We start from the raw sequence: 55727 nt of genomic DNA, 5'->3' as shown, positions 1-55727 counted from the left end.
GGAGCCGAAGACATACACGGCCCGCAGCCCATATTGCGCGGCGATGGGCGCAATGATCCGCCGCAAGTCGTCCATTGTGTAGACCATGCACATCCCTCCCGAAAGTTTTCTTACTTTTATTATACCCGTTTCGGTGCAAAATGCAAGGGCTGTGTTCCCACTGCAAAAAAGCCAAGCCCGGGGGCTTGGCTTTTTTCGCGAATTTTCTTAGTCCGGCCACCGCAAATGCTCCTGCGACGGAACAAACCAAAACTGGGTCATTTCCCTTGCAAAGGGGTCCATATAGTTGGAGGCGCGAGCGTTCATCTGCGCCTTTAGGGCTGTGGTGGCGGGATACTGGAACCAGGTGTGCTGGTGGGTGTAGTTAAAGTAGCTGATGATAGCATAAACACCCTTCGTATTGAACGCGGTGTAGGCCAGATACCCCCGCCGGTTTTCCCCCTCCCGGGGTAGGGAGAACCCGGCGTAAATGTCAGTTTTCGTTGTGCCCAGAGACATGAATCCTGTGTCCGTGCCAATGGCCTCGCCCAAGAAGTAGTAAGGGGCGGTGTAGGTCTGGCCGTCCCGGTCATAGAGCAGCCGCCCGGTGACATCGCCGCCCTTGACCCAGCCTTCGGGCCCGAGTTGATACAAGGGCCAGACTTGCAGACAGTCCGTGCCGAAGAATTCGGGGCCTGTCTCCCAGAGGAAATGGTGGAGGATGACCCAAGTCTCGTTCTCGCCGGGCACCTGCACGGCAATGCCGGTGATACGCAGACGCTTGTTGGAGGTTTTCTCGTGTCTCAGGGTCGGGCTGTAAACCTTGCTCTCCACATCCACCCGCAGGGCTCCGGCGCAGGCGGCCAGATCCTCCTCGGCCAGGTCGCTGAGAATGCTCTCCGGGAAGCCCAGGTCTAAAAGATCGGCCTTGATTTCCGCCGTTTTCGCCGTCTCAGCCTCCTCCAGTGGATGCCAGTCCATGGGGTGCTGGGCGCCGAAGAGGTACCCGGCGGCGCAGCCCAGCACCAGCGCTGCCGCCAGCAGGATCGCAAGCCATAGGTCCGGCACCCTCACCGGCGCCGGGTGCATAGTATACCCTGCCTCGCCCAGGGCTTTGGCGGTTTTGCGGATGCGACACAGGATGACAATGAAAATGACCATCAAAAGCAGCGGCAAGTAGAGCCCGGGGTACTCGATCAGCGCCAGTACATACATGACCGCATACCACACCAGCAGCGCCAGGACCCCGCCTGCCTTGGGCGGCAGGTTCGCCTTCCGCTGCACCGCCCGCAGCCCCAGCCACAGGCAGAATAGGCCCAGCAGCTGCGCCGCAAAGAAGACCTGAGCCAGAGTGGTGGTGACGCGCTCGGGAATGAAATCATCCCGGCAGGGGAAGGCGTTCAGAACGATGGTGGGGAAGAACTGGACGCAGCGCAGGAGCGTCAGCACGAAGCAGGCGGTGAAACAGCCGTTTTCCCGCCGCAGGGCCCGGAAGCCCAGCAGGCTCAGCACCATGCCCACGGTGGGCAGAATGTAGTTCAGCCCCCAAAAGTTCAGCGTCAGGGTACACAGGGCCATGCCGATGAGTACCCGGTTCACGGCCCGGCGGAAGGGATTCACTTTTTCCACCACCTCGTCCGGCGGCAGGGCGGAGAAGCTCTCGGCAAACAGCGTCTCCAGGTCGATCTCTTTGGGGGAATTTCCTCTCGGGTCAACCATGGTTCTCACCTCCCAGCATCTTGCGCAGCTGCTTTTTCAGCCGGTACAGCCGGCCCTCCACAGCCCGCTCTGTCATGCCCAGCTCGGCGGCGATTTGCGCCGTGGGCTGCAGGTAGTAGTATTTCCGGTAAAACAGCACCCGATCCCGAGCGTGCAGACGCTCTAAAGCGGCTTGCACGGCCTCCTGCCGTTCTTTTTGCAGCAGCGCCTCTTCCGGGGTGAGGGACGAGGCCGGGGTGTCTTGGGAAAGAACCTCTGCACCGCAGTGGCTTGGGCGGCCCGGCGGTGGTTGAGAGCCGTGTTGCGGGTGATGGCCGTCAGCCAGGCGTTCCAGCTGCCGCGCCGAGGGTCGAATTGGTCGATTTTCTCCCAGATGCGCAGCGTCACCTCGGACAGGCAGTCCTCCCGATCCTGGGGATTGGGTAAAATGGGCGCAATGATGTACCGCATCAGCGGCCCAAAGTGCAGCAGCAGGTCGGCCATGCCCGCTTCATCCCGATCTCGCAGCCGCCGAATCATATCCTGCTCCAAGCCCTCGCCTCCTCTCGGTGTTGGTTTCTACTCCATTATACACGATGAGACGGAAAAACCCACGGAAAATTTTGCCGAATATATTTTAAGGCCGCCCGGTGGGGCGGCCTAGGGAGAATTTTCTTTTTACCAGGGGATGCGGCCCTCCGGGAGCTGAGGGGGGAGCTTTCCCTGCTTTTGCAGGGCGGGAAGAATGGCCTGGAAAAGAAAGCCCAGAAGGAGAATCTGCAGGGGCAGGTACAGGGCGTTTTTCACGGCGCTGGTGGTCATATAGTACAGGTAGCCCTTGCTGTAAAGGATGGCGCTCCAGAGAGAGCCCAGAAGGACATTCTGAACATTGGTGATGAGCTTGGCCAGGATGATGCGCCGCCAGGTGATGCGGGTGCGATAGAAAAACAGGGCGTAGATCAGGCAGCCGGAGATGGTGGTGAGCATATAGCCGGGGAAGTAGGGGTAGCCGCCGGAGGAGAGGAAGAAGCTGAGGGTGTCCTCTGCTGCGCCGAAGAGAATCACCATCACCGGGCCGCAGACCAGGGAGCAAAGGGCTCGGGCCAGGAAGGTGACGCTGACGGAGAGGCCCTCCCCTACCCGGATGGTGCAGTGGCTGAGGACGATACAGGCGGCGATCATCAGGGCGGAAAAAACCAGGGAGCGGTAGTTTTTCATCTCCTGGGCGGCGGTGCGCCAGTAGGCGGGGGAAAATGGGGACTGAAAAATGGGCATAAAAATACCTCCTCTGTATTCATCGGCAGTCCGGAGTTTTGCCGGAACAGCCGCACAGAGGAGCAAGACGGCACGGAGCCGCCGGGCAGGGCACTATGCGGCAGCGGGATGCGGAAAATGCACTGCAGACGGTGGGCCGTCATTTCGTCCGCCGGACAACTCCCCGTCCCGGCGGCACTGGACACACATTTTCCTACTCTGCCTGATGTTGATGGGGACAGTATACACCCTTTGCCGGGGATTTGCAATGGGGTGCGGCGGGAAAATTGCGGCGGGGTAGAACCCCGCCCCTACGGACAGCGTTGCAAGGGGGGTAGGGGAGAGCGGAATCCCCCAGGCACGGCTTCGCCGTGCCAGCCCCCTTTAGGCAAGGGGGCCGAGGGGACGGGGTACGGATTGCCACAGCCAGTTTGCGAACTGGCCTCGCAATGACAGGTTACAAGGAGTGCAGTGGGGCGGGCCGATGTGGGCATCGGCCCCTACGGAAGTGTATCTTGCGGTGCGCAGGGGAGCCTTTTTTGTATAGAAAAAACGACCGTCCGGGTGGGACGGTCGTTTTTTATTGAGGATTTTACTCAGCCTTGGGAGCCTCGGGCGCGGCAGCCTGAGCGGCCTCAGCGGCAGCCTTGGCAGCAGCGGCCTTCTTCTCGGCGGCAGCCTTCTGCGCAGCCTTGAACTTCTCCTTCTCCTCGGGAGTGGGGATGGGCTCAATGGCGTTGCGGGGGCAGGCCTTGGCGCACATGGTGCAGTTCTTGCACTTGGAGTAGTCGATGACGGCCACATTGTTCACAACATGGATGGCATCGAACTTACAGGTGCGCTCGCACATGCCGCAGGCGATGCAGGAATTGGCGCAGACCTTGGTGACGGCGGGGCCCTTGTCCTTATTGGAGCAGTTGACAAACACCTTCTGCTTATAGGGGACCTCCACGATCAGGTGGTGGGGGCAAGCCTCACGGCAAGCGCCGCAGTTGGTGCACTTTTCCTTGTCCACCACGGCCACGCCGTTTTCCACATGGATGGCGTCGAACTTGCAGGCGGCTACGCAGGAGCCGAAGCCGAAGCAGCCGTAGCGGCAGGCCTTGGAGTTGCCGCCGCAGACCTTGGTGGCAGCCAGGCAGTCGGTAACGCCGCGATACTCAAAGTTATCCTTGGCATTGCAGCCGCCATTGCAGAGCACATGGGCGACCATCTTGTCGCCGGAGGGAGCCGCCATGCCCATGATGGCAGCAATCTTAGCAGCGCCCTCGGGACCGGCAGGAGCGCAGGCGGTAACGGGAGCCTTGCCGGCCAGAATGGCCTCGGCGCAGCCGCCGCAGCCGGGATAGCCGCAGCCGCCGCAGTTGGCGCCGGCCAGGGCTGCCTGAATCTCGGGCAGGCGGGGGTCTACTTCCACTTCAAAGACCTTAGCGGCCACGGCCAGGATCAGACCGAACACGATTGCAAGTACACCTAAAACGATGACTGCATACAAAATATTCATATTCTCTTTTCCTCCTTACCAGACCTTCAGGCCGCTGAAGCCCATGAACGCCAGGGCGATCAGGCCGGCAGTGACCAGAGCAATGGGGAAACCATCGAAGGCCTTGGGGTTCTCGCTGGAGACCTCCAGCTGCTCACGCACGGCGGCAAACAGGAAGATGGCCAGCAGGAAGCCCAGACCGCCGGTGATACCGTAGATCACGGACTCGATGAAGTTATAGTCGTTCTGCACATTCAGCAGAGCCACACCCAAAACGGCGCAGTTGGTGGTGATCAGGGGCAGGTAGACGCCCAGGGCGGTGTACAGGGTGGGGATGTTCTTCTTCAGGAACATTTCCACGAACTGCACCAGGCCCGCGATGACCAGGATGAAGGCCACGGTCTGCATATAGCCCAGGTCCAGCTTGTTGAGCAGGGAGTTCACCGGGTAGCACAGAGCGGAGGCCAGGCCCATAACGAAGGTCACGGCGGCGCCCATGCCCACGGCGGTGTCGATCTTCTTGGACACGCCCAAGAAGGGGCAGATACCCAGGAACTGGGCAAAGATAAAGTTATTGGTGAGAATAGCGCCAAGGGAGATGGCCAGCAAAGTTGTAAAACTCATAACTTACTTACCCTCCTTTTTCTTAGCACTCTTAGCCAGGGCCCACTGCATGAGAGCAATGAGGCAACCCAGGGTCAGGAAGCCGCCCACAGGCAGCGTGAGGACCTTGATGCCGAACTCCTCGGGGATAATGGTGATGCCGGGGGCCTTGCCCAGGGCGCCGCCGCCCAGAAGGCCGCCGCCGAACTTGCCGCTGCCCAGGAACTCACGGATAACGCACATGACGATCAGCACCAGCGTGTAGCCGATGCCCTGGCAGACGCCGTCCACAGCGGAGGCGCCGATGCCGTTCTTAGAGGCAAAGCCCTCTGCACGGCCCAGGATGATGCAGTTCACCACGATCAGGGGGATGAACACGCCCAGGGAGCTGGACAGCGCGGGAACGAAGGCCTTCAGCAGCAGGTCAACGCAGGTAACGAAGCCGGCGATGACCACGATGTAGCAGGCGATACGCACTTCGTTGGGAATGATCTTACGAAGCAGGGAAATGAAAATATTGGACAGGGTCAGGATGATCAGCACGCTGACGCCCATGCCCAGACCGTTGAAAAACGAGGTGGTGATGGCCATGGTGGAGCACATACCAAGCACCTGGACCAGAACGGGGTTCTGTGTAATGAGACCCTCTTTGAGTTGCTTACTGAAATTCATAAATCAGCTCCTCCTTTCTTAGCCCAAGAGGTCGGCAACAGCCAGGGCTGCGTTGGCGCCCATGGTGATGCCCTTGGTGGAGACGGTGGCACCGGAAATGGCGGTGATAGTGCTGCCCACATTCAGGGTGCCGGCACCGCTGAGACCCACGAACTGATCCAGAACGGGCACACCGGCGCTGTTGGGCTCATTGTCCACGACCTTGGTACCGATGCCGGAGGTCTCGGCATGGCTGACCACGGAGATACCCGTGATGGCCTTATTGGCATCCACGCCCACCATCATGACGATGGTGCCCTGGGAGCCGGAGGCGGAGACCTTCATCACATAGCCGGACTCGGCGCCGCCGTTGGTAACGGGATACAGCTCCGTCAGCTTGCCGCCATGCTGGGAGGCAGCGGCGACCATTTCATCGGTCACTTCCATTTTATCGCCGAACTCGCTGCCCTCGGGGGCCACGGCGCTCATGGCGATGCGGGTATTTTCGGCGTCGATCTCGGCGATCTTGTCCTTGGTGATGCTGTTAACAAAGCCCAGGAGGGCGGCAACCACCAAGGAGATGACCGTAAGAGTACCGGCGACCTTGAGGATAAACTTACCGGAAATCTTCATTACTTCGCCGCCTCCTTCTTTTCTTTCTTCAGCGCACCGTAGATGGTGGGACGGACATACTTATCCAGCAGCCAGGTGGTGCAGTTCATGATCATGATGGAGTAGCAAACGCCCTCGGGATAGGAGCCGAAGCGGCGGATGAACACGGTGATCAGGCCGCAGCCGATACCGAAGATGGCCTGACCCAGCTTGGTGACGGGGGAGGTGGCATAGTCGGTAGCCATGAAGATGGCACCCAGCATCAGGCCGCCGCCGAACACATTGTAAGCCATGTATTCCACGCCGCTGACACCGGTGGGAGCGGAGATGAGGGTGATGACGGCCACGGTGGCGATGAAGGCCACGGGGGTCTGCCAGGAGATGACCTTGCGCAGCAGCAGATAGATGCCGCCCAGCAGGAGCATCAGAGAGGAAACCTCACCCAGAGAGCCGCCGATGCGGCCGATGAACATATCGCCCAGGGTGTATGTACTGGTGAGGGTCTCCCAACCGGCGGCGTCCACACCCTTCATGAGCATCATGGGGGTGGCGGCGGTGACGATGTCGGCATTGCTGCCAACCACCAGAGCCTTCTCACCCACCTTGACCCAGTTGCCTGCCATGACGGAGGCATAGCTGGCCAGGAGGATCGCACGGCCCGCCAGAGCGGGGTTGAGGAAGTTGCAGCCGATACCGCCGTAGAGCTGCTTAACCAGCACGATGGAGAAGAACGCGCCGATAATAATCATCCAGTAGGGGATCTGCACGGGGCAGACAAAGGCCAGCAGGATACCGGTGACCACAGCGGACAGGTCGCCGATGGAGTTGGTCTTTTTCATGACCTTGCGGTACAGCCACTCCCAAACCACGCAGGCCGCCACGGACACCAGGGTGACCGTCAGCGCGCGCCAGCCGAACACATAGATGCCCATGATGAGAGCGGGCATGAGAGCGATGATCACATCCAGCATGATGGAGCGGGTGTCCTCATTGGAGCGGATATGAGGAGAGGAGGATGCGATGAGCTTCAAGCTTTTATAATCCGTCATTGCTTACGCCTCCTTCTTCTCTTCGGCTGCCTTTTTCTCGGCCTCGGCCTTTGCCTTGGCAGCCATTCTTGCGTTATTGACCTTCTGCTTGCCCATGCGGAACATATGGGTCAGGGGCAGACGGGCGGGGCAGGTGTAGGCGCAGGCACCGCACTCGATGCAGTCCATGCCGTGGTAGAAGTTCTGCCAGGTGTCCACATCGCCCTTTTCCAGATACTTATACATGAAGACGGGCTCCAGGCGCATGGGGCACACGCCCACGCACTTGCCGCAGCGGATGCACTGGGGCTCGGCCACATACTTCTCCTCGTCGCCGGCAAAGGCCAGCATGGCGCCGGTGCCCTTACCCACGGTGACATCCACATCGTACTGGGCAAGACCCATCATGGGGCCGCCCATAATCAGCTTGTAGGTGTCCTCCCGCAGGCCGCCGCAGGCGTCGAACAGGTCGGTAATGGGGGTGCCAATGGGGCACTCAATGTTCTTGGGCTCGATGACGCCGGAGCCGGAGACGGTGACGATCTTGCTCACCACGGGCATACCGGTGTAAACGGCCTTGTAAATAGAACAGGTGGTGTTCAGGTTAAAAATGCAGCAGCCGGCGTCAGCGGGGAGCTTGCCGGAGGGAACCTGCCGGCCGGAGATGGCCTGGCAGAGCTGCTTTTCAGCGCCCTGGGGGTAGCGGGTGTGCAGCACCTCCACCACCACGGGAGCCTTCAGCTCGGCGATGGTCTGGTTGAGCACATCGGCTGCGTTCTGCTTGTTGGCCTCCACGCCGATGTAGACCTTATCCACACCGAAGCACTTGGCCAAAAGGGTAGCGCCCTTGATGACCTGCTCGGGCCGCTCCAGCATGGTGCGGTGGTCGCCGGTGATGTAGGGCTCGCACTCGGCAGCGTTAATGAGGACATAGTCCACCTTGCCCAGGCCGGAGCTGATCTTCACATGAGTGGGGAAGGTCGCGCCGCCCTGGCCGACGATGCCGGCGTTCTTGACGATCTCTACCAGCTGCTCGGGAGTCAGGCTGTCGGGATCGGCTACGGGATGAATGTCGGGACACACGGTGTTCTGCTTATCGTTTTCAATGACCACGCTCATCATGGTGCCGCCCATAGAGAAGGGGCGGGGCTCCACGGCCTTTACAGTGCCGGAAACGCTGGCATGAATGGGTGCGGATACGAAACCGCCGGGCTCGCCGATCAGCTGGCCCACAGTCACCTTGTCGCCCACGGAAACCACGGGCTTACAAGGCGCACCGATGTGCATAGACATGGGGATGACCACCTCAGCCGGCGCTGCCAGCTGCTCGATGGCCTTTTCATTGGTTGCGGCCTTCATATCATTGGGATGAACGCCGCCAAAGAAAGCTTGTGCCATTGTCTTTCACCTCATCTTACTTCAGGGTGGCCCGATGCCACCCCATACTGAAAATAATATTACAACAAAATCGGCCCTTTGTCCACCCCTATCCTGTGGGATTTGGGGTAAATTTTGGAAAAGAATGTATAAAAATGACCCAATGACGCCGCCAAAGTCCCGAAAAAAGCCGGCGGAGGGGCATTCCGGCCTTGTGTTTTTCCGGGCTGCATGATAAAATAAAAATGTTAAAAACCCGGAGATTTTCCGGCAGGGAGGCTGCCGCTGGCGGGCGGCAAGCTCTGGGAGGCTTTTTGACACGCTATACCATATTATATTATATTGCAAAATTATACTGTGAAGGGTGTATTATTTATGTTAAACCGTATTGAACTGAAGCGGGGCGCAAAGGCCCTGACAAAATCCGCCCGGGTGTCGGCGTACAGGATCACGCTGATTTTTCTGCTGATCCAGGCGGCCCTGGCCCTGGCCGAGGACTATGTGGGCGCCAACGAGGGCGTATGGGTGCAGGTGGGAGACATGGAGATCCTGGTCAGATCCTCCTATCTTTTCTGCCACCCCGCTTTCCCTACGCCGGTGGTGCTGTTTGTGAGCGTTTTTGTGTGGCTGCTGGGCTGTGTGCTGGGCGCCGGATGGGTCCTCTACCACCTGGGGGTGCGCCGGGGCAAGGTAATGCCCTACGACACGCTGTTTGAGGGGTTCGGCTTTGCGGGGAAGATCATTTTACTGAATGTGCTGATAGGGGTGTTTGTGTTCCTGTGGGCCTGCCTGTTCATCGTGCCGGGCATCATCGCCGCCTACCGCTACCGCTTTGCCCTGTATAACCTCTGCGAAAACCCGGAGCTGGGGGTCATGGAGGCCCTGGCCATGAGCAAGGCCCAGACCAAGGGCTACAAGCTGGATCTGTTTGTGCTGGATGTGACCTTTTTGGGCTGGAGTCTCCTGTGCGCGCTGACGGCGGGCATCCTCACCATCTGGGTCGCCCCCTATGTGCAGCAGACGAACCTGGCCTACTTTGACGCTATCAAGGCCGAAAAGGGCATCGGAAGTCTGCCGGGGGAGGAGCCCGCGGAGGATGACACCTTCTATCCCGACGATAGATTTTGAGTGACTGAAAATTTTAGATTTTTCCGATAAATCCCACGGAGGTGTGACTATGGAGCGCATCAGCAAAGAGAACTATTATCTGGACATTGCCCAGACCGTTTTGGAGCGGGCCACCTGCCTGCGGCGCATTTACGGCGCCATCATTGTAAAGAATGATGAGATCATCTCCACCGGCTACAACGGCGCGCCCCGGGGGCGGCGCAACTGTGTGGACATGGGCTACTGCTCCCGAGAGGCCCTGCGGGTGCCCCGGGGCGAGCGGTATGAGCTGTGCCGCAGCGTCCACGCCGAGGCCAACGCCATTATCTCCGCCTCCCGGCGGGACATGGTGGGCGGCACCCTGTACCTGGTGGGCAAAAACGCGCAGACCGGCGAAATTTTGGGCGACGCTACCAGCTGCGCCATGTGTCGGCGTCTGGTCATCAACGCCGGTATTGCCCGGGTGGTGATCCGCAAGACGCCCACAGAGTTCGAGGTGGTGAATGTGGCGGACTGGGTGGCCGGCGACGACCTGCCGTTTGCGGAGAATATCGGGGGCTGACATGCCTGGCAAAAATTCCTGCGGAATTTTCTGCCAAAAGTTTTACAGTCTGCTGCGGGCGGCAAGCTCTGCGAGGCTTTTGTCCTTTTCCCCAGAGGCTCGGGGTTCTATACAAATGAATATTGAGGAGTGCGGTAAGAATGTTGAACGAAAGGAAAAGGGAAGCCTACTGCGCCATTTTGGCGGAGGAGCTTCGCCTGGCCACCGGGTGTACAGAGCCCATCGCCGTCGCGTATTGTGCTGCAAAGCTGCGCGAGGTGCTGGGCGGTAAACCGGAAAAAGTGCTGGCCGAGATCAGCGGAAACATCCTGAAAAATGTGAAATCCGTGGTGGTGCCCAACACGGGCGGACGGCGGGGCATTGAGGCCGCCATCGCCGTGGGCATCGTGGCCGGAGACGCCGACGCAGAGCTGCAGGTGCTGGCCAAGGCCACCGAGGAGGACGCGAAGCATATCCAGGAATATTTGGACACCACAGACATCACCGTTACCTGTCCGGAGACCCCCTGCCTGCTGGACATCCGGCTCGCGGGCTGGCTGGGTGGGCACAAGGCCGTGACTCGGGTGGCCAACAACCACACCAACCTGGTGTACATTGAAAAAGATGGCCGGGTGCTGCTGGAAAAGCCCGAGAGCGCCTCTGCCGAGGACAACCTCCAGGACAAGAGCGTCCTGAATGTGAAAGACATTCTTACCTTTATAGAAACCGTGGACATAGAACGGATACGGCCCTGCATCAGCCGGCAGCTGGCGTGCAACGGCGCCATTGCCGCCGAGGGGCTCCGGGATGATTGGGGCGCCAACATCGGCTCCACCTTGCTCTCCACAGGCAGCGGCATCGAGACTGAGGCCCGGGCCTGGGCTGCGGCGGGGTCCGATGCACGGATGAACGGGTGCGAGATGCCGGTGGTCATCTGTTCCGGCAGCGGCAACCAGGGCATCACTGCTTCGGTGCCTGTGTGGCGGTATGGCCTGTTTTTGGGCGCAGATGAAGAGAATATCCTCAGAGCCGTAGCCCTGTCCGACCTTATTACCATTCACCAAAAAACCGGTATCGGACGGCTCAGCGCCTACTGCGGCGCGGTGTCCGCCGGGGTGGGAGCAGGCTGTGGCATCGCCTGGCTCCGGGGCGCGGATTACGACGGCATCAGCCGCACCATCTGCAACGCCGTGGCCATGATCTCCGGGTGCATCTGTGACGGGGCCAAGGCCAGCTGTGCCAGCAAAATCGCCATGGCCGTGGATACGGGCATCCTGGGATACAACATGTACCTGGGCGGCAACAACTTCCGGTCCGGCGATGGCATAGAGGGCGCGGATGTGGAGGAAACTATCCGCAATGTAGGGGTTTTAGCCTCCAAGGGCATGCACGAGACGGACCGGGTGATTCTCAACATTATGACCGGGCGGTAAAAATACAGAAAAATCAGAGGCAGGCACGGCTATGCCATGTCTGCCTCTGATTTTTTGACGGCATTAGGGACGGGGACGGATTGCCACGGGTGCTGTGCCCCCTCGCAATGACATTGCGTTTTACGGAGGTGCAGTGTGCGGCGGCACACATGGGTGCCGCCCTACAGGGCATTTTTGTAGGGCAGGGCCCGCGTGCCCTGCCGGGGAGTGCAGGAAAACTTGATTCGGGCCGATGTAGGGAGCGAACTGAGCGCTGCCGGTGGCAGAGGAAGCGAAGTGAGCGAGTGGCCGCGGTCAAAATTTTAAGCGTCCGCCGTAAGGCAGCGCAAAAATTTTGGGCACCGCAACAGGGTCATCGGCCCCTACGGAAGCGTATCTCGGGGTGCGTAGGGGAGGGGCTCTCTTGCCCACCGCCGTGCCAGCCGACTGACGGGCACTGTCGTGCCCGCCAATCGGGGCACTTCCTCGAAACCGGCTCGCTTCATCCGCCACTGGCGGCGCTTCGCCGATTTCCCCTCCCGCGGGCGACCGCAAGGGTCGCCCCTACGGAGGGGCTACCGATAGGATTTCGTAGGGGGCGATGCCCACATCGCCCCACGTCCGTTACAAGGGGCGCGGAAGAGCGGGCGGGGTAGAACCCCGCCCCTACGGAGGGTTACAAGAGGTGCGGTGCGGTGAGGAATCCCCCAGTCACGACTTCGCCGTGCCAGCCCCCTTTAGGCAAGGGGGCCGAGGGGACGGGGACGGATTGCCACAGCCAGTGTGCGCACTGGCTTCGCAATGACAGTTTTTTGCAAGAAATGCGGTGGTTCGGGCCGATGTAGGCATCGGCCCCTACGGAGCGTAACAAGAGGTGCGGCGCAGAGAAGAATCCCCCAGTCACGGCTTCGCCGTGCCAGCCCCCTTTAGGCAAAGGGGCCGAAGGGACGGGGACGGATTGCCACAGCCAGTGTGCGCACTGGCTTCGCAATGACATTGCACAAGGATCACGGCGCTTGGCGGCGAAAAATCGCACAGGCGGGGCAAAGCCCCGCCTGTGCGCATAATTTGATGCGGTTTATATGGGCGGATCAGTCCAGACGCACGGCCGTACCGCTGGCGGTGACCATCAGCATGCCGTTATCGGCGCCCAGGACCTCATAGTCAATGTCCACACCCACCACGGCATCGGCGCCCAGCTGGGCCGCCCGCTGCTCCATTTCGTCCAGGGCCTGCTGGCGGGCGTTGATGAGCTCCTCCTCGTAGGTGCCGGAGCGGCCGCCGAAGAAGTTGCTGAGCCCGGCCACAAAGTCCTTGACGAAGTTCACACCGGCAATGACCTCACCGAAAACAACGCCCTTATATTCCGTGATACGGCGGCCCTCCACAGAGGGGGTAGTGGTTACGATCATGTGTTTTCCTCCCTATTATTTATACTCCGGGGCATCCGGGGTGCGGCGGTGCAGCAGGGGCTTGCCCTCGGCGTCCACCAGGACTGTCAGCCCACCGGAGCTGCCGCAGGCGTGATAGAGGTACTGCACGCCCGTCTGGGTGTCCACCCAAACCTCCGAGCTGGTGATGATCCCGCTTTCCTCCAGCACCTTTATGAAGCGGTCATTTTCCTTCTTGGCCATATGCTTTATGCCTCCGGCTTATCGTCCAGGATGGCCTTGGCACTGGCGGCGAGACCCGCCAGACCCTGAATTTCGCTGGGGATAATGAGCTTGGTGGCCTTGCCGTCGGCTACCTTTTCCAGGGCCTCCAGGGCCTTGAGCTTGATGACCTGGTCGTTGGGGGCGGCCTCGTTCAGCAGCTTCAGAGAATCCGCCATGGCCTGCTTCACCTTCAAAATGGCGGTGGCCTCGCCCTCGGCCTGCATGATACGGGCCTGCTTCTGGGCGTCGGCCTTCAGAATGGCGGACTGCTTCTCGCCCTCGGCCACCAGGATCTTGCTGGCCTTCTCACCCTCGGCCTGGAGAATGGATTCCCGGCGCTCACGCTCGGCCTTCATCTGCTTTTCCATGGCGTTCTGAATTTCCCGGGGCGGGAGGATGTTCTTCAGCTCCACCCGGTTGACCTTGATGCCCCAGGGGTCCGTGGCCTCGTCCAGAATGGAGCGCATTTTGGCGTTGATGGTGTCGCGGCTGGTGAGGCTCTGGTCCAGCTCCAGCTCACCGATGATATTACGCAGGGTGGTGGCGGTGAGATTCTCAATGGCGCTCATGGGATACTCCACGCCATAGGTGTAGAGCTTGGGGTCGGTGATCTGGAAATAGATGACGGTGTCGATCTGCATGGTGACATTGTCCTTGGTGATCACGGGCTGGGGATCGAAATCCGCCACCTGCTCCTTCAGGCTCACCTTTTTCACCACGCGCTCAATGAAGGGCACCTTCAGGTGCAGGCCCACGCCCCACACGGCGTGGAATGCGCCCAGGCGCTCCACCACATAGGCCTTGGACTGCTGGACGATCTGAATATTGCTGACGATAAGGATCAGAATCAGCACCACCAGGATCGCCAAAGCAACGGTTCCGATATTGATGTCTCCGAACATGTTTTTTCCTCCCTGTTCAATAATATAAAATGTTGTTTATTATAGCCGCTCCACGAACAGCTTTACGCCCTCCATACGAACGGTGCGCACCAGGGTACCCTCCGGCAGCGTTTCACCGGATTCGCTGCGGGCGGACCAGGTTTTGCCGTCTACATACACCGCCCCGGAGGGAACGGTGTTATCGATGGCTTCCGTGACCCGGGCCTCCTTGCCCAGCACCGCATCGGCATTGGTGGGGACGATGTTCTTGTCCATCATTTTGCGCACCAGGGGACGGGTGGCTATGAGCGCTGCAATGGACACGATGAAAAACAGCAGCACCTGCAGCCATATGGGTGCCTCGCAGATGGCGGCGATGAGCCCCGCTGCACTGCCCAGCACGAACCAGATAGACACCAGCCCCACCGTAACGGCCTCCACCACGCCAAAGACCACCATGGCGGCGATCCAAACGATCATTTCCATTTCCGCTTTTCCTCCTTTCAGACACAGGCCCATAAAGCCGGCCAGCAGCGCCACGCCCAGCAGGATGCCGGCGCTTAGCCACTTGTTCCGGGGGGACAGATTGCTCACAAAGGCGGCCACCGACGCCTTCAGCGGGACGGCGGGAGAAATTTCCCGGGAAATGGGCTCGTTATCCCCCTGCTCAAACAGGTCGTTCAGGGTTACATCGTAGCGCTGACAGATGTAGAGCAGCTTCTCCACCTCGGGATAGCCCTTGCCGCTTTCCCACTTGCTCACCGCCTGGCGCGAGACCCGAAGCTCCTCGGCAAACTGCTCCTGGGTCAGGCCGGACCGGCGGCGCAAGAGCTGCAGTTGTTCTCCAAAAGCCATATCTTTCCTCCCTCTGTGTGGTTCTATGGTAGCAAAAAAGCGGGGGCTTGTCTATCAACCTGGGGTTTCTTACAAGATTTTTTTGCGCAACTTGAATTTGCACACCTCGCTGTCGAAAATTCCTTCGGAATTTTCCGACAAAAGGCTTGCAGTCTGCTGCGCGCATAATTTTGAGCCCTTGGCTCAAAATTCCACACTGGCAGCCTGAGAAGTATTTTTCCCCACGCGCATGTCGCGGTGAAAAATGATCCCAATTTTTTGCGCCTGCGGGCGCAAACTCTGCGAGGCATTTGGGCCGCAGGGTTTACTTGCCTCTATTATACAGGATAACAGAGAGGAAAACCACTGTTTTTCTTGCACTTTTAGGATTTCTATTCTATACTGAGGAGAGAATGAAACCGATCTCGAGGAGAGCTTGTATGGCAACTTATATGATCCCCTGCCTGCTGGGGCTGGAAAAATTGGTGGGTGACGAGGTAAAACGGCTGGGCCTTAAAAATGTCCGGGTGGAGAACGGGCGTATTTTCTGCGACGGGACACCGGACGACTGCGCAAGGCTCAACATAAACCTCCGCTGCGGCGCGAGAGTGCTGCTGGTGCTGGGGGAATTCCCGGCTCGGAGCTTTGAGGAGCTTTTTCAGGGGGTGAAGGCCATTGCCTGGGAGGACTATATCCCCCGGGACGGGGCCTTCCCGGTGAAGGGCTACTCCATCACCAGTCAGCTCCATTCCGCTCCGGCCTGCCAGTCCATCGTGAAAAAGGCCATGGTGGAGCGGCTGAAGAGCCGGTACGGCCTGGAGCAGTTCCCGGAGACGGGAGTAAAGTACCAGGTGCGGTTCTCCATTTTCAAGGATCAGGTGGTCATCGGGCTGGACGGCTCCGGCGAAGGGCTTTACAAGCGGGGCTACCGGGCCGTGGGAGTGGAGGCACCCCTGCGGGAGACCCTGGCGGCGGCCATGGTGCTGCTGTCCCGTTATCGGGGGCGGGACCCCTTCTGCGACCCCTTCTGTGGCAGCGGGACCATTCCCATTGAGGCGGCCCTCATCGCCAAGAACCGGGCCCCGGGCCTGGACCGCAGCTTTGACGCCCAAAGGTGGGGCTTCCTGCCCCAAAGGGCCTGGCTCGATGCGGCGGAGGAGGCCATGGATAAGGAATTCAGCGGCGTATACGACATTTGGGGCGGGGACATCGACCCCCGGGCCATCGAAATTGCCCGGAGCAATGCCGTGAAGGCCGGGGTGGAGGACTGCGTCCGCTTCGAGGTGGCGGATATGAAGGACTTCCGCCGGGACAGCCAATACGGTCAGCTGGTGACCAATCCTCCCTACGGAGAGCGGCTCATGGACCGGGCGGAGGCGGAGGAGCTGTACCGGGAGCTGGGCCGGGTTTGGAGGCGTCTGCCCCAGGGCTGGCGGACCCTGGTGCTCAGCAGCCACACGGAGTTCGAGCGCACCTTTGGCCGCCCGGCGGACAAGAAGCGCAAGCTCTATAACGGGATGCTCAAATGCGATCTGTTTATGTACGGGAATGTGTGACTTTTGAGGGGCGCGGAGCGCCCTCGCAATAACACTGCTTTTGCAAGGGGCGCGGTACGGCGGGCCGATGTGGGCATCGGCCCCTACGGAAGCGTATCTTGCGGTGCGTAGGGGAGGGGCTTTCTTGCCCACCGTCGTGCCAACCGACTGACGGGCACTGTTGTGCCCGCCAATCGGGGCACTTCCTCGAAACCGGCTCGCTTCATCCGCCACTGGCGGCGCTTCGCCGATTTCCCCTCCCGCGGGCGACCGCGAGGGTCGCCCCTACGGAACGGCTTGTAGGGGCGGACGACCCTGTCCGCCCGATGTGGGTGTGCAATATTTTTGTAGGGCAGGGCCCGTGTGCCCTGCCGTGGGTACGGGGAAAGAATCCCCCAGTCACGGCTTCGCCGTGTCAGCCCCCTTTAGGCAAGGGGGCCTATAAGGACGGGAGTTACGGATTGCCACAGCCAGTGTGCGCACTGGTCTCGCAATGACACCTTTTACAAGAGGTGCGGTACAGCATCGGCGGGCGGACAGAGGCGTCCGCCCCTACGAATGACAAGGAAATTTGTGCAAGCCCGGGAGCGGGCCGATGTAGGCATCGGCCCCTACGGAGGAGCCGGAAGTTTTGCGAACAGCGTGCGGGGCATTTGTTTTCAGTTTGTACACAAATTCTGCTTTGTGCCTGCTATAATGAACGCATGTGTTTTTATTCTTTTCCATAGCGGAGGGTCTTATGAAACATATTTTTATTATCAATCCTACGGCGGGGAAGTCCGACAGCCGCCAGCGCATTTATGACATGGCGGATTCCCTGCGCACCCGGCACGACCTGGATGTGCAGTGCATTCTCACCAAGCGTCAGGGCCACGCAACGGAGCTGGCCAAAAAGCTCTGCCAGACCGGCGAGGAGCTGCGCTTTTACGCCTGCGGCGGCGACGGCACCGTAAACGAGGTGGCCAACGGCATCATCGGCTACGATAACGCCGCTATGAGCGTCATCCCCATTGGCACCGGCAACGACTTCCTCAAGAACTTCGGCAGCGATATGGAGAAATTCCGGGACGCGGAAAATCTGTGGGACGGGCCGCAGTTTCCCATAGATGCCATCCAGGCCAATGACCGGATCGCCCTGACCATTGCCTGCTCCGGCATTGACGCAAGGGTGGCCAAGGATGTCCACAAGTTCAGCGAAAGCCCCATTCTGGACGGCAAGAGCAGCTACATCGTGTCTCTGGCGGTGAACTTCCTCTTTAAGGGTATCGGCACCCACTGGACCGTGACACTGGACGGTGTTTCCGTGGAGAAGGACTACGCCGTGGTGGCCGTGTGCAACGGACGCTATTACGGCGGCGGCTTCATGCCCGTGGCGGAGGCCCGGATGGACGACGGCGTACTGAACACCCTGGTGGTGGACAAGGTGAGCCGCAGCACTTTCCTGAAATTTGTGGGCCCCTACTCCAAGGGCGAGTACCACCGCTTCCCTCATCTGGCGCACTGCTCCACCGCCAAGGACATCGTCATCGACTCGGAGAAAAAGGACATTGTCACCTGCCTGGACGGCGAGTGCATCACCACCGATCATGTCCACATCCGCCTGGCAGATCAGAAGCTGAACTTCTTCGGCCCCGACGGCTGCTCCTGCAACGCCACTGCCCGGGAGACCGCGCCCACTGGGGAGTAAATGTGAATTTTTTGTAATTTTCCAAAATACCCCTTGAAAATCGATAGAGATGTGGTATTATAATCAGCGTTAGCACTCCTGCGTTTTGAGTGCTAACGCTGAATTTGTTTAATAAAAAGGATATAAGGAGGAAAACAACCATGAAACTGACACCGCTTTCTGACCGCGTGGTTTTGAAAATGACCGAGGCGGAGGAGACCACCAAGGGCGGCATCATCCTCACCGGCTCTGCCAAGGAGAAGCCCTCTGTGGCGGAGGTTATCGCCGTGGGCCCCGGCGGTATGGTGGACGGCAACCCCGTGACCATGACCGTGAAGCCCGGTGACAAGGTCATTACCGATAAATATGCCGGCACCAAGATCACCCTGGAGGATGTGGAGTACATCATTGTGAAGCAGGGCGACATTCTGGCGATTGTTGAATAAAAAACTTCTGCGCTGTCATTGCGAGACCAGTCCGCAGACTGGTCGTGGCAATCCGTTCTCCCCGGCCTTATGCAAAGGGTGTTACGGATTCCCACGGTCGCTTCGCTCCCTCGCAGTGACATTCTTTTGTAAAATCATTATCTGCAATATAGGAGGCAATCAATATGTCTAAGATTATTAAGCGCGGCGACGAGGCCCGGAAGGCTCTGGAGTCCGGCGTCAATCAGCTGGCCGATACCGTAAAGGTCACCCTGGGCCCCAAGGGCCGCAATGTGGTGCTGGATAAGAAGTTCGGCTCTCCCCTGATCACCAACGACGGCGTGTCCATCGCCAAGGAGATCGAGCTGGACGATCCCTTTGAGAACATGGGCGCACAGCTGGTGCGGGAGGTTTCCACCAAGACCAACGATGTGGCCGGCGACGGCACCACCACCGCCACCCTGCTGGCCCAGGCCATGGTCCGGGAGGGCCTGAAGAACCTGGCCGCCGGTGCCAATCCCATCGTTATGAAGAAGGGCATGGCCAAGGCTGTGGAGGCCGCGGTAAGCTCCATCCACGCCCAGAGCCAGAAGGTCAATGGCTCCGATGACATTGCCCGTGTGGGTACCGTGTCCTCCGGCGACGCCTTTATCGGCAAGCTCATTGCCGAGGCTATGGAGAAGGTCAGCGCCGATGGCGTTATTACCATCGAGGAGTCCAAGACCGCCGAGACCTACAGCGAGGTGGTGGAGGGCATGATGTTTGACCGTGGCTACATCACCCCCTACATGGTCACCGACACCGAGAAGATGGAGGCTGTTATCGACGACGCTTACATCCTCATTACCGATAAGAAGATCTCCGTTATCTCCGAGATCCTGCCCCTGCTGGAGCAGCTGGTCCAGGCGGGCAAGAAGCTGTTCATCATCGCCGAGGATGTGGAGGGCGAGGCCCTGAGCACCCTGATCGTGAACCGTCTGCGCGGCACCCTGAATGTGGTGTGCGTGAAGGCCCCCGGCTTCGGCGACCGCCGCAAGGAAATGCTGCAGGATATTGCCATCCTCACCGGCGGCCAGGTTATCAGCGAGGAGCTGGGCCTGACCCTGAAGGATGCCACCGTTGACATGCTGGGCCGTGCCCGGCAGGTGAAGGTGACCAAGGAGAACACCATCATCGTGGACGGCGCCGGCGACAAGCAGGCCATTGCCGACCGCGTGGCGCAGATCCGCAGCCAGATCGGCATGACCACCAGCGAGTATGACAAGGAGAAGCTGCAGGAGCGCCTGGCCAAGATGGCCGGCGGCGTGGCCGTTATCAAGGTGGGCGCTGCTACCGAGACGGAGATGAAGGAGAAGAAGCTCCGCATCGAGGACGCGCTGAACGCCACCAAGGCCGCCGTGGAAGAGGGTATCGTGGCCGGCGGCGGCACCATCTATGTGAACACCATCCCCGCTGTCACCGCTCTGCTGGATAAGGTGGAGGGCGACGAAAAGACCGGCGTGCAGATCGTGGCCAAGGCTCTGGAGGAGCCCATCCGCCAGATCGCAGCCAACGCGGGTCTGGACGGCTCTGTGATCCTGGAGAAGGTCCGCTCCTCCGGCAAGAACGGCTACGGCTTCGACGCCTACAAGGAGGAGTACTGCGACATGATCGCCAGCGGCATCGTGGATCCCGCCAAGGTGACCCGCTCCGCTCTGGAGAATGCCGCCAGCGTCTCCGGCATGGTGCTGACCACCGAGTCCCTGGTGGCCGATAAGCCCCAGCCTGCCGCACCCGCAGCTCCCGCACCTGACATGGGCGGCATGGGCGGTATGTATTGATCCCCCGAAAAGTCAATTACCAAAGTATAAAGCAAGGCGGCGCACGCAGGTGTGCCGCCTTGCTTCGGTCTGTCGGGAAAATTTTCTTACTCCTTGGCCAGGGCCTTTTCCAGCCAGTTTTTCCCGTCTGCGAAACGGGAAACGATGAACGAGATCACATAGTCCCCGGAGGCGTTTATCATGGTGGCCGGTGGGTCAACCAGGTTGCCGATGGCCACCAGGATGGGGAAGGCCAGCTCCATCTGCGTGGGGAAAAACAGGGAGCATATAATGTACTCGCCTATGTAGCCGCCGCCGGGTACGCCGCTCATGCCCACCGACGACAGCACCGCTACCGTTACCACAGCCGGCAGACTGCTCCAGCGCAGCTCCTGACCGAACACCCCCCATACGAAGGCCACCTTCAGCACGCAGCTAAAGCAGGAGCCGTCCATGTGCATGGTGGCGCCCAGGGGGATGACCATTTCCGCCACATCCCGGCTGATGCCGCTGCGCTCCGCCGCCTCCAGGTTGGAGGGGATGGTGGCCACCGAGGAGCAGGTGCCCAGGGACACCAGGGCGGGCCGGCCGATGTTGCGCAGCATCACCCCCGGCCCCCGGCGTCCGCCGCCGAACCGGGAAAACAGCGGGAACGCCGTGAACACATACACCAGGCACAGGGGATAATACACCGCCAGCGCCCGGCCATAGGCCCCGGCGATCTGAGGGCCGTAGGTGGCTACAAGGTTTGCGAAGATGGCGAAAAAGGCCACCGGCGCATAGTAGGTGATGATTTTTACGAATTTCAGCATGACCTCCGTCATGCCGCTTAGCCACTTGGCCACCGCTGTCTCCGCCCCGCCTGCCATGTTGGCGGCAAAGCCGAAAAGCACCGAGAACACGATCAGCGGCAGCATGGCCTTGCGGCTCAGCAGGCCCGCGAAATCCTCCACGGTGAAGAAATTCACCAGCATCTCCGAGGTGGAGGCGTGGGCCCCTATTTCTCCCGCCGGGATCTCCTGCCAGGGCGTCAGCACCGGCGGCACCAGCTTCATCAGCACGAACATAAGCACCGCCGCGATGGTCCCCGTGACCACGAACACCGCCACCGTGACGCCCATGATCTTCCCCGCCCGGCGCAGGCTCCCCATGTTGGCCACGGCTCCGGCGATGGACACGAACACCAGCGGCACCACCACGCAGAACATCATGTTGATGAACACCGTCCCCAGGGGCTTCACGGCTTCAGCCGCCTTGGGCAGCAGCTGGCCGAACAGGCAGCCGGTGAGCATGGCCAGCAGCATCACGGCCAAAAATCCATAGTTTTTCAGCACAGTTTTCTTTTCCATAGGCCCTCTCCTTTCCGCTCTCCACTCTATGCGGCATCGGCGGGGCCGGTGTATGTCCCGGGTTAAAAAATGCACGGGTTTTTGAAAAAAAGAATTGACATTCCGGGACGGGTATGGTATCATAACTCTTGCCTGTCAGGGGTGGATACATGGCGGCGTAGCTCAGTTGGCTAGAGCATGCGGTTCATACCCGCAGTGTCACCGGTTCAAATCCAGTCGCCGCTACCATTTTCCCCTGAGATGCAGAGCATCTCAGGGGACCCCCTTTCAAAAAAACGGCCCGTTGGTCAAGTGGTTAAGACACGGCCCTTTCACGGCTGTAACATGGGTTCGAGTCCCGTACGGGTCACCACAAGGCAATCCGTAACGGGTTGCCGAATAAGGAGGCTTAGCTCAGCTGGTTAGAGCGCCTGCTTCACACGCAGGAGGTCACTGGTTCGAGTCCAGCAGTCTCCACCAAAAATGAAAAATCCGAACTTCTTCCCCAGGAGGAGCGAGTTCGGATTTTTCATTTTTATCAAAAATAATTCCTGCTGCTATTTATGCCCGGAGGATGGAAGAATCCTCCGGGCGTATTTTTTTACATGGGATTGCGGCCATTTCTTCCGCTGCCGTGGTTGTGCCGAATCATCGGGAGGAGGAGCCGGAGGGCATCGAGAGCCCCAAGCTGCAGGCTTAGAAATATTTCACCTGCCCCGCCAGCAGCAGGCCCGGCAGCAGCCACAAGAGCTGGAACAGCACCAGCCGCAGAGGGGTCAGGGATGCATAGCCGCCGATACCCGTGAGGTAGTAGCACAGCAGCAGGCCCGCCACCGCCGCCAGGCACACCAGAGCCCCGGTCCGGCGCACCGCCAGCAGCAGTTTTCGGCAGCCCAGCACGGTTTCTGCATAGGGCATGAGCCCGTCCCGGTAAATAAGCGCGTGGGCCGGGGCCACCGCCCGGGTCTTTTCCAGCAGGGTGAGCCGGGTCTGCACATCCGGATAAATGGGCTTTGCATCCACCTTGAAGCTTCGGCGCAGGAAATCCGGGGTGAGGTTGCACCCCCGCACCGCCAGCACCGGGATCACCCGGTTGCGCCGCAGCGCCCGGAGCGCCCAGTCCACATTGCGAGAGGGCTGATAGCGCAGGGCAAAAATGGCTGTGAGCTGGCCGTCCACCGCCAAAAACAGCCCCGAGGGGACCTTCAGATCCTTGGGCAGGCGTACCTTTTGCTTGCGCATGAAATAGGCGCTGCCCAGAAGCACCGTCTCCCCGTGGATGGAGCCGCCGGCACCGCCCTCCTCATACCAGCGGAAATCGTCCAGCTTTTCTGCGTGTCCACCGTTATCCGAGAGCATCTGCTCCAAAAGCGGCAGGGCCTGGCTGTCCGCCGCCCGGGCTACGGCCACCGCATAGGACAGCACCCGGCCCAGCTCCTCCCCGTAAATCTTCAGCCCGTGGAGAGACAGGGTGCCGGAGGGGAACAGGTCCTCATCGGTAATGATAATGCGGCGAAAGCCGCTGACATTCTTTGCCCCGCAATACCCCGCCACGGCGCAGCCGCTGTGGCTGAGACGCCGGGCCAGCAGCCGCGTGGGCAGCGCTCCCGCCACAGGGAGAGACAGGGGCATGGCCGCCGTCAGCAGGGCCGTGAGCACCCAGAAGGGCTGCCCGGGCTTTACATCCGACAGGCATACCACCCCGGCCAAAACGCAGGCCGTGGCCAGCAGCAGAGGCAGAAGCAGGTTTTGCCCTTTTTCTATGGGATCCGGGGTCATGGTGTGGGTGTAAAAGCCGTCTATCCGTCCGCTTTGCTTCACGGCGCCTGCCTCGGTTTTTGAAACACCCCAGGGCGGGGTGCCTCCGAGATTGGCCAGGTGAAAGCTCTCCCGGCGGCCTTCACACCGCAGGAAAGCGCCCCACTGGCAGCAGAAGATCACCAGCGCCGCCGCCCCGGCCAGGGGCAGATGCTCGCCCCCTCTGACCAGGCACCATACGCAGTCGGCGATGCAGGATAGGAAAAGCACCAGCGCGCCGGCGGCGCAGCTGAAGCGGCGCTCCCGGAAAAGCGCGGCCATTTCCCGCCACAGGGGCAGGGCAAAGGCTGCCTCCAGCAGCAGCAGGCCGCCCACCGTACCGAAGCGGAGGGCGGGGGTATCCGTCCAAAAGGCGGGCAGGGTCACAAGGGCCTCCGCCGCCGTGATGCCCACCAGCAAAGCCGCGGGCAGCAGGCAGCGCAATGCTGCCCCCCGGTGGCGGCGGCACAGGCGCTTTTGCTCGAACTCCGCCTCATCCATGTCCGGCTCCGGAGGGAGGGCCTCCTCATCCTCCTTCGGGATGGGACGGGATTTAGCCGCCATCAGCTTCCGGAAAAAGGACCTGCAGGCCGCCAGGCGTGCCCGGCGCAGGGCAGCTCTTTTGGCCTTGCGGGCCGCTGCCTCCTCCTGGGCCATCTCCATCTGCCGCTGGGCGGACTCCTCCTCCATGACGGCGGATACGGTGCGGTCCATCACATCCTCCAGGGACACTAGCCGCTCCTTCGGCTCCTCCGGGTCGGAGGCGGCTTCGGCAGTCTCGTCCCCGGCGGGGGCGGGTTCCTCCGCCGTTTCCGGCTCCGGGGCAAGCTCCGCAGGCGGGGGCGCCGGGGCAGGCTCCGACTCCTCCGCCACAGGGGGGGACGCTTCCGGCTCCGGGCTCTCCGGCCGGCTCGGCGCCTTGGGCTTGGTGGCGCCTGTGCCGAACTCCGCCAAAATGTCCTCCAGGTCATAGTCCTGAGACAGGGGAATGTCTTTCAGCAGCTCTCCGGTGTCGGACAGGACCCGATTCAGTTCTTCCTCGGTGTATTTGCTCATTTGTCCTCGCTTACATCCGGCGGCGCACCGCCTCATATAACAAAATTGCTGCGGCAGCGGAGGCGTTGAGAGAGGAAATATGCCCCTTCATGGGAATGCTCACCAGAAAGTCGCATTTCTCTCGGACCAGACGGCCCATGCCGCTGCCCTCGGAGCCGATGACAATGGCCGCCGGGCCCTTGAGATCGGCATCGTAGAGGGAGGTCGTCCCCTCGGCGGCGGTGCCGTAGACCCACACGCCCTTCTTTTTCAGCTCCTCCAATGTAGCCGGGAGGTTAGAAACCCTTGCCACGGGTATATAGCTCACTGCGCCTGCGGAGGTTTTGCCCACAATGGCCGTGAGACCGGCGGAGCGGCGCATGGGAATGATGACCCCGTGGGCCCCGGCACACTCGGCGGTGCGGAGGATGGCCCCCAGATTGTGGGGGTCGGAGATCTCGTCGCAGACCACCAGCAGCGGCGCCTCACCCTTTTCAGCGGCGGCGTCCAGCAGGGACTGCACGGACACATATTCCCGCATGGCCGCCAGGGCTATGACTCCCTGATGGGCGTGGGTGCGGCTCATGCCGTCCAGCTTGCGCCGGTCGGCCTCCACCACCACGATGCCCTTTTCCCGGGCCCGGGAGGCGATGTGGCCCAGGGTCTTGTCCGTCTCCCCCTTGGCCAGGTAAATTTTGTCGATGGTCTCCCCGGAGCGCAGGGCCTCGATGACGGCGTTGCGGCCCTCGATGATGCCGTCCGCCTCCGCCTGGGGCAGGGACCTCTGTTTGTCGTTGTCTCTCATAGATGATCCTCGCTATATAAGAATAAGAAATGAAAAGCCTCGCAGAGTTCGCGTCCGCAGACGCGAAAAATTAAAATCATTTTTCACCGCGACATGTGCGTGGGGGAAAATACCTCTCAGGCTGCCAGTGTGGAATTTTTGCGCCCGGCGCAAAAATTATGCGCGCAGCAGACTGCAATCCTTTTGTCGGAAAAATCCAAAGGATTTTTCGACAGTTTTTAGTATAGCACACGCGGGGCATAATAGAAAGGTCAATTCATAGAAATTTTACACGGCGGGGGTTTTCCGCCCTTGTTTGCTTGTGCTTTGTATGATATACTTCCATTGATCGCAATGTCTTTCTAAGCGGAAGGAGGCCGACTATGGACTCAAAAAACAACAAGAACAACAAAAACAGCAAAAATAACCGAAACCTTCGGGGTGTGCTGGTGCTGCTGGCCTGGGCCGTAGTGCTGACCATCGGTTTTAACTATTTTGCCGCCTATACCGGCAACGCGGCCAACAAGGCCACCAGCTTCGAGGTGGATTTCAGCGCCCTGACCGATCTGGTCCGAGAGGACAAAATCGCCCGGGTGGAGTTTAAAAACGGACAGATCCTCGCCACCCCCATCGATGGCTATGTCTATACCGATGAGAGCGGCAAGGAGCCCAAAACCTACACAAACTCCGAGAAAACCAAGGTCACTCTTTACACCACGCAAATCAACAGCAACAATTTCTACGACCTGCTGGATGAGCATCATGTGGCCTACACCGCTCCGGTGGTGGAGCAGATGAGCCCCATTTTGCAGTTTATGATCTCCTATATCCTGCCCACGATTTTGATGCTGGGGGCATTTTTGCTGGTGATGCGCCTGCTGAGCAAGAGCAGCGGCGGTATCGGCGGCATCGGCAGCGTGGGTAAGTCCAACGCCAAGGTGTATATGGAGAAATCCACCGGCATCACCTTTAAGGATGTAGCCGGGCAGGACGAGGCCAAGGAATCCCTGGAGGAGATCATCGACTTCCTCCACAATCCCGGCAAGTACACCGCCATCGGCGCCAAGCTCCCCAAGGGCGCGCTGCTGGTGGGCTCCCCCGGTACGGGTAAAACCCTGCTGGCCAAGGCTGTGGCAGGGGAGGCCAATGTGCCGTTTTTCTCCATCTCCGGCTCCGACTTTGTGGAGATGTTCGTGGGCGTGGGCGCCAGCCGCGTGCGTGACCTCTTCAAGGAGGCGGCCAAGGTGGCCCCCTGCATCATCTTCATCGACGAGATCGACACCATCGGCAAGTCCCGTGATGCCAGCCGCTTCGGCGGCAACGATGAGCGGGAGCAGACCCTGAACCAGCTGCTGGCGGAGCTGGACGGCTTTGACCCCAGCAAGGGCGTTATCGTCCTGGGCGCCACCAACCGCCCGGAGGTGCTGGACAAGGCTCTGCTGCGTCCCGGCCGCTTCGACCGGCGCATCACCGTGGACCGGCCCAACCTGGCGGGCCGCCTGGCTACCCTGCAGGTCCACACCCGCAACATCCATCTGGCCGAGGATGTGAATCTGGAAAAGATTGCCCAGGCCACCGCCGGCTGCGTGGGCGCAGACCTGGCAAACCTGGTGAACGAGGCCGCCCTCCGGGCGGTGCGCAAGGGCCGCAAGGCCGTGAATCAGAACGACCTGCTGGTGGCCTTCGAGGTGGTCATTGCCGGCTCGGAGAAGAAGGGCACCGTCATCACCGACCAGGAAAAGCGCATCATCGCCTATCACGAGGTGGGCCACGCCCTGGTGGCCGCCAAGCAGAAAAATGCCCAGCCCGTGAGCAAAATCACCATCGTCCCCCATACCCAGGGGGCTCTGGGCTACACCCTGCACCTGCCGGAGGAGGAGAAGTTCCTCATGTCCAAGGAGGACATTCTGACGGAAATCCGCACGCTGCTGGCAGGCCGCTCCAGTGAGGAGATCGTCTGCAACACCATGACCTCCGGCGCAGCCAACGACATTGAGCGGGCCACGGAGCTGGCGAGAAACCTGGTGGCCCGGTTCGGTATGTGCGACGAGTTTGACATGATGGCCCTGGGGTCTGTGCAGAGCCAGTACCTGGACGGCAGCTACTCCATGACCTGCGCCCAGGAGACCTACGCGGCGGCGGACCGGGAGACCATCAAGATCATTCGCCAGTGCCACCGGGAGGCCAAGGAAATTTTGCAGAACAACCGGGAGCTGCTGGACAAGATCGCCGCTTACCTGCTGCAAAAGGAGACCATTACCGGCCAGGAGATGATGGCCATTATCGAGGGCCGGGACCCGGAGACCGTGGACAACTACGGCGCCACCCGGGAGGATGCGCCCAAGGCCTTCCGCCCCTCCACCCCCAACAGCATCGAGGCTCCGGCCAAGCACATAAATATTGTGTCTGAGCCCATCCCCATGCCGGATTTTGACGCGCCCCGGGAGGAAAGTCCTGCCGAGGGGGAGGATAAGCCTGCCGAGGGGGAGGATAAGCCTGCCGAGGGGGAGGATAAGCCTGCCGAGGGGGAGGATAAGCCTGCCGAGGGGGAGGATAAGCCCTCTGCGGATGCGGATAAGCCCGACCAGACCCAGGGGTAACCCCCCTGCGCCGGGCTGAAACAGTGCAGATTGCCAAGAGAATAAAGCATCCCCGGCCTGCAGGGTGCTGACCTGCGGGCCGGGGCATTTTATGGGCGGAAATTATGGGCGAAAAGCCTTCCTTTCAGCACTTTTTCGTTGTTAGCTTATCTGTCCTTGACGGCAGGCATACCGTCTCCTGCCATCTCCCCCTCGGGGGGTGTGGATACTGGGCCCCCTTCCGCTGCGGACACGCTGTGGGCGGCACCTTGGGCTTCCAGGACGGGGAGCCAGCGCTTGCCGGCCATCCGTATCAGATAGAGAATACCCCGGACGCACAGCTCCAGGCACATAGCCGCCCATACGCCGGGCAGCCCCCAGCGGGGCGCAGCCAGCCACGCCAGGGGTATGCGGATGCCCCACATAGTTCCCAAATTGAAAAGCGTGGGTATCAGCGTGCTGCCGGCGCCCTGAAATACGCCGCCGGCCACGATGGATGCGCCGAACAGAGGCTCGGCAAAGGCCTCGATGCGCAGAACACGGGTGCCCAGGGCGATGATGTCCGGGTTCGGTGTCAATATTGCCATCATCTGCGGAGCTAAGAGATACAGTAGCCCGCTGGTGATGACCATGATGACTACACCCAGCAGCACCGTGACCCAGCCCAGCCGGCGGGCCATCTGCCGCCGCCCTGCGCCCACGCACTGCCCCACCAGCATAGCCGCGGCCCCCTGAATTCCGAAGGCGGGCATATAGCACAGACTCTCCGCCGTGACCGCAAAGGAGTTGGCGGCGATGGCCACCATGCCCAGGGGCGCCACGATAGCGGTACACACGATCTGCGCTGTGGTCAGTATGACCTTCTCCGAGGCCACAGGCGCGGCAATGCAGAGCATGGTGCATAGCTGTGTCCGATTAAAACGCAGAGGCTCGCCTTTTTGCAAACGGAGCACCGGATTGCGGCGCAGAACAAAATGCAGCAGATACAGAGCGATCACCAGCTCAGCAAGGCCTGTACCCAGCGCGGCGCCTGCCGTGCCCAGCCCGGCGCCGGGGAGGGCCAGGGAGCCGAGCCGGATGGTACCGGTAGGGAAAATAAACAGGGTGTTGAACACGACATCCAGCACGCACATGACCACCATGCAGATACCGGGCGTGCGCATATTGCCTGTGGCCTGCAGCTGGCCGGCCGCCACATTATTGAGCTGGAGGGCGGGCAGAAACAGGCTATACACCAGGAAGTAGGCGGAGGCATCCTGCCAAATGTCCCGGTCTGCCCGAAGTATTCCGGGCAGCGGCCCGGACAGTGCCGCCGCCAGCATTGCCATGACCACGCTGAACCCCAGGCACAGCACCAGCGCCTGCTTGAGGATATTGCGGGCCTCGGCCAAGCGGCCGCCGCCTACCCGCTGGGCCGTCAGCACATTGAAGCCCATAGCCGCCGCATAAGACAGCTCTCCGAAGAGCCAGGTGGTGGAGGCCACCAGCCCCACCGCCGCCGCCTGGGCCGCACCCAGACGGCCCACCATAGCTGCATCGATATACTGCATGATGATGGTGGCGAGCTTTGCCATAATGGCCGGCCAACTGAGCTGCAGCGTCAGGGACAGCTGCTGACGGGTAGTCAGCGGCGCGCCGGCGCGCAGCTGAGCCAGGGGATCCGTTTTCAAGGTCGCACCTCCAGAAGTGTGTTACCTTGATTCTATCATAGAAAAACACTTCTATCAACTCCGTCCGGAGGCTTTTTCAAAGGTATAGGCAGCGGGGTGAAAAGAATTTTTTCGGCACGCTGCCTATGTTTAACAAAATCTATACAGCCAAAATAGAAAAACCGTGCTATACTACTGTACGCGAAATTGGGAGTAAGGTCCATTTTAGGAGGTGAGCTGTGTGACAGAGACAGGTTTCCGGCGGAAACGCCGCTTAACATCCTTTCAGATCATGATTTTAGGCTTTGCGGGGGTTATCCTGCTGGGCGCCCTGGTGCTGATGCTGCCGCTCTCGGCGGCTAAGCGGGCTTGGACGCCGTTTTCCCAGGCGCTTTTTACCTCCACCTCCGCCGTCTGCGTGACGGGACTGGTGGTGCAGGACACCGGCACCTACTGGTCCTCGTTCGGCCAGGGGGTTATTCTGCTACTGATCCAGGTGGGCGGACTGGGCGTCATTACGGCGGCTGTAACATTTCTGATGCTCTCGGGGAAAAATATCTCGCTGCAGGAGCGCAGCGCCATGCAGGATGCCATCTCTGCTCCGGCGGTGGGCGGCATCGTGCGCCTGACGAGATTTATTCTCAGGGGGACATTCCTGGTAGAGCTGGTGGGCGCCCTGGCGCTGCTGCCGGCCTTTTGCCGGGACTACGGCCTGCGGGGGGTATGGATGGCGGTCTTTCACTCTATTTCCGCCTTCTGCAACGCGGGATTCGATATTCTCGGCCGTGCCGGGACGCTGTACCCCTCCCTGACGGCGTATGCCGCCGATCCACTGGTGAATATCGTCATTATGCTGCTGATCGTCGTGGGCGGCATCGGCTTTCTGACATGGGATGATGTTTGCACCCACGGCCTGCACCTGCGGCGCTACCGTATGCAGAGCAAGGTCATTTTGAGCGTATCGGCAGTTTTGATTGTGCTTCCGGCGCTGCTGTTTTTCCTGACGGACTTTTCGAACCTTCCCACAGGGCAGCGCATTTTGGCGTCGCTCTTTCAGGCGGTCACGCCCCGAACGGCCGGCTACAATACAGTGGATCTGACGGAAATGAGCAATATCTCCCGGGCGGTTACGATCCTGCTGATGCTCACCGGCGGCGCCCCCGGCTCCACCGCAGGCGGTATGAAGGTGACAACGCTGGCTGTGCTGGCCGCCAACGCGGTGGCCGCCTTTTTCAGGCGGGAGGACCCGCAGCTTTTTAGGCGCCGGCTGGAGCCCTCCGCTGTGCGGAACGCTGCCGCCATTCTGCTGCTGTATTTGGCGCTGACCGTTGCCGGCGCGGCGATCATCGGCGCTGTGGAGGGGCTGCCGCTGGGGGCCTGCCTCTATGAAACGGCCTCCGCTGCGGGAACGGTGGGCCTGACACTGGGCCTGACACCACAGTTGGGTACGCTGTCCCAGGGAATACTCATTCTGCTGATGTTCTTCGGGCGTGTAGGGGGACTGACCCTGATCTACGCCGCATTTTCCGGGCATGATCTCACTTATGCCCGGTATCCCCAGGAAAAAATCACCGTAGGCTGAAAGGAGTACACGATGAAAAGCGTATTATTGATTGGACTTGGCCGCTTCGGGCGGCATTTGGCTATGGAGCTGAGCAGGCTGGGACACCAGGTAATGGCGGTGGACAGGGACGAGGAGCGGGTCAACGAGTGTATGCCCTTTGTCACCAACGCGCAGATCGGCGACAGCACCCGGGTGGATTTTCTGCGCTCGCTGGGTGTTGGCAACTATGATGTTTGCTATGTTACCATCAGCGGGAGCTTTCAGAACTCTCTGGAAACAACATCGCTGCTCAAGGAGCTGGGCGCAAAATATGTGGTGTCCCGGGCCGAGCGGGATGTGCAGGCGAAATTCCTGCTGCGTAACGGCGCGGACGCAGTGGCCTACCCGGAAAAGCAGCTGGCAAAATGGGCGGCCATTCGCTATACCGCCAACCACATCTTCGACTACATAGAGCTGGATGAAAACCACGCCATCATCGAGGTCGCCGTGCCGGAAAGCTGGCAGGGCCACAGCATTGGCCAGCTGGATATCCGCAGGAAATACGGCGTCAATATCCTCGGCGTGAAGCGAAACGGTAAAACCGAGGTAAATGTCTCGCCGGAAACCGTGCTGGACGGGAGCGTGACCTTGCTGGTGCTGGGAGAAAACCAGCGGCTGAAAAAACACTTCCGTCTGTAAGCGCCCTACGGACGGTAAAGAAATTCTGCGATAGCGGCAGGAACGGATGTACCCGCCCTTCGGTGCCATGCGCCGAAGGGCGGGCTTATTCTGCCCTTGATCCGGAGGCTGCGGCCTTCCCGGCCCGCTGCGCCGACCCCGCGGCAAAAACGCTCCGTGTTCACAATAGTTTAACATTGACACCTCTTGACATCTGCGGAAACAGGTGGTAAACTGCGTTTAGCACTCGGGAGAATAGAGTGCTAAAAACGGAGAAAGCTATGGAAATGACAGATCGAAAAAAGCAAATACTGAAGATCGTCACCGAGGGCTACATCCAGTCTGCCGAGCCTATCGGCTCCAAGACCGTTGTGGAGCGGATGCCCGGCAAGATCAGCTCCGCCACCGTGCGCAACGAGCTGGCGGACCTGGAGGAAATGGGCTATTTGGAGCAGCCCCACACCTCCGCCGGGCGTATCCCGTCGGCCAAGGGCTACCGGCTGTATGTCAACGAGCTCATGGAGCACAAGACCGTCACAAGCGAGGAGGCCGAGAAGATCACCTCCGCTCTGGGCGGCCGGATGCAGCAGATCGATCAGGTGGTGGCTCGGGCGGGGCAGATGGCTTCCACCCTGGTGGGCTACCCGGCCTATGCCGTGGCCGATCATAAGCAGGCCGTTACGGTCCGGCGCTTCGAACTTATTGCCGTCAGCAGCGATAGCTTTATTGCCGTGGTGATGCTGTCCGACAGCCGGGTCAAAAGCCAGCTCATGCACCTGCAATTATTGGTGGAGGAGGAGCATCTGCGCCAAATCAGCCACCTGCTCAACACCCACTTTATCGGCATCTCCGCCCCGGAGATGAACGGACACCTGATGAATCTCAGCGACCAGGTGGAGGGCCAGTGGTTTCTGCTGCTCAACCAAGTGGTGGACTACGCCGGAGAGCTGCTCACCCAGGCCCAGACCCAGCAGGTGTTTACCGGCGGCGCCAGCCAGATTTTGAAGTTCCCGGAGTATCGGGACGCCGACAAGGCCCACGAGCTTATGAGTTTTATTTCCGACAGCAAGGAGGACCTGCCTGTTCCCGTGGGCGGGGCTCCTATGCAGATTCTCATCGGCCCGGAGAATGTAAACGACGCCCTGAAGGACAGCAGTGTGGTCATTGCCAGCTATGATATAGGCGAGAATATGCGGGGCCTTGTGGGGGTGGTAGGCCCCACCCGCATGGACTATGCCACTGTGGCGGCCCGGCTCAGCTACTTTGCCGAGAGCCTCAGCCGTATGTTTGAAAAGCCCCGGGAGCTACCCCCGGGAGAGGAGAATAAAAAATGAGTGAAAAAAAGAAAAAGGATATGGAGCAGCCGGAGCAGACCGCCCCGGAGACCGCGCAGGAGACCCCGACAGAGGAAACGCCGGAGGTGCCGGAGGTGGAGGAGACCTTCACCGTCAGCCGGGAGCAGATGGAGCAGTTCGAGAGCCTGGCAAAGCTCCTCAGCGACGGCAACGATAAATATCTTCGCCTGGCCGCCGAGTACGACAACTACCGTAAGCGCACCGCCAAGGAGAAGGAGAGCATCTATTCCGATGCCAAGCTGGACACCGTGAAGCCCTTCCTGGATGTGGCGGATAACCTGGACCGGGCCGTAAGCCAGTTCGAGGAGGGCGATCCTCATCGCCAGGGCGTGGAGATGATCTGCAAGCAGTTCGCCGCCGTACTGGAGAAGCTGGGCGTTACCGAGATCGAGGCCCTGGGCCAGCCCTTTGACCCGGAAAAGCACAACGCCGTCATGCACATCGACGATGAAAACCTCGCCGAGAACACGGTGGCGGAGGTATTCCGCAAGGGCTATCAGATGGGTGACAGAGTGGTCCGCTTCGCCATGGTAAAGGTGGCCAATTAAAATAGGTATGTTCCGGGCGCAGTCCCGTTATAAAAGTAATCAAAAATCGTTTATAGATTTAGGAGGCAATTATTATGTCTAAAGTTATCGGTATTGATTTGGGTACAACCAATTCCTGCGTAGCCGTTATGGAAGGCGGCGAAGCAGTTGTCATCGCCAACGCCGAGGGCAACCGCACCACCCCCTCTGTGGTGGCATTTTCCAAGACCGGCGAGCGTATGGTGGGTCAGGTGGCAAAGCGCCAGGCCATCACCAACCCCGACCGCACCATCTCCTCCATCAAGCGTGAGATGGGCTCCGACCACAAGGTAAACATCGACGGCAAGGCCTACACCCCCCAGGAGATCAGCGCCATGATCCTGCAGAAGCTGAAGGGTGACGCCGAGGCCTATCTGGGCCAGCCCGTCACCGAGGCGGTTATCACCGTCCCCGCCTACTTCACCGATGCCCAGCGTCAGGCCACCAAGGATGCCGGCAAGATCGCTGGCCTGGAGGTCAAGCGTATCATCAACGAGCCCACCGCCGCGGCCCTGGCCTACGGTGTGGATAAGGAGCAGGCCCAGAAGATCATGGTCTACGACCTGGGCGGCGGCACCTTCGATGTGTCCATTCTGGAAATTGACGACGGCGTTATCGAGGTCCTGGCCACCGCCGGTAATAACCGCTTGGGCGGCGATGACTTCGACCAGTGCATCATGAAGTACCTGGTGAGTGAATTCAAGCGCACCGACGGCATCGACCTTTCCGGCGATAAGGTGGCTATGCAGCGTCTGAAGGAGGCCGCCGAGAAGGCCAAGATCGAGCTGTCCGGCGTCACCAGCAGCAATATTAACCTGCCCTATATCACCGCCGACGCCACCGGCCCCAAGCACCTGGATGTCACCCTGACCCGGGCTAAGTTCAATGAGCTTACCGGCCATCTGGTGGACGCCACCATGGGCCCTGTGCGTCAGGCTATGAGCGATGCGGGCCTGAAGCCCTCTGATCTGGCTAAGGTCCTGATGGTGGGCGGCTCCAGCCGTATCCCCGCCGTGGTGGAGGCCGTGAAGAACTTCACCGGTAGCGAGCCCTTCAAGGGCATCAACCCCGACGAGTGCGTGGCCATGGGCGCCGCTCTCCAGGCCGGCGTTCTCACCGGCGATGTCAAGGGTCTGCTGCTGCTGGATGTCACCCCCCTGTCCCTGGGTATTGAGACCATGGGCGGCGTTTGCACCCGTCTGATCGAGCGCAACACCACCATCCCCGTGAAGAAGAGCCAGATCTTCTCCACTGCTGCCGATAACCAGACCTCCGTGGAGGTCAATGTTCTCCAGGGTGAGCGTGAGATGGCCGCCGCCAACAAGAGCCTGGGCCGCTTCCACCTGGACGGCATCGCCCCGGCCCGCCGCGGCGTGCCGCAGATCGAGGTCACCTTCGATATCGATGCCAACGGCATCGTCAATGTCTCCGCCAAGGACCTGGGCACCGGCAAGGAGCAGCACATCACCATCACCTCTTCCTCCAACATGAGCAAGGAGGATATTGAGAAGGCCGTCAAGGAGGCTGAGCAGTATGCCGCCGAGGATGCCAAGATCAAGGAGAAGGTGGAGATCCGCAACCAGGCCGATCAGATGGTCTACCAGGCCGAAAAGACCCTGAGTGAGGTGGGCGACAAGGTGCCCGAGAGCGAGAAGGCCCCCATCCAGGCCGGCATCGACAAGCTGAAGGAGAAGCTCAAGGGTGAGGATAGCGACGCCATCAAGGCCGCTACCGAGGAGCTGACCCAGCAGTTCTATAAGATGAGCGAGAAGCTGTATCAGCAGCAGGCACCTCAGGGTGACGGCGCTGCCCAGCAGCCCGGCGCCGATGCCGGTGCCCAGGGCGGCCAGTACTACGACGCCGACTACAAGGTGGTTGACGAGGACGATCAGAACAAGTAACCAAAAAACCGCAAATTAGGGGCAGGATCACCTGTCCCTGTTTGTGGCGTTAGGAGCAATATTGTATGGCTGAAAAAAGAGATTATTACGAGGTGCTGGGCATCCAAAAAGGCGCTTCGGAAGACGAAATTAAAAAAGCATATAAGAAGCTGGCCCGGAAGTACCACCCGGACATGAACCCCGGCGATAAGGAGGCCGAGGAGAAGTTCAAGGAGGTCAATGAGGCCAACGAGGTCCTGTCCGACCCGGAGAAAAAGGCCCGCTACGATCAGTTCGGCTTTGCCGGGGTAGACCCCAACTACGGCGCGGGAGCCGGGGGCGGTGCCTATGGCGGCGGCTTTGACTTCGGCGACCTGGGCGATATATTCGGCAGCTTTTTCGGCGGCGGCTTCGGCGGCCAGCGCCGCAACCCCAATGCCCCCCAGCGGGGTGAGAGCATCCGGGCCAGTGTCTCCATCAGCTTCACGGAGGCGGCCTTCGGCTGCGAAAAGTCCGTCACCATCGAGCGCAGCGAGCAGTGCCCCACCTGTAAGGGCAGCGGCTGCGCCCCGGGCACTACGCCGGAGATTTGCCCCGACTGCCACGGCTCCGGCACCGTTCAGACCCGCCGCCAGACCCCTATGGGCGTGTTCGCCTCCAACGGTCCCTGCCGCAAGTGCGGCGGCACAGGCCGTCTCATTCACCAGCCCTGTTCCGACTGCCGCGGCAGCGGCGCCGTGCGTAAGCGCAGGACCATCAAGGTCAATATCCCCGCCGGCATCGACCACGGCCAGACCATTTCTCTGCGGGGGCAGGGGGGCGCCGGTAAAAATGGCGGTCCCGCAGGCGACCTGCTCATCACCGTTATGGTCCAGCCCCACGAGATTTTCCGCCGTGACGGCGTGGATGTGTTCTGCGAGGCCCCCATCACCTTCACCCAGGCGGTGCTGGGCGCAGAGCTGGAGATCCCCACCATCGACGGCAAGGTGAAGTATTCCATCCCCGAGGGCACCCAGACCGGCACCGTGTTCCGTCTCAAGGGTAAGGGTGTTCCCGTGCTCAATGGCCGTGGCCGGGGTGACCAGTATGTTACCGTGGTCATTGAGACGCCCCGCAGCCTGAATAAGGAGCAGAAGGAAGCCCTGCGCAGGTTCAGCGAGACCCTGGGTGAAAACAATTACGAAAAGCGCAAGAGCTTTTTCAAGAAGAAGTGAGGCCTCTATGTACGCAGCGGATTACCATGTACACAGCACCTGCTCTCCCGACGGCAAGATGACCATGTCCCAGGCGGCGGAGGCCGCCCTCCGGGCCGGACTGGATGAAATTTGCATCACCGACCATGTGGACACCATCTATTGGGGGTCTAATGAGCCCCGGGACAGCTTTGACTGGGACGCTTCCATGACCCAATATTTGGAAGCGGTGGATAAATTTGGCGATAAACTGTCCATTAAGCTGGGCGCGGAGCTGGGGGAGGCCAATCTGGCCTTCGACAGAGCGAAAATTTTGCTGAATTCTGCAAAAAAGCTGGACTTTTCCATCGGTTCGGTGCATACTTGTAGTGAAAAGTTCCATTGTTTGGACCTTTACTTCCTGGAGGCGGGAAAGAGTCCCGACTATTATGCCGCCGTCATCGAGGATTACTTAGACAGCGTTCTGGCCATTGCCAGGTGGGGCCGCTTCAGCGTCCTGGGTCACCTGACCCTGCCGCTGCGGTATCTCAAGGAGCATCTGAACATGGACCTGACCTTCGACCCCTGGCGCGACCGGGTACAGGAGATTTTCTCCACCGTCATTCCCAAGGGTGTGGGCATCGAGTGTAATACCAACCGCGGAAACCGGCCCCTGCCGGACGCAGACCTGCTGCGTCTGTACCGGGAGATGGGGGGCGAAATTATCACCCTGGGCTCCGACGCCCACGAGACCAAGGATGTGGGCTGCGTCATAAGGGAGCGCCAGCAGCTCCTCCGGGACTGCGGATTCCGGTATTTCACCACCTTTACCGGCGGAAAGCCCGAATTCAAAAAACTATAAGAACACAGGAGACATCACCATGAAAATTGCCATCGGCTGCGACCACGGCGGCTATCTGCTCAAGCAGGACATCCTCATTTGGCTGGAGGAGCACGACATCGACTTTGAGGATGTGGGCTGCTATAATACCGACAGCGTAGACTATCCCATTTACGGTGAAAAGGTGGCCCGTCTGGTCTCTTCCGGCGAATGCGACAAGGGCATCGTCATCTGCACCACCGGCATCGGCATTTCCATCGCCGCCAATAAGGTGAAAGGTATTCGCTGCGCCCTCTGCTCCGACAGCCTCAGCGCCGAGATGACCCGCCGCCATAACGATGCCAATATCATCGCCATGGGTGCGGGTATCGTGGGCCCCAACCTGGCCCGGCGTATGGTGGAGGTCTTCCTGAATACCGAGTTTGAGGGAGGCCGCCACGCCCGGCGCGTGGCCCTGCTGGACAGCATCCAGCCCTGATAACGCAAAAAGGAGGTGCCTCATGGCCACCAAGGGATATAATAGCTATCACGGACGGACTCCGCTTTGGAAAAAAATACTCATCCCCATTTTGGTGCTTCTGCTGCTGGCAGGCGGCGCCTTCCTGTACTGCCAGAATCACCTTGTCTACGATGAAAATGGCAAGGTCCACCTGGATCTTCCCTTTTTGAATAAGAAGGACGATCAAACCAAGACCCCCGACGACAGCCCCAACCCCGACGATGTAGACTTCACCCGGGATGAGCCCCAGGGCCCCACCATTGAGGTCATTCATGCCACCGCTCAGCCGGATAGCGCCCTGGAGCAGGATGTCACCGCCCTCATAAGCGGCAGCGATAAGACTGTCGTCCTCACCTTAAAGCTCCCGGACGGCACCTTTACCTATCAGCCCTCCTTCCAGGCATCGGGCACCGTGGGCTCCGCCGTCAGCACGGAGAATTTGAAGAAGCTCACCGCCTCGGATAAGCATGTGGTGGCCCGCATCAGCGCCTTCGGCGACACCGGTTACGCCCAGAACCATGTGGATGAGGCGGGTCTGCTGCGCACCTGGGACGAGTGGCTCTGGTACGACTACAGCAGCCAGTGCTGGCTGGACCCCACCAAGGCCCCAGCCCAGGCTTATCTCAAGCAGGTCTGCAAGGACCTGGCGGATCTGGGTGTGGATGAGATCGTTTTGGATAATTTCGGCTGGCCCGCCGTGGGCAATATGGACGCCATGCTGGTGCCGGACGGCACGGATAAGCCGGCGGTGCTCACCAGTCTCATCGCCGCCCTCCGGGAAACCCTTCCCAAGACCACGGCCCTGTCCGTGTCTATCGAGAAAAACGCCCCGGAAAACAGCGGCCTGACCCCGGCGGTCCTGGCTCTCTTTGACCGCATCTATGCGGACTCCGAGACCGTGGACCTGGCCGCCCTGACCGCCACCCTCCCCGCCGATTTCAATGCCGAGACCCGGCTGGTCCAGCTGACCCAAACGCCTCCCGTCACCGGCAGCTATATCCTCATAACGGACTGAAAAAGCAAAAAATATAATGTGTAAAAGGAGCGGTATTCTAAAAGAATGCCGCTCCTTTTTATATCCCCCACACTCCCAATAAAACTTCCGTAGGGGCCGATGCCTACATCGGCCCGCCGTACCAGCCACCGAGCTGTCCGTAGGGGCGGGGTTCTCTTGCCCACCGTCGTGCCAACCGATTCCCGGCCACTGTTGTGGCCGCCAATCGGGGCACTTCCTCGAAACCGCCTCGCTTCTTCTGCCACCGGCAGCGCTTCGGCGATTTCCCCGCCCGCCGGGAGGGGCAGAGCCCCTCCCCTACGCACCGCCAAGGAAGCACGACCCTGTCCGCCCAATGTACCGCACTCCCTGCAACCTCCCATTGCACCCCGCCCCAAAATATGATAAAATAAATTCCATACATCAATACTCGGGGGAGGGACCGCCGCCCATGCGTAACCGCATCTACATCGAGATCACCAACCGCTGCAACCTCTCCTGTGATTTCTGCCACGGCACCCGTCGCCCTCCGCGCACCATGACCCCGGCGGAGTTTGAGACCCTGGCCCTAAAGCTCCGGGGCGAAACCGACTATCTCTATCTCCATGTTTTGGGCGAGCCGCTGCTGCATCCGCAGCTGCCGGAGCTGCTTGCCATCGCTCATCGCCTGGGCTTTCGCACCTGCCTGGTCACCAACGGCACCCTGCTGCCCCGGCAAAAGGATGCCCTTCTCTCTGCCCCGGGTCTTCACAAGCTCAGCGTCTCCCTCCACAGCTTCGAGGGCAGCGCACAAAGCGGCGATATGACCGCTTACCTCCGCGGTGTGTGGGACGCTGTCCTGCCCCTATCTCAAAAGGGTACCCTCTGCGCCCTGCGCCTGTGGAACGAAGGCGCCGCCCAGCGCTGCAACGCCGAGATCCTGCGCTTTCTATCCGGGCAAATCGGCCAAAATGCGGAAGCCCTGCCCCAAGACGCCCGTGGAAACCGCACCCTGTCCCCAAATCTTTTCCTGGAGCGGGCGGAGCGCTTTGCCTGGCCGGACCTGAGCGCCCCGGAGACCGGGGCCAACTTCTGCCACGGCCTCACGCGGCAGCTTGCGGTGCTGTGCGACGGCACCGTCACCCCCTGCTGCCTGGATAGCGAGGGCACCATCGCCCTGGGAAATCTCTTCACCCAAGCCCTGCCGGAGATCCTCCGAAGCTCTCGAGCCGCCGCCATGGCCGCAGGCTTTGCCGCTCGCCGGCCCTCCGAGGATCTGTGCCGCCGCTGCGGCTATGCCCGCCGTTTTCTGAAATAAGCTATGGAACAAAATATTGAAAAATTGCAAGCCATCGTCAGCCCCCTTCTGACCTGGTACGACGAAAACCGACGCGTCCTTCCCTGGCGGGAGGAGGTGTCTGCCTACCGCACCTGGGTGTCGGAGATCATGCTCCAGCAGACCCGGGTGGCCGCCGTGCTGCCCTACTTTCAGCGCTTCATGGCCCGCTACCCCACGGTGCAGGATTTGGCCCGGGGCGATGAGGAGGAGCTGCTGAAGCTCTGGGAGGGCCTGGGCTATTACAGCCGCGCCCGCAATCTGCAAAAGGCCGCACGGATAGTGGCAGAGGACTACGCCGGTGCATTTCCGGCAGACTATAAAGAGCTCATCGCCCTCCCGGGCATCGGGGACTATACCGCCGGAGCCATTCTCTCCATCGCCTTCGGACTCCCCGTTCCGGCGGTGGACGGCAATGTTCTGCGCATTGCCAGCCGCATAACCGGCTGGGACCGGGATGTGCAGTCCACCAAAAAAGAGATCACCCGCTGGATGACCGAGGTGGTTCCTTCGGATCGCCCCGGCGCCTTCAATCAGGCCCTTATGGACCTGGGCTCAGCCCTGTGCCTGCCTGCCGCCCCCCGCTGCCCCGACTGTCCTCTCCGGGGCCTCTGTACCGCCGAAAGGGAGGGAAGTCAGGCCCGTATCCCGGTCCGCGCCCCTAAAAAGGACAAGCGTCCGGAGGAAAAAACCGTGTTTCTTCTGCGCCGCCCGGACGGCGCCGTGGCCCTGGGGCAGCGCCCTAAGACCGGCCTCCTGGCGGGGCTTTGGGAGTACCCCAATGTTCCGGGCCTGCTCACGGAAGCCCAGGCTGCCCGGCAGCTGGCCGCCTGGGGGCTTACGCCCCTGCATTGGGAGGAGTCCTGGCAGGCCGTCCACATATTCACCCATGTCCGCTGGCAGATGCAGGGCTATGCCGTCCTGGTTTCCGGCGAGGGGGACCTGTCGTGGTATTCGGAGGAGCAGCGCCGACAAAAGGCCATCCCCTCCGCCTTTGAAAAAGCCAATCGCATCCTGCAAAAATGGGAAGGAGAATAAAGTAAATGGCACAGCTTTACTTCAAATTCGGAGCCATGGGCTCCAGCAAATCCGCCAACGCCCTCATGGCCCGGTTTAATTATGAGGAGCGCGGTCAGGACACCCTCTTGGTGAAGCCCCAGCTGGACACACGGGACGGGGACCACATGGTCCGCTCCCGCATCGGCCTGGAGCATCCCTGCATCTACTTCCACGAGATGCAGCAGATGGCCGACTCCGACCTGCAGAAATTCGCCTGCATCATTGTGGACGAGGCTCAGTTCCTCACCAAGGAGGAGGTCTACTACCTGGTCCACCTGGTGGACGACTGCAATATCCCCGTTATCTGCTACGGGCTGAAGGCCGACTTTAAGGGGGAGCTTTTCCCCGGCAGCTACCAGCTCCTGGTCCTGGCGGATAAGCTGGAGGAGGTAAAAACCATCTGCTGGTGCGGCAAAAAAGCCGCCTTCAACGCCCGGTTTGACGAGCACGGCCGTGTGGTCAAGGAGGGAGCCCAGGTGGTGCTGGGAGCCAATGATAAGTATATCGGCCTTTGCCGCCGCCACTGGATGGCCGGGGATCTGGGTCCGGACTTCAAGCCCTTAAAGGGATGATCTGTACGCTTTGTCCCCGCCGCTGCGGGGCCGAAAGAACGGAAAGGGAGGGCCGCGGCTTCTGCCGGATGCCCGCCACGCCGGTGGTGGCCCGGGCGGCCCTGCACCCCTGGGAGGAGCCGGTGCTCTGCGGCCCCCGGGGCGCGGGAACCGTGTTCTTCTCCGGCTGCAACCTGGGCTGCTCCTACTGCCAAAACGCCCCCATTTCCCGGGATAACTTCGGCAGACCCGTGTCCGCTTCCCGGCTGCGGGAGATTTTTGAGGAGCTTATCGCCCGGGGCGCCGCCACCATCGACCTGGTGACGCCCACTCACTTTGTGCCGTTTATTTTGCCGGCGCTGGACCCGCCTCTGCCGGTGCCGGTGGTATATAACTGCGGCGGCTACGAGAGTGTGGAGACCCTGAAGCTATTAGACGGGAAAGTGCAGGTATATCTGCCGGACCTGAAATACGCCGATGCAGACCTGGCGCGGGACCTCTCCTGTGCCCCGGACTATTTTCCCGTGGCTACCGCCGCCATCCGGGAGATGTTCCGCCAGACTGGCCCCTGTGTTATGGAAAAGGGCCTTCTCCGGCGGGGCGTCCTCATCCGCCATCTGGTGCTTCCCGGTCATCCGGAGAATACCCGTCTCTGTCTGGACTGGATCGCCCGCACCTTCCGCCCTGGGGAGGTGCTGGTGTCGTTGATGAGCCAGTATACGCCCCAGCCCGGGGCCCGGGGAAGCCTGGCCCGTCCTGTCACGGCGGCGGAGTACCGGGGGGCGGTCCGCTACATGGAAAACTGCGGCATCACGGACGGCTTCACCCAGGAGCGCACCTCCGCCCGGGAGGAATACACACCGCCCTTCGACCTCGCCGGGGTCTGACAGATTCGTATTGTTTGGTACATTTGGAATCATAAAAACAGGATTTTTTGCAAAAAATAAAGCTTTTTTCGCATAAAAACCACATCCGCAACAGAATGCCTATTGCAATCCCACCCGGAATGTGGTACGGTAAAAGTACAAGAAAAAAGGCCGTTTCCGGCGGCCCTATGGGACATATTAAATTAGGAGGTACTTGTATGAGCTATCCCAAGACCGGTCAGGAGGTCTATGTTAGCCTGAACCTGTCCAACACCATGCTCACCGGCATCGGCAAGGGCACCATCACCCGTGAGGAAGTCTCCGTAGACTATTTGAAAAAGCTGTTTGGGAAGTACGGCGTCATCGTCTCCGCCAAGCCCGAGCAGGCGCGCCTGCTGCAAATTGTGAACGAGACCTTCGACCTGGGGCTGGATGTACCCCAGGAGCTGAAGCTGTTCCAGCTCTCCGAGCAGCACCGCCGCCTGGTGGTCATCAATGTCCAGGGCCTGCGCCGCAAGGGCGGCTCCCTCCTGCCGGAGTATACGGAGGAGGAGTTCAACGAGGCCACCTTCACCTTTGTGAAATACTATGTCCAGTCCCGCCACTACGACGACCTGGTAGAGGAAAATAAGAAGCTGAAATACGATCTGGATCAGGAGCTGGAGTGGCGCCACCGCACCGACAACTGAAAAACATAAGGAACCCCACGCCCCGCCCAAGCGGGGCGTTTTTCATTTCCCTCCTCATGAAAAAACGCTGTCATTGCGAGGGCGCAAAGCATCCGTGACAATCCGCATCCCCCGTCCCCCGGCCCCCTTGCCTAAAGGGGGCTGTCAGCGAAGCTGACTGGGGGATTCCTCACCTCACCGCACCCCTTGTAACCCTCCGTAGGGGCGGGGTTCTACCCCGCCCGTTCTTCCACGCCCCTTGTAACCCTCCGTAGAGGCGGGCTCCCCTCGGCCCGCCGCCCGATAACCGCCGCACCATCACGGCGGCGTGGGGGCACCCCCGCCCTACGCATAACAGGGAAGCTGGTACGACCGGGGCGATGTGGGTATCGCCCCCTACGAAATCCTATCGGTAAACACTCCGTAGGGGCCGATGATCCTGTTGCGGTACCCAAAATTTCTGCGCTGCCTTGCGGCGGACGCTGGAAATTTTGACCGCAGCCACTCGCTCACTTCGCTTCCTCTGCCACCGGCAGCGCTCAGTTCGCTCCCCACATCGCCCCGCTCCCGGACTTGCACAAAGTTCCTTGTCATCCGTAGGGGCGGACGCCTCTGTCCGCCCGCTACCCAACGCACCCCCACAAAAAAAGGGAACGCCCACCCGGGCGTTCCCTTTTAGCTTATGTATTTTTTACACCACCCGGTAATCCCCTCGGGCTGCGGCCTCCAGCCGCCGGTTTTTCTCCCGGGCCAGCTCATCCTGAAGCAGGCCGATAATGCGGTTGCTCACCAAAAAGCCCTTGGCTGTCAGGTGCCAGCCGTTTCCGTCCTGCTCTGCCAGCCCCTCCCGGGCGCACTGCTGCAGCAGCGCCGCCAGCGGCGCAAATCTCTGCCGGAACCGATACTCAAATTCCCGGGGATCCACCCCCTGCACCGTGCGCAGCCGGAGCATCAGGTATTCCCGCTCCCGCTCGTCGGAATCCACCGTCTCCGACTCCTGCAGAACAAGCTCTCCCTTCAAATATCGCTCCAGGTCCCGCGCATAGCCGTAGCGCACATTTCCAAAGTCCGAGTGTGCCCCGGGGCCGAATCCGGCGTACTCCTGCATAAGCCAGTATTTCAGGTTGTGCCGGGAGGCAAAGCCGGGCTTGGCGAAGTTGGAAATCTCATACTGTTCATAGCCGCACTGCTTCAAAAACTCCACGGCATATAAGTACATATCCGCCTGCATATCCTCATCCGGGAAGGTCAGCTCTCCCTGCCGCCGGTACAGCGGCGTACCCTCCTCCAGCTTCAGCCCGTAGCAGGACAGATGCTCCGGGTGCAGGCCCACTGCATCGGACAGGGTCTTTTCCCATCCCTCCATGGTCTGCCCCGGCAGCCCGTAAATCAGGTCCAGGCTCAGATTTTTGAATCCCGCCTTCCGGGCTGCCGCCACGGCCTCCTGTACCTGCTGCCGGGTGTGAATCCGTCCGATGGTCTGCAAAAGCGCGTCATCCATAGACTGCACCCCCAGGGAAAGACGGTTGAACCCCGCCTTGCGCAGCCGTTTCAGGGCCTTTCTGTCCGTGGCGGAGTCGGGATTTGCCTCCAGGGTGATCTCCGCGTGCTTGTCCACCTTATATAATTTCCGGATGCTGCCCAGCAGACGGCAGAGCCGCTCCGCTCCCAGATAGCTGGGGGTGCCGCCGCCGAAATACACCGTGTCCGCCTTGTGGCACTCCGCCTGGGGTGCCACCTCCGCCAGGTGCCGCTCCAGGGCCCGGCAGTAGTCGTCCATGCGCTCCTCTGCGCCTGCCAGAGAGTAAAAGTCGCAGTAGGCGCATTTGCTCCGGCAAAAGGGGATGTGGATATAGAGGCCCAAGGGCAGATCTTTTTGTACTGTGTTTTTCTTCATGGCTCAGTCCTCCTGCTGGGGTCGGTATAGACGGATGGCGTCGCTGGGGCAGTTCACCTTGCAGGAGCGGCAGCCGATGCAGTCCTCGGTGCGGACCTTGTAGATGCCGTCCGGCTGCTGGTCAATGCAGTGCATCACGCACCACATGGCACAGATGCCGCACCCGGTACAGTTCACCGGGATCACCTCCGCCAGATCATGGATCTTCTTCCCAAAAGGATGGATCATGTCAGCCATAAAATCAAAACCACCTTTGTCCTTCACCGAGTCGGCACCTTTTTGGCACCGTTTGTTCCCCATAGTATACCCTTTTTTTCACCGATTGGCAAGAAAAACACGGATATTATCTCGGCAGGGCAGGCTCCTTCGGCGGCCTCAGTTGCCGCCGGCAGTCCGCTTTTCCCGACTCAGGAGCCAGGCTGTCATGTCCTGCAGGGTCTGCTCCATAGGCCGGGGCTCATAGGCAAAGCATTCCGTGGCGGCGCTATGGCTGAACTGCCCGTTGGAGCCGAGAACGGAGACGGAGTAGGGGGTGAAGAACAGCTGCTTTCCCGCTCGCAGGCTTCGGCGCTCGTAGCAGGGAGCGGCCAATTTTGCAAGGCTTAGGGGCAGGCAGAGAGGGCGATAGCGCCGCTGGGCTGCCGCCCCCACCATCTGCAGCATCCTGCCGATGGTGGAGTAGTGTCCGGAGAGGATATACCCCTTTCCAGGCAGACCCTTTTCGCAGCAGGCCAAAAGACCCTGGGCCACATCCCGCACATCCACGAAATCATACCCACCGCGAACGGCAAAGGGCAGCCTTCCGGCAAGAAAGGATTCGGCCATGGAGGTGAAGCTCCCGCCCTGCACATCCCCCGGGCCGATGATGCCGGAGGGAAAGACGACGCTGGCGTTCAGCCCCTGAGCCGCCGCGTCAAGCACCAGATTGGTGGCGGTGGCCTTGCTCTTGGCATAGTCGCCGTCCACAAGCCCCGGGGCGAGCTTGCAGTCCTCTGTAATGGGGCAGCCTCTGGGCTTTTCCGGTATGGCGTGAACGGAGCTGACATAGACCATTTTCCCCACGCCGTGGGCTATGCATTGCCGGAGGATCCGCCATGTCCCGCCTACATTGACCTGATAGAGCTTGGGGGCGGGCCGGGAGGCGACGGAGACGATGCCTGCACAGTGGATCACGCAGGTGCGGCTGTCGGCATCTGCGAAAAAGTCTGCCAGCCCATCGCTTTGGCACACATCGCCGGTGACGGTGCGAACCTCCTTCGGGAGCAAGTGGGCGTAGGGGTCATCGGGCAGCGCAAGGGCGTGTACCTGTGCGCCCCGGCGGGCCAGCTCCTCCACAACGGCTCTGCCCAGGAAGCCGGTGGCACCGGTAACGAGATATTTATTGTACATACAAAAACCTCCTCCCCGAAAATAGAAATACAAGTGTTGCTTATCTTTCACAAGTACAGTATACTGAAAGAAAAGACCGGGAACAATCGGCACTTGCCCCGGGGTTGTAAGAAAAGCAACAGTGGACGGCGGAGTGTTGCCGTACTTTGTAAACTTTTTTAGGAGGGCTCTGTATGGAGAAGCTGGATGCCAGAAAACGCTATACGCAGATGATGCTCAAGCAGTCCTTTTTGAAGCTGCTGCAGCAGAAGCCTGTCAACCGGATCACGGTGAAGGAGGTCTGCGCACTGGCGCAGCTCAACCGCGCCACCTTCTATGCCCATTACAGCGACTGCTTTGCTCTGAAGGAGAGCATTGAAAATGAGCTGATCGTGGCGTTTGAAAAATCTCTGCGCTATGTCAACTCCTTTGATGTAACGGCCCTGATCGAGGCCATTTACGACATGGTCGAGCAGAATCAGGAGGCCTGCCGGGTCTTGATCCTGGACGATCCCGGCTCGGCGGTGCTTATGCGCATGATTGCCCTGGCCAAGGAGGACAGCCTTGCCTACTGGCGCAGGGAGCTGCCCGAGGCCAGCGAGACGGAGCTTGCCATGATGTATACCCATCTGTCAAACGGGCTGATGCATGTGGTCGTGGAGGGCTATGACAAATACAGCAAGGAGGAAACCATTCGCTTTGTCAGTCGTGTGGTAAAGGCCAGCCTCTCCCTGCTGCGCCGGAGCGCAAAGCCCCTTGCCTGACAGCTTCAAGGCTTCAAAAATTGGGTCGGGGTGTCGAAAAAACTCTTTCGACACCCCGACTCACAACACTATCATTATATAATTTATTTGCATAATAGTCAATAGCTCCGGCGGTAATCGGACTATTTTCGTAGTAATGCATAGATTTTCCGTGGGGATTCCGTATAGAATCCCTCTTGCTTTCTGCTGCGATATTTGCTATGCTTTAGATACAGAAAGGGTGAGTCCAATGACCTAAGAAGTACCCCCAACCGCTGGAGTATGGGGAAGATGGCACCGACAAAAAAACTGTAGTCGCCTAATGAAAGCCGTCATAAACGGCAGGATCATCGCACGGCGGTGTTTACATATAGGTAGGGCGTAAGAGCAACAGACAAAAGACAGGTGCCATGAATCCGAAGAAAGCGAGGTATAAAAAATGATGTTAGATATCAAGAGTGAAGGGTAGCCCTTGACTGCAGCGAGATCCAAGCAGTCAAGGGCTACCTTCTTTATAGCCGGATTTTGCCGTCTGGGTGCAGCAAGGTCCGGGAGGTTTTTTTAATAGCTGCGTCGGCGGGAACGCCGTTTATTTTTTTGCCTTTTTTGCCTTTCAAGGCCCGTTTGTGAGAAATCGGGAGACCTGCGCGCTTTTGCGGGAATAAGCCTGCGCGCAATGGACCAAAATAGAGGTAGCGTTTCGGAAAGGATGTGTACCCATGGAAACAACACCTGAAAAGTACCGGGCCTATGTGCGGCAAAAGCAAAAAAAGTCGCCCCTGGGCAAGGACATGGCCCTGGCCTTCCTCATCGGCGGACTCATCTGCGTGCTGGGCCAGCTTATTTCGGACGGCTATATTGCCGCGGGCCTGCCTCGGGAGGAGGCGGCTACCGCCACCTCCGTCAGCTTGGTTTTCCTCTCCGCCCTGCTTACGGGCCTGAACCTCTACCACCGTCTTGCCCGCTACGGCGGGGCCGGGACCCTGGTGCCTATCACCGGCTTTGCCAACGCCGTGGTCTCCCCAGCTATCGACTTTAAGGCCGAGGGCTTCGTCACGGGAATGGCCGCCAAGATGTTCCTGGTGGCGGGGCCTGTGATCGTGTTCGGCACCCTGGCCAGCGCCGTTTACGGGGTTATTCTGTGGCTGATAGGGTGAAAAGCAGACCTTGCGGCCGGATTTGGTCTGAATTTACCGAAAAACACAGGAATAACTGGCACTTTTCACAAAAAACGGGCGGAAAATTGTATTTGTCATAGCTTGAAAAATATTATATAATTCCTTTATTGAGTGATATGTGCGGCCTGGCACATTTTCCAAAAACGAAGGGAGAAATCTAAACTATGACTGCCAATGAAATTCGCAATATTTGCCTGTTGGGTCACGGCGGCTCCGGTAAGACCACCCTGGCTGAGCAGATGCTCTTTATGACCAAGGGGACCGATCGTTTCGGCAAGACCGTGGACGGCAACACCACCTGCGACTACGACGCCGAGGAGATCAAGCGCCAGATTTCCATTTCTCTGGCTTTTGCTCCCGTGAAGTATAATAATGTCAAGATCAATGTTATGGACGCCCCCGGCAACTTCGACTTCTCCGGCGAGGCCCTGTCCGCTATCCGCGCCGCCGAGTGCGCCGTCATCGTGGGCAATGCCAAGGACGGACTCAGCGTGGGCATGGAGCGCACCTGGAAGATGCTGGGCAAGAAGCCCCGGATGATGTTCATTAACCGCGTGGAGGAGGCCAACGCAGACTATGCCGCCTGCGTGGACGCCGTCAAGGCTAAGTTCGGCACCGCCATCGCCCCCATCGTGGCCACCAAGGCCGACGCCAACAAGGCCGTCACCGTCATTGTGGACCTGCTGCACAACAAGGCTTACGACGCCAAGGGCGAGTGCGCCATCCCCGGCGACATGGCCGACGAGGTGGAGGCCCTGCGCGCCGAGCTGATGGAGGCCGCCGCCGGTGCCGACGAGGAGCTGATGGAGAAGTTCTTCGAGACCATGGAGCTGTCCGCTGCCGACATGGCCAAGGGCCTGAAGATCGGCGTCCGGGACGGCAGTGTGTGCCCGGTGCTCTGCGGCTCCGCCGTCACCGGTCTGGGCGTGGATATGCTGCTGAAGACCATCGTGGACCTGGTGCCCGTAGCCACCGATATGCCCGCCGAGAAGGCTAAGGATGAGAGCGGCAACGAGGTGGAGGTGGCCTTCGATCCCAATGGCCCCACCGCTGCCATCGTGTTTAAGACCATTTCCGACCAGTACGGCAAGTTCTCCATGATCAAGGTCGTGCGCGGCAAGGTCACCGGCGATATGTCCCTGTATAACCCCGCCACCGGCAACACCGAGAAGCTGGGCCGCCTGTACAGCATGAAGGGCAAGAAGGGCGAGGAGATCAAGGAAATCTGCTGCGGCGACATCGGCGCCATCGGCAAGATGGACCGGGTCAAGACCGGCAACACCCTGTGCGACGCCAAGAATGTGGTGATCCTGGAGGGTATCGAGTATCCCGCACCCTGCTATGAGCGGGCCATTGCCCCCAAGGTCAAGCAGGAGGTGGAGAAGATGGGCACCGGCCTCAACAAGCTCAACGAGGAGGACCCCACCTTCCATGTGTCCAACAACGCCGAGACCCACCAGACCGTTATCTCCGGCACCGGCGATATTCAGATCGATGTGCTGTGCGCCAAGCTCAAGAGCCGCTTCGGCGTGGAGACGGAGCTTTCGGCCCCCCGTGTGGCTTACCGGGAGAAGATCCGCTCCAAGGTGGAAAAGCGCGGCCGCTATAAGAAGCAGACCGGCGGCAGCGGCCAGTTCGGCGATGTGGTCATCACCTTTGAGCCCCAGAATGAGCAGGAGGATATGATCTTTGAGGAGGCCGTGTTCGGCGGCTCCGTGCCCAAGAACTATTTCCCCGCCGTGGAAAAGGGCCTGCGCAAGTGCTGCCTCAACGGCGTGCTGGCGGGCTACCCCGTGGTGTTCCTGAAGGCCACCCTGACCGACGGCTCCTATCACCCCGTTGACTCCTCCGATATTGCCTTCCAGCTGGCAGCGGGCCTTGCCTTCAAGGAGGCTCTGCCCGAGGCCAAGCCCGTGCTGATGGAGCCCATCGGCGAGCTGAAGGTCACCGTGCCCGATAGCTTCGTGGGCGATGTCATGGGCGATCTGAACAAGCGCCGGGGCCGCGTCATGGGCATGAACCCCACCGGCGACGGCGAGACCGTGCTGGAGGCCGAGGTGCCCATGGCGGAGATGATGTCCTACGCCATCGACCTGCGCTCCATGACCCAGTCCAGAGGCACCTTTGTGTTCTCCTTCGTGCGCTACGAGGATTGCCCCGCCGCCGCCCAGGAGAAGGCCATTGCCGAGGCCAAGGCCATGGCAGAGGCAGAGTAAGAGAATCCGACGGAATAAGTGCATACCGTCCCGGCCCGCCAAAAAAATCGGCGGGCCGGGCGTTTTTGCTTTATATGGCAGGGCGGGCTGCCCCCTGGCTCTCCGCGTGCGGAACAAAAGGTGTGGTGGTTGGCGACCCTTCCGGCGCTTCGCGCCACCTCCCCTTACGCAGGGGAGGCTTTTAGGCGGGGGGGTACGGATTGCCACGACCAGCGTTCGCGCTGGTCTCGCAATGACATTTTTACAAGGAGTGCGGCGGGCGGCGGGACACATGGGTCCCGCCCTACAAGGCGTTATTTTGTAGGGGCGGACGACCCTGTCCGCCCGGTGTCGTGTTTCCTTGGCGGTGCGTAGGGGAGGGGGTGCAAGGGGGGCCTTCTTAAGAGATGGTGGAATATTTTCTCAAATTCACAAAAAATTTTCATTAAAGTTGCAAATGCAACTTTTGAGAGTTGGATTCTTGTGGTATACTACAAGCACAGCAAGAAAAAACGGGCTGCGGCCCAAATCATAATAAGGAGGAACTTTACAATGAAGAAATGGGTATGTTCTGTTTGCGGTTATGTGTACGAGGGTGAGAATCCTCCCGCCGAGTGCCCCGTGTGCCATGTGGGTGCGGATAAGTTTGTCGAGCAGAAGGAGGATAAGTCCTGGGCTGCCGAGCATGTGGTAGGCGTAGGCAAGTCCTTCGGCAACGATGTCCCCGAGGAAGTGCGCAAGGAGATCATCGACGGTCTGCGCGCCAACTTCGAGGGCGAGTGCAGCGAGGTGGGTATGTACCTGGCTATGGCCCGTGTGGCTCACCGCGAGGGCTATCCCGAGATCGGCCTGTACTGGGAGAAGGCCGGCCTGGAGGAGGCCGAGCACGCCGCCAAGTTTGCCGAGCTCCTGGGCGAAGTCATCACCGACTCCACCGAGAAGAATCTGCAGATGCGCGTAGACGCCGAGAACGGCGCCACCTTGGGCAAGTTCGAGCTGGCTAAGCTGGCGAAGAAGTACAACCTGGATGCCATCCACGACACCGTGCATGAGATGGCCCGCGACGAAGCCCGCCATGGCAAGGCTTTTGAGGGCCTGCTGAAGCGGTACTTCAATAAGTAATAGCAAGACAATCAAAACCGAGAGGGAGCGATCCCTCTCGGTTTTTTTATAGAATTTGGTCGTTATCGGATGGAATATACTCCATTACATCTTGGACACGGCAGTTTAATATGCGGCACAGGTCGTTGATGGTCGTGGTGTTGAGGGGTCTGTTTTTGCGGAGCTTATCAAGGGTGGAGCTGGAGATGTGGTGGTTTTTAATAAGGGTATAAGTGGATTCCTGCGATTCTTTCAATGTGGCCCAAAATGCGGCATAGCTTATCATCGGCAAATCCCCCTAAAATGATACTATCATCTTAGGATGTGATTTTGATATTGACTATAGACGGTAAAGAGACTATAATTGTATAAAAGGGAGGAGAAAACATGAAAAATAAAATGACAGCGCTGATACTATCCATTTTAACCGGCGGAATTGGTGTGGATCGGTTTTACCTTGGGTATGTGGGTATGGGAGTACTGAAACTTCTGACGGCGGGTGGTTTTGGAATTCTATATTTACTTGATATTATTCACATTGCCAATGGAACGCTTGGCCCGGCTGACGGAACCCCTTATGAAGAAGACGGCGGCTCGATGGTGGTTCGGAGTGAAAAGAAAGCGCATGGCATTTTTGAGGATATGGAGAAAGCGGCGGCTTTGCATGAATGCGGCGCACTGACAGACGAAGAATATTCAAAAATAAAGGCGGATTTGCTTGCAAAAATATGACAAAAGGGAAAGCGTTCCGCAATGGAAATTTGCTATTAGTATGAGCACGAGGAGGCTAACCGTGAATAAATCAAGAGAGACATATATTTGTTCAGCACTATTTGTTATTGCTGCAATATTTATTTTGGCGGCTCAGCCCTATGTGAGTCCATTTTACGGGTCAAAACCTTCGTTTTGGCTTCATATAATCAGCTACTGCGCTATGGCGGTTACGGCAGTGTTGGGCATAAAGGAAGTGGATATTCTTGCCTGTGTTTTACTGGTTATAACGGCTGTGCTGTCTGTGGTCATTTGCGTTGCAAGAGGATCGGGAATGATGGGGGTGGTCATTGTTTTTTTTGATGCCGGAGCGCTTTTGCTGCTTGCGTCGTCAGTGTACAGCAAAATGAAATACTTGAGCTATGCGGCTGCGGCTGTAGTGGTGCTGGGCCTTGCTGTAAGAGCGTTTTTTTGGGCAATATTTGCGTCTGTGATGTCCGGGGCGGAGGTTATTACGTGTTTGCTGCTTTTGGCAGCTCTAATTTTGAATGGAGTTCGGTATCCGAAAGCAAAGGACAAAAAAGGAATGGATGATCCGCTGGAAAAAGTTGAAGGCTTGAAAAGCCTGCTGGATAAGGGAATAATCACACAAACTGAATTTGAGAAGAAGAAAGAAAAAATCTTGGAGTTGAAGAATCGCTGAAAGTGAATTGGCCAAATATTAAAAGGAAAGACGGATCCAGTCCGCCTTTCCTTTTTGTATGCACTTAGAATCACCCGATAATCTTCTCCACCACGCCGTCCAGCCAGTGGCCCTGGAAATTCTCGATTTCCCCGGCGTCTACCAGCTCTGCCAGGGTGGGGTCCAGGGGCATTTTGGCCAGGACTGGGAGGTTATACCGCTGGGCGGCCTCGTCGGTCTTGCCTTCGCCGAAGAGATAAATCTTCTTGCCGCAGTCGGGGCAGGGGAGATAGCTCATGTTCTCCACCAGGCCCAGAACGGGAATGTCCATCATCTGCGCCATTTTCACGGCCTTTTCCACCACCATGCTCACCAGCTCCTGGGGGCTGGTGACGATGATGACCCCGTCCACCGGCAGGGACTGGAACACATTCAGCGCCACATCGCCGGTGCCGGGAGGCATATCCACGAACATATAGTCCACATCCTGCCACAGCACATCGCTCCAGAACTGCTGCACCACGCCGCCGATGACCGGCCCGCGCCAGATGACCGGGTCCGTCTCGTGCTCCAGCAGCAGGTTCACGCTCATAAGCTGGATGCCCGTGCGGGTCTGCACAGGGACAATGGCGTTCTCCGTGCCCACGGCCCGGCCATGGACACCGAAGGCCTTGGGGATGGAGGGGCCGGTGATGTCGGCGTCCAGCACGGCGGTGCGATAGCCCTCGCGCTGCATGGTCACGGCCAGCTGGCTGGTGACCATGGACTTGCCTACGCCGCCCTTGCCGGACACAACGCCGTAGACCTTGCCCACCCGGCAGCCCTCGTGGAGGGGTTTTTTCTCAAATACATTGGCTTCCTTGCGCTCCCCGCAGCTCTCGCTGCAGGTACTGCAATCATGGGTACATTCGCTCATAACAATAGCTCCTTTTCTGCATTCTCAAACTTACTTTATACCATATATGTTATATATTACTTACTTTTTCCCGGCCCGGGCCTTGGCCTCGGCCTTGATGCGGTCCAGCCGGCGGCGGAGCTGATCCAGCTGCTCGTCGTGGCGGGAGCGGAGATTGGGGTGGCTGCGGAGCAGACGGCGCTCAAACATATCCTGGCCGCTGCGGAGCATCTGCACCTGGCGCTGGCGCTCGGCCAGGTAGGCGTCATAATTATCCATAAGCTGTTGGGTGCGGGAGCCCTCCATAAAGTCCCGGGTCATGCTGTCCACGGACTGTAGATAGCGCTCCCGGCCCTGGGCCATCCTGTCCCCGAAGCTCTCGGCAGCGGCGGCCAGATGCTGGCGCACCTCCTGCTGCAGCTGGTGGAGCTTCTCGGTACGATTGGACAGCTGAATGGCGCTGCGGACGGAGAGGATGTTATCCATCAGATAGATGCCAAAGAGGAAGGAGGCCGCCGGGACGGTGTATTTTTCTCCGATGCGGAACAGCCAGGCCATCACCGGCGGATTCACCACATGGCACAGCAGCACGCAGGCCAAGCCGAACAGGACACTGTTGAGCAGGCAGACTCGGCCGTTGATCTGAATTTTTTTCTTGCTGTAATCCCACCAGCGCATATGAAAGAGCTTTTCCATGAACCAGCTGGTGAAATACTCCAGGGCGGTGGTGAGGACCATGCCGCCCAGGAAGGTGAGAATGGGGTTTTTCAGGCCACCATGTAATACATATAACACCAAAAGGGCGCCGTGTCCATAGATGGGGCAAATAAATCCGTTCAAAAAGCCGCGCTTTTCGCAAATGTGGCCCTTGCCCACGGAGCAGTAGACCATCTCGCCCACCCATCCGGCGGCGCTGTAAATCATGATCAGCAGAAAGAATACGCAGAGATTGTTGAAAGTATTCAGGGGAAACATAGAAAACCTCGCTTATGTCGATTATGTCAGATTTGTGATGTGTACGCTCGGGCGGCCCTCCAGCAGAGCGGCCTCCCGGCCCTGACAGGTGAAAAGGAGGATCTGCCGCTGTGCGCCCAGCCGGGTCAGATAGTCCAGGGTGGTGGCCAGCCGGGCGTCATCAAAGGTCAGGAGGGCATCATCCAGAATCAGGGGCGGATTTTGCTCCGGAGGCAGGATCATTTCGCAGATAGCCAGGCGGACGGCCAGATAGAGCTGGTCGGCGGTGCCTGCGCTGAGAAGC

54 protein-coding genes, 3 tRNA genes and 1 riboswitch (2 of these 58 cut by a window edge) are annotated in these 55727 nt (G+C 59.7%); of the genes, 31 read left to right on the top strand and 26 right to left on the bottom strand.

Translation table 11 applies throughout. The annotated features are described in order from the left end of the window. From KI236_RS07695 to rsxC, 11 genes are all read right to left on the bottom strand, one after another. A protein-coding gene (locus tag KI236_RS07695; protein WP_212820835.1) for a nucleotidyltransferase family protein crosses the window boundary here: on the bottom strand, positions 1-87 show its beginning. Its footprint begins 243 nt before the window's first position; 87 of the gene's 330 nt are visible here — the first part of the coding sequence; its start codon is at positions 85-87; the stop codon falls past the left edge of the window. 120 nt (positions 88-207) lie between these two features. Beyond that, positions 208-1698, bottom strand: coding sequence for a hypothetical protein (locus tag KI236_RS07690; protein ID WP_212820833.1), 1491 nt, complete (start codon positions 1696-1698; stop codon positions 208-210). Then, positions 1691-1876 carry a sigma-70 family RNA polymerase sigma factor gene (locus KI236_RS07685; RefSeq protein ID WP_212820831.1) on the bottom strand — a complete coding sequence of 62 codons (186 nt, stop codon included), beginning with the start codon at positions 1874-1876 and terminating at the stop codon, positions 1691-1693. Before KI236_RS07685 ends, KI236_RS07690 begins: the two co-directional genes overlap by 8 nt. Beyond that, a complete protein-coding gene (locus KI236_RS07680) occupies positions 1861-2229 on the bottom strand; it encodes an RNA polymerase sigma factor (RefSeq protein ID WP_212820829.1) in 369 nt (122 codons plus the stop codon). Before KI236_RS07680 ends, KI236_RS07685 begins: the two co-directional genes overlap by 16 nt. Before the next feature lie 126 nt (positions 2230-2355). After that, positions 2356-2952 (bottom strand): folate family ECF transporter S component, encoded by a 597-nt coding sequence (locus KI236_RS07675; protein WP_212820827.1) that lies wholly within the window; start codon positions 2950-2952, stop codon positions 2356-2358. 99 nt (positions 2953-3051) lie between these two features. Then, positions 3052-3155, bottom strand: a riboswitch (THF riboswitch). Positions 3156-3523: 368 nt separating this feature from the next. Next, positions 3524-4435: an RnfABCDGE type electron transport complex subunit B gene (locus KI236_RS07670; RefSeq protein ID WP_212820825.1), complete on the bottom strand. Its 912-nt coding sequence runs from the start codon at positions 4433-4435 to the stop codon at positions 3524-3526. A gap of 15 nt (positions 4436-4450) precedes the next feature. After that, positions 4451-5038: an electron transport complex protein RnfA gene (locus KI236_RS07665; protein WP_212820824.1), complete on the bottom strand. Its 588-nt coding sequence runs from the start codon at positions 5036-5038 to the stop codon at positions 4451-4453. Positions 5039-5041: 3 nt separating this feature from the next. Further along, positions 5042-5689 (bottom strand): electron transport complex subunit RsxE, encoded by a 648-nt coding sequence (gene rsxE / locus KI236_RS07660; protein ID WP_212820822.1) that lies wholly within the window; start codon positions 5687-5689, stop codon positions 5042-5044. A gap of 18 nt (positions 5690-5707) precedes the next feature. Further along, on the bottom strand, positions 5708-6301 hold the full coding sequence (locus KI236_RS07655) for an FMN-binding protein (RefSeq protein WP_228738125.1): 594 nt from the start codon (positions 6299-6301) through the stop codon (positions 5708-5710). Continuing rightward, on the bottom strand, positions 6301-7329 hold the full coding sequence (locus KI236_RS07650; RefSeq protein WP_212820820.1) for an RnfABCDGE type electron transport complex subunit D: 1029 nt from the start codon (positions 7327-7329) through the stop codon (positions 6301-6303). The genes KI236_RS07655 and KI236_RS07650 overlap by 1 nt, the downstream gene beginning before the upstream one ends. 3 nt (positions 7330-7332) lie before the next feature. Then, a complete protein-coding gene (gene rsxC / locus KI236_RS07645; RefSeq protein ID WP_212820818.1) occupies positions 7333-8706 on the bottom strand; it encodes an electron transport complex subunit RsxC in 1374 nt (457 codons plus the stop codon). A 354-nt stretch (positions 8707-9060) separates the two neighbouring features. Here rsxC and KI236_RS07640 point away from each other — a divergent pair, with 354 nt between their 5' ends. The 3 genes from KI236_RS07640 (at position 9061) to KI236_RS07630 (ending at position 11766) form a co-directional block, all read left to right on the top strand. After that, positions 9061-9813 (top strand): DUF975 family protein, encoded by a 753-nt coding sequence (locus KI236_RS07640; protein ID WP_212820816.1) that lies wholly within the window; start codon positions 9061-9063, stop codon positions 9811-9813. 49 nt (positions 9814-9862) lie between these two features. Beyond that, a complete protein-coding gene (locus tag KI236_RS07635; RefSeq protein ID WP_212820814.1) occupies positions 9863-10354 on the top strand; it encodes a deoxycytidylate deaminase in 492 nt (163 codons plus the stop codon). A 140-nt stretch (positions 10355-10494) separates the two neighbouring features. Next, entirely contained in the window at positions 10495-11766 is a 1272-nt protein-coding gene (locus KI236_RS07630; RefSeq protein ID WP_212820812.1) for an L-cysteine desulfidase family protein, read from the top strand. A 1070-nt stretch (positions 11767-12836) separates the two neighbouring features. On the opposite strand, the gene KI236_RS07625 is transcribed toward KI236_RS07630, so the two are convergent. From KI236_RS07625 to KI236_RS07610, 4 genes are read right to left on the bottom strand one after another with little or no spacing between them, the layout of a single operon-like run. Then, the gene (locus tag KI236_RS07625; RefSeq protein ID WP_212820810.1) at positions 12837-13157 is read right to left on the bottom strand and encodes a putative heavy metal-binding protein; all 321 of its coding nucleotides are present in this window, start codon (positions 13155-13157) and stop codon (positions 12837-12839) included. A gap of 15 nt (positions 13158-13172) precedes the next feature. Continuing rightward, positions 13173-13379 carry a DUF6440 family protein gene (locus KI236_RS07620; protein ID WP_212820808.1) on the bottom strand — a complete coding sequence of 69 codons (207 nt, stop codon included), beginning with the start codon at positions 13377-13379 and terminating at the stop codon, positions 13173-13175. Positions 13380-13384: 5 nt separating this feature from the next. Then, a complete protein-coding gene (locus tag KI236_RS07615) occupies positions 13385-14302 on the bottom strand; it encodes an SPFH domain-containing protein (RefSeq protein ID WP_212820806.1) in 918 nt (305 codons plus the stop codon). Between the two features lie 39 nt (positions 14303-14341). Next, complete coding sequence (locus KI236_RS07610; RefSeq protein WP_212820804.1) at positions 14342-15136, bottom strand: NfeD family protein; 795 nt, start codon at positions 15134-15136, stop codon at positions 14342-14344. 419 nt (positions 15137-15555) lie between these two features. Here KI236_RS07610 and KI236_RS07605 point away from each other — a divergent pair, with 419 nt between their 5' ends. The 4 genes from KI236_RS07605 to groL all read left to right on the top strand — a co-directional run bounded on the left by KI236_RS07605 (position 15556) and on the right by groL (position 20561). After that, entirely contained in the window at positions 15556-16671 is a 1116-nt protein-coding gene (locus KI236_RS07605; protein ID WP_212820802.1) for a THUMP domain-containing class I SAM-dependent RNA methyltransferase, read from the top strand. Positions 16672-17389: 718 nt separating this feature from the next. Next, entirely contained in the window at positions 17390-18337 is a 948-nt protein-coding gene (locus tag KI236_RS07600; RefSeq protein ID WP_212820800.1) for a diacylglycerol/lipid kinase family protein, read from the top strand. A 140-nt stretch (positions 18338-18477) separates the two neighbouring features. Continuing rightward, entirely contained in the window at positions 18478-18762 is a 285-nt protein-coding gene (locus tag KI236_RS07595; protein ID WP_212820798.1) for a co-chaperone GroES, read from the top strand. 164 nt (positions 18763-18926) lie between these two features. Continuing rightward, positions 18927-20561 (top strand): chaperonin GroEL, encoded by a 1635-nt coding sequence (gene groL / locus KI236_RS07590; RefSeq protein WP_212820796.1) that lies wholly within the window; start codon positions 18927-18929, stop codon positions 20559-20561. A gap of 86 nt (positions 20562-20647) precedes the next feature. On the opposite strand, the gene KI236_RS07585 is transcribed toward groL, so the two are convergent. After that, positions 20648-21889 carry a dicarboxylate/amino acid:cation symporter gene (locus KI236_RS07585; RefSeq protein WP_212820794.1) on the bottom strand — a complete coding sequence of 414 codons (1242 nt, stop codon included), beginning with the start codon at positions 21887-21889 and terminating at the stop codon, positions 20648-20650. A gap of 151 nt (positions 21890-22040) precedes the next feature. On the opposite strand from KI236_RS07585, the gene KI236_RS07580 reads away from it, so the two are divergent. The 3 genes from KI236_RS07580 to KI236_RS07570 all read left to right on the top strand — a co-directional run bounded on the left by KI236_RS07580 (position 22041) and on the right by KI236_RS07570 (position 22348). Continuing rightward, positions 22041-22117 (top strand) — tRNA-Met (locus KI236_RS07580). Between the two features lie 49 nt (positions 22118-22166). Beyond that, a tRNA-Glu gene (locus KI236_RS07575) sits at positions 22167-22241 on the top strand. Positions 22242-22271: 30 nt separating this feature from the next. Further along, positions 22272-22348: transfer RNA gene (locus KI236_RS07570), tRNA-Val, on the top strand. 216 nt (positions 22349-22564) lie between these two features. On the opposite strand, the gene KI236_RS07565 is transcribed toward KI236_RS07570, so the two are convergent. Both KI236_RS07565 and rlmB read right to left on the bottom strand, forming a co-directional pair. Then, positions 22565-24721, bottom strand: a complete 2157-nt coding sequence (locus KI236_RS07565; RefSeq protein WP_212820792.1) for a hypothetical protein — start codon at positions 24719-24721, stop codon at positions 22565-22567. Between the two features lie 10 nt (positions 24722-24731). Continuing rightward, positions 24732-25505: a 23S rRNA (guanosine(2251)-2'-O)-methyltransferase RlmB gene (gene rlmB, locus KI236_RS07560; RefSeq protein WP_212820790.1), complete on the bottom strand. Its 774-nt coding sequence runs from the start codon at positions 25503-25505 to the stop codon at positions 24732-24734. Positions 25506-25867: 362 nt separating this feature from the next. Between rlmB and ftsH the strand changes: the two genes are divergently transcribed. Beyond that, the gene (gene ftsH, locus KI236_RS07555; protein ID WP_212820788.1) at positions 25868-28084 is read left to right on the top strand and encodes an ATP-dependent zinc metalloprotease FtsH; all 2217 of its coding nucleotides are present in this window, start codon (positions 25868-25870) and stop codon (positions 28082-28084) included. A gap of 146 nt (positions 28085-28230) precedes the next feature. Here the strand turns inward: ftsH and KI236_RS07550 are convergent, their stop codons facing one another. Beyond that, positions 28231-29733, bottom strand: coding sequence for an MATE family efflux transporter (locus KI236_RS07550; protein WP_212820786.1), 1503 nt, complete (start codon positions 29731-29733; stop codon positions 28231-28233). 271 nt (positions 29734-30004) lie between these two features. On the opposite strand from KI236_RS07550, the gene KI236_RS07545 reads away from it, so the two are divergent. The 14 genes from KI236_RS07545 (at position 30005) to KI236_RS07480 (ending at position 43720) form a co-directional block, all read left to right on the top strand. Beyond that, positions 30005-31294, top strand: coding sequence for a TrkH family potassium uptake protein (locus tag KI236_RS07545; protein ID WP_212821971.1), 1290 nt, complete (start codon positions 30005-30007; stop codon positions 31292-31294). A gap of 12 nt (positions 31295-31306) precedes the next feature. Next, on the top strand, positions 31307-31954 hold the full coding sequence (locus KI236_RS07540) for a potassium channel family protein (RefSeq protein WP_212820784.1): 648 nt from the start codon (positions 31307-31309) through the stop codon (positions 31952-31954). A 260-nt stretch (positions 31955-32214) separates the two neighbouring features. Continuing rightward, positions 32215-33267, top strand: a complete 1053-nt coding sequence (gene hrcA, locus KI236_RS07535) for a heat-inducible transcriptional repressor HrcA (protein WP_212820782.1) — start codon at positions 32215-32217, stop codon at positions 33265-33267. Next, positions 33264-33836 (top strand): nucleotide exchange factor GrpE, encoded by a 573-nt coding sequence (grpE, locus tag KI236_RS07530; RefSeq protein ID WP_212820780.1) that lies wholly within the window; start codon positions 33264-33266, stop codon positions 33834-33836. Before hrcA ends, grpE begins: the two co-directional genes overlap by 4 nt. 74 nt (positions 33837-33910) lie before the next feature. After that, positions 33911-35755 carry a molecular chaperone DnaK gene (dnaK, locus tag KI236_RS07525; protein WP_212820778.1) on the top strand — a complete coding sequence of 615 codons (1845 nt, stop codon included), beginning with the start codon at positions 33911-33913 and terminating at the stop codon, positions 35753-35755. Positions 35756-35820: 65 nt separating this feature from the next. Next, positions 35821-36948, top strand: a complete 1128-nt coding sequence (dnaJ, locus tag KI236_RS07520) for a molecular chaperone DnaJ (protein WP_212820776.1) — start codon at positions 35821-35823, stop codon at positions 36946-36948. A gap of 7 nt (positions 36949-36955) precedes the next feature. Further along, a complete protein-coding gene (locus tag KI236_RS07515; protein WP_212820774.1) occupies positions 36956-37768 on the top strand; it encodes a histidinol-phosphatase HisJ family protein in 813 nt (270 codons plus the stop codon). Between the two features lie 19 nt (positions 37769-37787). Continuing rightward, positions 37788-38225, top strand: a complete 438-nt coding sequence (rpiB, locus tag KI236_RS07510; RefSeq protein ID WP_212820772.1) for a ribose 5-phosphate isomerase B — start codon at positions 37788-37790, stop codon at positions 38223-38225. A gap of 22 nt (positions 38226-38247) precedes the next feature. Beyond that, positions 38248-39261 (top strand): putative glycoside hydrolase, encoded by a 1014-nt coding sequence (locus tag KI236_RS07505; RefSeq protein WP_212820770.1) that lies wholly within the window; start codon positions 38248-38250, stop codon positions 39259-39261. A gap of 430 nt (positions 39262-39691) precedes the next feature. After that, positions 39692-40537, top strand: coding sequence for a radical SAM/SPASM domain-containing protein (locus KI236_RS07500; RefSeq protein WP_212820768.1), 846 nt, complete (start codon positions 39692-39694; stop codon positions 40535-40537). A 3-nt stretch (positions 40538-40540) separates the two neighbouring features. Continuing rightward, entirely contained in the window at positions 40541-41593 is a 1053-nt protein-coding gene (gene mutY / locus KI236_RS07495; RefSeq protein WP_212820766.1) for an A/G-specific adenine glycosylase, read from the top strand. Positions 41594-41598: 5 nt separating this feature from the next. Further along, positions 41599-42186: a thymidine kinase gene (locus KI236_RS07490; RefSeq protein WP_212820764.1), complete on the top strand. Its 588-nt coding sequence runs from the start codon at positions 41599-41601 to the stop codon at positions 42184-42186. Beyond that, complete coding sequence (locus KI236_RS07485; RefSeq protein WP_212820762.1) at positions 42183-43052, top strand: 4Fe-4S cluster-binding domain-containing protein; 870 nt, start codon at positions 42183-42185, stop codon at positions 43050-43052. Before KI236_RS07490 ends, KI236_RS07485 begins: the two co-directional genes overlap by 4 nt. A gap of 197 nt (positions 43053-43249) precedes the next feature. Further along, the gene (locus KI236_RS07480) at positions 43250-43720 is read left to right on the top strand and encodes a hypothetical protein (protein ID WP_212820760.1); all 471 of its coding nucleotides are present in this window, start codon (positions 43250-43252) and stop codon (positions 43718-43720) included. A gap of 670 nt (positions 43721-44390) precedes the next feature. Here the strand turns inward: KI236_RS07480 and hemW are convergent. From hemW to KI236_RS07465, 3 genes are all read right to left on the bottom strand, one after another. After that, positions 44391-45596, bottom strand: a complete 1206-nt coding sequence (gene hemW, locus KI236_RS07475) for a radical SAM family heme chaperone HemW (RefSeq protein ID WP_212820758.1) — start codon at positions 45594-45596, stop codon at positions 44391-44393. Between the two features lie 3 nt (positions 45597-45599). After that, on the bottom strand, positions 45600-45833 hold the full coding sequence (locus tag KI236_RS07470) for an ATP-binding protein (protein WP_228738124.1): 234 nt from the start codon (positions 45831-45833) through the stop codon (positions 45600-45602). Positions 45834-45971: 138 nt separating this feature from the next. Further along, positions 45972-46985, bottom strand: a complete 1014-nt coding sequence (locus KI236_RS07465) for an SDR family NAD(P)-dependent oxidoreductase (protein ID WP_212820756.1) — start codon at positions 46983-46985, stop codon at positions 45972-45974. Between the two features lie 173 nt (positions 46986-47158). Between KI236_RS07465 and KI236_RS07460 the strand changes: the two genes are divergently transcribed. The 4 genes from KI236_RS07460 to KI236_RS07445 all read left to right on the top strand — a co-directional run bounded on the left by KI236_RS07460 (position 47159) and on the right by KI236_RS07445 (position 52202). Further along, on the top strand, positions 47159-47728 hold the full coding sequence (locus KI236_RS07460) for a TetR/AcrR family transcriptional regulator (RefSeq protein ID WP_212820754.1): 570 nt from the start codon (positions 47159-47161) through the stop codon (positions 47726-47728). A 698-nt stretch (positions 47729-48426) separates the two neighbouring features. After that, the gene (gene spoVAC, locus KI236_RS07455; protein ID WP_212820752.1) at positions 48427-48864 is read left to right on the top strand and encodes a stage V sporulation protein AC; all 438 of its coding nucleotides are present in this window, start codon (positions 48427-48429) and stop codon (positions 48862-48864) included. Between the two features lie 185 nt (positions 48865-49049). Further along, entirely contained in the window at positions 49050-51101 is a 2052-nt protein-coding gene (locus KI236_RS07450) for an elongation factor G (protein WP_212820750.1), read from the top strand. A gap of 531 nt (positions 51102-51632) precedes the next feature. Continuing rightward, on the top strand, positions 51633-52202 hold the full coding sequence (locus tag KI236_RS07445) for an NADH peroxidase (RefSeq protein WP_212820748.1): 570 nt from the start codon (positions 51633-51635) through the stop codon (positions 52200-52202). 46 nt (positions 52203-52248) lie between these two features. Here the strand turns inward: KI236_RS07445 and KI236_RS07440 are convergent, their stop codons facing one another. Beyond that, positions 52249-52467, bottom strand: coding sequence for a helix-turn-helix domain-containing protein (locus tag KI236_RS07440; protein ID WP_212820746.1), 219 nt, complete (start codon positions 52465-52467; stop codon positions 52249-52251). 101 nt (positions 52468-52568) lie between these two features. On the opposite strand from KI236_RS07440, the gene KI236_RS07435 reads away from it, so the two are divergent. Both KI236_RS07435 and KI236_RS07430 read left to right on the top strand, forming a co-directional pair. Beyond that, the gene (locus KI236_RS07435; protein WP_212820744.1) at positions 52569-52913 is read left to right on the top strand and encodes an NINE protein; all 345 of its coding nucleotides are present in this window, start codon (positions 52569-52571) and stop codon (positions 52911-52913) included. Positions 52914-52974: 61 nt separating this feature from the next. After that, positions 52975-53595 carry an SHOCT domain-containing protein gene (locus tag KI236_RS07430; RefSeq protein ID WP_228738123.1) on the top strand — a complete coding sequence of 207 codons (621 nt, stop codon included), beginning with the start codon at positions 52975-52977 and terminating at the stop codon, positions 53593-53595. 70 nt (positions 53596-53665) lie between these two features. Here the strand turns inward: KI236_RS07430 and KI236_RS07425 are convergent, their stop codons facing one another. The 3 genes in view from KI236_RS07425 to KI236_RS07415 are tightly spaced (at most 60 nt apart) and all read right to left on the bottom strand, a layout consistent with a single transcriptional unit that may run on beyond the window. Next, a complete protein-coding gene (locus KI236_RS07425; RefSeq protein WP_212820742.1) occupies positions 53666-54490 on the bottom strand; it encodes an Mrp/NBP35 family ATP-binding protein in 825 nt (274 codons plus the stop codon). 60 nt (positions 54491-54550) lie between these two features. Beyond that, positions 54551-55444 carry a putative ABC transporter permease gene (locus KI236_RS07420; protein ID WP_212820741.1) on the bottom strand — a complete coding sequence of 298 codons (894 nt, stop codon included), beginning with the start codon at positions 55442-55444 and terminating at the stop codon, positions 54551-54553. A gap of 21 nt (positions 55445-55465) precedes the next feature. Further along, a protein-coding gene (locus tag KI236_RS07415; RefSeq protein ID WP_212820739.1) for an ATP-binding protein crosses the window boundary here: on the bottom strand, positions 55466-55727 show its 3' end. Its footprint extends 1778 nt past the window's final position; 262 of the gene's 2040 nt are visible here — the last part of the coding sequence; its start codon lies beyond the right edge, outside the window; the stop codon is at positions 55466-55468.

Source organism: Vescimonas fastidiosa (genome assembly GCF_018326305.1).
Classification (GTDB): domain Bacteria; phylum Bacillota; class Clostridia; order Oscillospirales; family Oscillospiraceae; genus Vescimonas; species Vescimonas fastidiosa.
Note: the sequence above shows the minus strand (reverse complement) of the source record. Positions and strands in the feature narration are given on the sequence as shown.

What these genes read in the sequence shown, in the direction of transcription:
- KI236_RS07690 (WP_212820833.1), bottom strand. Translation starts at nt 1,698, where the DNA reads ATGGTTGACCCGAGAGGAAATTCCCCCAAAGAGATCGACCTGGAGACG.
- KI236_RS07675 (WP_212820827.1), bottom strand. Translation starts at nt 2,952, where the DNA reads ATGCCCATTTTTCAGTCCCCATTTTCCCCCGCCTACTGGCGCACCGCC.
- KI236_RS07670 (WP_212820825.1), bottom strand. Translation starts at nt 4,435, where the DNA reads ATGAATATTTTGTATGCAGTCATCGTTTTAGGTGTACTTGCAATCGTG.
- KI236_RS07665 (WP_212820824.1), bottom strand. Translation starts at nt 5,038, where the DNA reads ATGAGTTTTACAACTTTGCTGGCCATCTCCCTTGGCGCTATTCTCACC.
- rsxE (WP_212820822.1), bottom strand. Translation starts at nt 5,689, where the DNA reads ATGAATTTCAGTAAGCAACTCAAAGAGGGTCTCATTACACAGAACCCC.
- KI236_RS07655 (WP_228738125.1), bottom strand. Translation starts at nt 6,301, where the DNA reads ATGAAGATTTCCGGTAAGTTTATCCTCAAGGTCGCCGGTACTCTTACG.
- KI236_RS07650 (WP_212820820.1), bottom strand. Translation starts at nt 7,329, where the DNA reads ATGACGGATTATAAAAGCTTGAAGCTCATCGCATCCTCCTCTCCTCAT.
- rsxC (WP_212820818.1), bottom strand. Translation starts at nt 8,706, where the DNA reads ATGGCACAAGCTTTCTTTGGCGGCGTTCATCCCAATGATATGAAGGCC.
- KI236_RS07640 (WP_212820816.1), top strand. Translation starts at nt 9,061, where the DNA reads ATGTTAAACCGTATTGAACTGAAGCGGGGCGCAAAGGCCCTGACAAAA.
- KI236_RS07635 (WP_212820814.1), top strand. Translation starts at nt 9,863, where the DNA reads ATGGAGCGCATCAGCAAAGAGAACTATTATCTGGACATTGCCCAGACC.
- KI236_RS07630 (WP_212820812.1), top strand. Translation starts at nt 10,495, where the DNA reads ATGTTGAACGAAAGGAAAAGGGAAGCCTACTGCGCCATTTTGGCGGAG.
- KI236_RS07625 (WP_212820810.1), bottom strand. Translation starts at nt 13,157, where the DNA reads ATGATCGTAACCACTACCCCCTCTGTGGAGGGCCGCCGTATCACGGAA.
- KI236_RS07620 (WP_212820808.1), bottom strand. Translation starts at nt 13,379, where the DNA reads ATGGCCAAGAAGGAAAATGACCGCTTCATAAAGGTGCTGGAGGAAAGC.
- KI236_RS07615 (WP_212820806.1), bottom strand. Translation starts at nt 14,302, where the DNA reads ATGTTCGGAGACATCAATATCGGAACCGTTGCTTTGGCGATCCTGGTG.
- KI236_RS07610 (WP_212820804.1), bottom strand. Translation starts at nt 15,136, where the DNA reads ATGGCTTTTGGAGAACAACTGCAGCTCTTGCGCCGCCGGTCCGGCCTG.
- KI236_RS07605 (WP_212820802.1), top strand. Translation starts at nt 15,556, where the DNA reads ATGGCAACTTATATGATCCCCTGCCTGCTGGGGCTGGAAAAATTGGTG.
- KI236_RS07600 (WP_212820800.1), top strand. Translation starts at nt 17,390, where the DNA reads ATGAAACATATTTTTATTATCAATCCTACGGCGGGGAAGTCCGACAGC.
- KI236_RS07595 (WP_212820798.1), top strand. Translation starts at nt 18,478, where the DNA reads ATGAAACTGACACCGCTTTCTGACCGCGTGGTTTTGAAAATGACCGAG.
- groL (WP_212820796.1), top strand. Translation starts at nt 18,927, where the DNA reads ATGTCTAAGATTATTAAGCGCGGCGACGAGGCCCGGAAGGCTCTGGAG.
- KI236_RS07585 (WP_212820794.1), bottom strand. Translation starts at nt 21,889, where the DNA reads ATGGAAAAGAAAACTGTGCTGAAAAACTATGGATTTTTGGCCGTGATG.
- KI236_RS07565 (WP_212820792.1), bottom strand. Translation starts at nt 24,721, where the DNA reads ATGAGCAAATACACCGAGGAAGAACTGAATCGGGTCCTGTCCGACACC.
- rlmB (WP_212820790.1), bottom strand. Translation starts at nt 25,505, where the DNA reads ATGAGAGACAACGACAAACAGAGGTCCCTGCCCCAGGCGGAGGCGGAC.
- ftsH (WP_212820788.1), top strand. Translation starts at nt 25,868, where the DNA reads ATGGACTCAAAAAACAACAAGAACAACAAAAACAGCAAAAATAACCGA.
- KI236_RS07545 (WP_212821971.1), top strand. Translation starts at nt 30,005, where the DNA reads ATGATTTTAGGCTTTGCGGGGGTTATCCTGCTGGGCGCCCTGGTGCTG.
- KI236_RS07540 (WP_212820784.1), top strand. Translation starts at nt 31,307, where the DNA reads ATGAAAAGCGTATTATTGATTGGACTTGGCCGCTTCGGGCGGCATTTG.
- hrcA (WP_212820782.1), top strand. Translation starts at nt 32,215, where the DNA reads ATGGAAATGACAGATCGAAAAAAGCAAATACTGAAGATCGTCACCGAG.
- grpE (WP_212820780.1), top strand. Translation starts at nt 33,264, where the DNA reads ATGAGTGAAAAAAAGAAAAAGGATATGGAGCAGCCGGAGCAGACCGCC.
- dnaK (WP_212820778.1), top strand. Translation starts at nt 33,911, where the DNA reads ATGTCTAAAGTTATCGGTATTGATTTGGGTACAACCAATTCCTGCGTA.
- dnaJ (WP_212820776.1), top strand. Translation starts at nt 35,821, where the DNA reads ATGGCTGAAAAAAGAGATTATTACGAGGTGCTGGGCATCCAAAAAGGC.
- KI236_RS07515 (WP_212820774.1), top strand. Translation starts at nt 36,956, where the DNA reads ATGTACGCAGCGGATTACCATGTACACAGCACCTGCTCTCCCGACGGC.
- rpiB (WP_212820772.1), top strand. Translation starts at nt 37,788, where the DNA reads ATGAAAATTGCCATCGGCTGCGACCACGGCGGCTATCTGCTCAAGCAG.
- KI236_RS07505 (WP_212820770.1), top strand. Translation starts at nt 38,248, where the DNA reads ATGGCCACCAAGGGATATAATAGCTATCACGGACGGACTCCGCTTTGG.
- KI236_RS07500 (WP_212820768.1), top strand. Translation starts at nt 39,692, where the DNA reads ATGCGTAACCGCATCTACATCGAGATCACCAACCGCTGCAACCTCTCC.
- mutY (WP_212820766.1), top strand. Translation starts at nt 40,541, where the DNA reads ATGGAACAAAATATTGAAAAATTGCAAGCCATCGTCAGCCCCCTTCTG.
- KI236_RS07490 (WP_212820764.1), top strand. Translation starts at nt 41,599, where the DNA reads ATGGCACAGCTTTACTTCAAATTCGGAGCCATGGGCTCCAGCAAATCC.
- KI236_RS07485 (WP_212820762.1), top strand. Translation starts at nt 42,183, where the DNA reads ATGATCTGTACGCTTTGTCCCCGCCGCTGCGGGGCCGAAAGAACGGAA.
- KI236_RS07480 (WP_212820760.1), top strand. Translation starts at nt 43,250, where the DNA reads ATGAGCTATCCCAAGACCGGTCAGGAGGTCTATGTTAGCCTGAACCTG.
- hemW (WP_212820758.1), bottom strand. Translation starts at nt 45,596, where the DNA reads ATGAAGAAAAACACAGTACAAAAAGATCTGCCCTTGGGCCTCTATATC.
- KI236_RS07470 (WP_228738124.1), bottom strand. Translation starts at nt 45,833, where the DNA reads ATGGCTGACATGATCCATCCTTTTGGGAAGAAGATCCATGATCTGGCG.
- KI236_RS07465 (WP_212820756.1), bottom strand. Translation starts at nt 46,985, where the DNA reads ATGTACAATAAATATCTCGTTACCGGTGCCACCGGCTTCCTGGGCAGA.
- KI236_RS07460 (WP_212820754.1), top strand. Translation starts at nt 47,159, where the DNA reads ATGGAGAAGCTGGATGCCAGAAAACGCTATACGCAGATGATGCTCAAG.
- spoVAC (WP_212820752.1), top strand. Translation starts at nt 48,427, where the DNA reads ATGGAAACAACACCTGAAAAGTACCGGGCCTATGTGCGGCAAAAGCAA.
- KI236_RS07450 (WP_212820750.1), top strand. Translation starts at nt 49,050, where the DNA reads ATGACTGCCAATGAAATTCGCAATATTTGCCTGTTGGGTCACGGCGGC.
- KI236_RS07445 (WP_212820748.1), top strand. Translation starts at nt 51,633, where the DNA reads ATGAAGAAATGGGTATGTTCTGTTTGCGGTTATGTGTACGAGGGTGAG.
- KI236_RS07440 (WP_212820746.1), bottom strand. Translation starts at nt 52,467, where the DNA reads ATGATAAGCTATGCCGCATTTTGGGCCACATTGAAAGAATCGCAGGAA.
- KI236_RS07435 (WP_212820744.1), top strand. Translation starts at nt 52,569, where the DNA reads ATGAAAAATAAAATGACAGCGCTGATACTATCCATTTTAACCGGCGGA.
- KI236_RS07425 (WP_212820742.1), bottom strand. Translation starts at nt 54,490, where the DNA reads ATGAGCGAATGTACCCATGATTGCAGTACCTGCAGCGAGAGCTGCGGG.
- KI236_RS07420 (WP_212820741.1), bottom strand. Translation starts at nt 55,444, where the DNA reads ATGTTTCCCCTGAATACTTTCAACAATCTCTGCGTATTCTTTCTGCTG.